47 protein-coding genes are annotated in these 57,671 nt (G+C 44.2%); 31 read left to right on the plus strand and 16 right to left on the minus strand.

Annotated elements, in window-relative coordinates; genetic code table 11:
• On the minus strand, positions 1–137 hold a 137-nt coding region (locus NI468_RS08950; RefSeq protein ID WP_253101485.1), incomplete at its 3' end, for an FAD-dependent oxidoreductase.
• Positions 138–360: 223 nt separating this feature from the next.
• The gene (locus NI468_RS08955) at positions 361–1,197 is read right to left on the minus strand and encodes an IclR family transcriptional regulator (RefSeq protein WP_004280319.1); all 837 of its coding nucleotides are present in this window, start codon (positions 1,195–1,197) and stop codon (positions 361–363) included.
• A gap of 503 nt (positions 1,198–1,700) precedes the next feature.
• Here NI468_RS08955 and NI468_RS08960 point away from each other — a divergent pair.
• The 6 genes from NI468_RS08960 to NI468_RS08985 all read left to right on the plus strand — a co-directional run bounded on the left by NI468_RS08960 (position 1,701) and on the right by NI468_RS08985 (position 9,778).
• Complete coding sequence (locus NI468_RS08960; RefSeq protein WP_004280318.1) at positions 1,701–2,855, plus strand: acyl-CoA dehydrogenase family protein; 1,155 nt, start codon at positions 1,701–1,703, stop codon at positions 2,853–2,855.
• A gap of 31 nt (positions 2,856–2,886) precedes the next feature.
• Positions 2,887–4,086 carry an acyl-CoA dehydrogenase gene (locus NI468_RS08965; protein WP_004646973.1) on the plus strand — a complete coding sequence of 400 codons (1,200 nt, stop codon included), beginning with the start codon at positions 2,887–2,889 and terminating at the stop codon, positions 4,084–4,086.
• Positions 4,087–4,340: 254 nt separating this feature from the next.
• Positions 4,341–5,621 carry an MFS transporter gene (locus tag NI468_RS08970; RefSeq protein WP_004646972.1) on the plus strand — a complete coding sequence of 427 codons (1,281 nt, stop codon included), beginning with the start codon at positions 4,341–4,343 and terminating at the stop codon, positions 5,619–5,621.
• A gap of 40 nt (positions 5,622–5,661) precedes the next feature.
• The gene (locus NI468_RS08975) at positions 5,662–6,333 is read left to right on the plus strand and encodes a 3-oxoacid CoA-transferase subunit A (protein ID WP_253101396.1); all 672 of its coding nucleotides are present in this window, start codon (positions 5,662–5,664) and stop codon (positions 6,331–6,333) included.
• Positions 6,333–6,992: a 3-oxoacid CoA-transferase subunit B gene (locus NI468_RS08980; RefSeq protein WP_253101488.1), complete on the plus strand. Its 660-nt coding sequence runs from the start codon at positions 6,333–6,335 to the stop codon at positions 6,990–6,992. Before NI468_RS08975 ends, NI468_RS08980 begins: the two co-directional genes overlap by 1 nt.
• 206 nt (positions 6,993–7,198) lie before the next feature.
• Positions 7,199–9,778 (plus strand): bifunctional diguanylate cyclase/phosphodiesterase, encoded by a 2,580-nt coding sequence (locus tag NI468_RS08985; RefSeq protein ID WP_253101399.1) that lies wholly within the window; start codon positions 7,199–7,201, stop codon positions 9,776–9,778.
• Positions 9,779–9,952: 174 nt separating this feature from the next.
• On the opposite strand, the gene NI468_RS08990 is transcribed toward NI468_RS08985, so the two are convergent.
• The 3 genes from NI468_RS08990 to NI468_RS09000 form a co-directional block, all read right to left on the minus strand.
• Positions 9,953–11,152 carry an MFS transporter gene (locus NI468_RS08990; RefSeq protein ID WP_180038872.1) on the minus strand — a complete coding sequence of 400 codons (1,200 nt, stop codon included), beginning with the start codon at positions 11,150–11,152 and terminating at the stop codon, positions 9,953–9,955.
• Between the two features lie 17 nt (positions 11,153–11,169).
• Complete coding sequence (locus NI468_RS08995; protein ID WP_253101401.1) at positions 11,170–12,435, minus strand: DcaP family trimeric outer membrane transporter; 1,266 nt, start codon at positions 12,433–12,435, stop codon at positions 11,170–11,172.
• A gap of 117 nt (positions 12,436–12,552) precedes the next feature.
• A complete protein-coding gene (locus tag NI468_RS09000; RefSeq protein ID WP_253101403.1) occupies positions 12,553–13,851 on the minus strand; it encodes an MFS transporter in 1,299 nt (432 codons plus the stop codon).
• A gap of 456 nt (positions 13,852–14,307) precedes the next feature.
• Here NI468_RS09000 and NI468_RS09005 point away from each other — a divergent pair, with 456 nt between their 5' ends.
• Genes NI468_RS09005 through NI468_RS09015 form a run of 3 tightly spaced genes read left to right on the plus strand, consistent with a single transcriptional unit; the run spans position 14,308 to position 17,841 of the window.
• A complete protein-coding gene (locus NI468_RS09005) occupies positions 14,308–15,081 on the plus strand; it encodes an enoyl-CoA hydratase (protein ID WP_180038869.1) in 774 nt (257 codons plus the stop codon).
• Between the two features lie 2 nt (positions 15,082–15,083).
• Entirely contained in the window at positions 15,084–16,604 is a 1,521-nt protein-coding gene (locus tag NI468_RS09010) for a 3-hydroxyacyl-CoA dehydrogenase (RefSeq protein ID WP_253101406.1), read from the plus strand.
• A gap of 25 nt (positions 16,605–16,629) precedes the next feature.
• Entirely contained in the window at positions 16,630–17,841 is a 1,212-nt protein-coding gene (locus tag NI468_RS09015; RefSeq protein WP_219309416.1) for a 3-oxoadipyl-CoA thiolase, read from the plus strand.
• A 120-nt stretch (positions 17,842–17,961) separates the two neighbouring features.
• Here the strand turns inward: NI468_RS09015 and NI468_RS09020 are convergent, their stop codons facing one another.
• Positions 17,962–18,399 (minus strand): PaaI family thioesterase, encoded by a 438-nt coding sequence (locus tag NI468_RS09020; RefSeq protein ID WP_253101408.1) that lies wholly within the window; start codon positions 18,397–18,399, stop codon positions 17,962–17,964.
• 110 nt (positions 18,400–18,509) lie between these two features.
• On the opposite strand from NI468_RS09020, the gene NI468_RS09025 reads away from it, so the two are divergent.
• The 8 genes from NI468_RS09025 (at position 18,510) to NI468_RS09060 (ending at position 28,252) form a co-directional block, all read left to right on the plus strand.
• A complete protein-coding gene (locus NI468_RS09025) occupies positions 18,510–19,265 on the plus strand; it encodes a class II aldolase/adducin family protein (RefSeq protein WP_253101411.1) in 756 nt (251 codons plus the stop codon).
• The gene (locus NI468_RS09030) at positions 19,262–20,185 is read left to right on the plus strand and encodes a 2-hydroxyacid dehydrogenase (protein ID WP_005106944.1); all 924 of its coding nucleotides are present in this window, start codon (positions 19,262–19,264) and stop codon (positions 20,183–20,185) included. Before NI468_RS09025 ends, NI468_RS09030 begins: the two co-directional genes overlap by 4 nt.
• Before the next feature lie 37 nt (positions 20,186–20,222).
• Positions 20,223–21,011: an enoyl-CoA hydratase-related protein gene (locus tag NI468_RS09035; RefSeq protein ID WP_081401190.1), complete on the plus strand. Its 789-nt coding sequence runs from the start codon at positions 20,223–20,225 to the stop codon at positions 21,009–21,011.
• Positions 21,012–21,022: 11 nt separating this feature from the next.
• On the plus strand, positions 21,023–22,003 hold the full coding sequence (locus NI468_RS09040; RefSeq protein WP_253101414.1) for an NAD(P)H-dependent flavin oxidoreductase: 981 nt from the start codon (positions 21,023–21,025) through the stop codon (positions 22,001–22,003).
• Between the two features lie 211 nt (positions 22,004–22,214).
• A complete protein-coding gene (locus NI468_RS09045; RefSeq protein ID WP_253101416.1) occupies positions 22,215–24,017 on the plus strand; it encodes an acyl-CoA dehydrogenase C-terminal domain-containing protein in 1,803 nt (600 codons plus the stop codon).
• A 128-nt stretch (positions 24,018–24,145) separates the two neighbouring features.
• The gene (locus tag NI468_RS09050; RefSeq protein WP_253101419.1) at positions 24,146–24,985 is read left to right on the plus strand and encodes an alpha/beta fold hydrolase; all 840 of its coding nucleotides are present in this window, start codon (positions 24,146–24,148) and stop codon (positions 24,983–24,985) included.
• Between the two features lie 11 nt (positions 24,986–24,996).
• Complete coding sequence (locus tag NI468_RS09055; protein WP_253101422.1) at positions 24,997–26,481, plus strand: flavin-containing monooxygenase; 1,485 nt, start codon at positions 24,997–24,999, stop codon at positions 26,479–26,481.
• An 88-nt stretch (positions 26,482–26,569) separates the two neighbouring features.
• On the plus strand, positions 26,570–28,252 hold the full coding sequence (locus NI468_RS09060; RefSeq protein WP_253101426.1) for an AMP-binding protein: 1,683 nt from the start codon (positions 26,570–26,572) through the stop codon (positions 28,250–28,252).
• A 70-nt stretch (positions 28,253–28,322) separates the two neighbouring features.
• Here NI468_RS09060 and NI468_RS09065 read toward each other — a convergent pair whose 3' ends face one another.
• On the minus strand, positions 28,323–29,546 hold the full coding sequence (locus NI468_RS09065; RefSeq protein ID WP_253101428.1) for a CaiB/BaiF CoA transferase family protein: 1,224 nt from the start codon (positions 29,544–29,546) through the stop codon (positions 28,323–28,325).
• A 356-nt stretch (positions 29,547–29,902) separates the two neighbouring features.
• Here NI468_RS09065 and NI468_RS09070 point away from each other — a divergent pair, with 356 nt between their 5' ends.
• Positions 29,903–31,174 carry an MFS transporter gene (locus NI468_RS09070; protein WP_253101431.1) on the plus strand — a complete coding sequence of 424 codons (1,272 nt, stop codon included), beginning with the start codon at positions 29,903–29,905 and terminating at the stop codon, positions 31,172–31,174.
• 74 nt (positions 31,175–31,248) lie between these two features.
• Here NI468_RS09070 and NI468_RS09075 read toward each other — a convergent pair whose 3' ends face one another.
• Positions 31,249–31,740 carry a MarR family winged helix-turn-helix transcriptional regulator gene (locus tag NI468_RS09075; RefSeq protein WP_253101434.1) on the minus strand — a complete coding sequence of 164 codons (492 nt, stop codon included), beginning with the start codon at positions 31,738–31,740 and terminating at the stop codon, positions 31,249–31,251.
• A gap of 503 nt (positions 31,741–32,243) precedes the next feature.
• On the opposite strand from NI468_RS09075, the gene NI468_RS09080 reads away from it, so the two are divergent.
• The 4 genes from NI468_RS09080 (at position 32,244) to aliA (ending at position 36,759) form a co-directional block, all read left to right on the plus strand.
• On the plus strand, positions 32,244–33,008 hold the full coding sequence (locus tag NI468_RS09080) for a glucose 1-dehydrogenase (protein ID WP_253101437.1): 765 nt from the start codon (positions 32,244–32,246) through the stop codon (positions 33,006–33,008).
• 76 nt (positions 33,009–33,084) lie between these two features.
• The gene (badI, locus tag NI468_RS09085; protein WP_253101440.1) at positions 33,085–33,867 is read left to right on the plus strand and encodes a 2-ketocyclohexanecarboxyl-CoA hydrolase; all 783 of its coding nucleotides are present in this window, start codon (positions 33,085–33,087) and stop codon (positions 33,865–33,867) included.
• A gap of 12 nt (positions 33,868–33,879) precedes the next feature.
• Positions 33,880–35,037, plus strand: coding sequence for a cyclohexanecarboxyl-CoA dehydrogenase (gene aliB / locus NI468_RS09090; RefSeq protein WP_005100369.1), 1,158 nt, complete (start codon positions 33,880–33,882; stop codon positions 35,035–35,037).
• A 54-nt stretch (positions 35,038–35,091) separates the two neighbouring features.
• Positions 35,092–36,759, plus strand: a complete 1,668-nt coding sequence (gene aliA / locus NI468_RS09095; RefSeq protein ID WP_253101443.1) for a cyclohexanecarboxylate-CoA ligase — start codon at positions 35,092–35,094, stop codon at positions 36,757–36,759.
• 109 nt (positions 36,760–36,868) lie between these two features.
• On the opposite strand, the gene NI468_RS09100 is transcribed toward aliA, so the two are convergent.
• Positions 36,869–37,546: a type 1 glutamine amidotransferase domain-containing protein gene (locus tag NI468_RS09100; RefSeq protein WP_253101446.1), complete on the minus strand. Its 678-nt coding sequence runs from the start codon at positions 37,544–37,546 to the stop codon at positions 36,869–36,871.
• A 169-nt stretch (positions 37,547–37,715) separates the two neighbouring features.
• On the minus strand, positions 37,716–38,600 hold the full coding sequence (locus NI468_RS09105) for a LysR family transcriptional regulator (protein ID WP_253101449.1): 885 nt from the start codon (positions 38,598–38,600) through the stop codon (positions 37,716–37,718).
• Between the two features lie 177 nt (positions 38,601–38,777).
• On the opposite strand from NI468_RS09105, the gene NI468_RS09110 reads away from it, so the two are divergent.
• The 6 genes from NI468_RS09110 to NI468_RS09135 all read left to right on the plus strand — a co-directional run bounded on the left by NI468_RS09110 (position 38,778) and on the right by NI468_RS09135 (position 46,009).
• Positions 38,778–40,307 (plus strand): CoA-acylating methylmalonate-semialdehyde dehydrogenase, encoded by a 1,530-nt coding sequence (locus tag NI468_RS09110; protein WP_253101452.1) that lies wholly within the window; start codon positions 38,778–38,780, stop codon positions 40,305–40,307.
• Between the two features lie 11 nt (positions 40,308–40,318).
• On the plus strand, positions 40,319–41,209 hold the full coding sequence (gene mmsB / locus NI468_RS09115) for a 3-hydroxyisobutyrate dehydrogenase (RefSeq protein ID WP_071850683.1): 891 nt from the start codon (positions 40,319–40,321) through the stop codon (positions 41,207–41,209).
• An 86-nt stretch (positions 41,210–41,295) separates the two neighbouring features.
• Positions 41,296–42,945 (plus strand): AMP-binding protein, encoded by a 1,650-nt coding sequence (locus tag NI468_RS09120; protein ID WP_253101455.1) that lies wholly within the window; start codon positions 41,296–41,298, stop codon positions 42,943–42,945.
• A gap of 58 nt (positions 42,946–43,003) precedes the next feature.
• The gene (locus tag NI468_RS09125) at positions 43,004–44,131 is read left to right on the plus strand and encodes an acyl-CoA dehydrogenase family protein (RefSeq protein ID WP_086044840.1); all 1,128 of its coding nucleotides are present in this window, start codon (positions 43,004–43,006) and stop codon (positions 44,129–44,131) included.
• A 22-nt stretch (positions 44,132–44,153) separates the two neighbouring features.
• Complete coding sequence (locus tag NI468_RS09130) at positions 44,154–44,927, plus strand: enoyl-CoA hydratase (RefSeq protein ID WP_253101458.1); 774 nt, start codon at positions 44,154–44,156, stop codon at positions 44,925–44,927.
• Between the two features lie 20 nt (positions 44,928–44,947).
• Positions 44,948–46,009, plus strand: coding sequence for an enoyl-CoA hydratase/isomerase family protein (locus NI468_RS09135; RefSeq protein WP_253101461.1), 1,062 nt, complete (start codon positions 44,948–44,950; stop codon positions 46,007–46,009).
• Between the two features lie 82 nt (positions 46,010–46,091).
• Here NI468_RS09135 and NI468_RS09140 read toward each other — a convergent pair whose 3' ends face one another.
• The 4 genes from NI468_RS09140 to pdxR form a co-directional block, all read right to left on the minus strand.
• On the minus strand, positions 46,092–46,262 hold the full coding sequence (locus tag NI468_RS09140) for a hypothetical protein (protein WP_253101464.1): 171 nt from the start codon (positions 46,260–46,262) through the stop codon (positions 46,092–46,094).
• A 213-nt stretch (positions 46,263–46,475) separates the two neighbouring features.
• Positions 46,476–47,345 carry an SDR family oxidoreductase gene (locus tag NI468_RS09145; RefSeq protein ID WP_253101466.1) on the minus strand — a complete coding sequence of 290 codons (870 nt, stop codon included), beginning with the start codon at positions 47,343–47,345 and terminating at the stop codon, positions 46,476–46,478.
• 371 nt (positions 47,346–47,716) lie between these two features.
• Positions 47,717–49,171, minus strand: a complete 1,455-nt coding sequence (locus tag NI468_RS09150; RefSeq protein WP_004280273.1) for an amino acid permease — start codon at positions 49,169–49,171, stop codon at positions 47,717–47,719.
• Between the two features lie 417 nt (positions 49,172–49,588).
• Positions 49,589–51,091 carry a MocR-like pyridoxine biosynthesis transcription factor PdxR gene (gene pdxR / locus NI468_RS09155; RefSeq protein ID WP_253101468.1) on the minus strand — a complete coding sequence of 501 codons (1,503 nt, stop codon included), beginning with the start codon at positions 51,089–51,091 and terminating at the stop codon, positions 49,589–49,591.
• A 328-nt stretch (positions 51,092–51,419) separates the two neighbouring features.
• On the opposite strand from pdxR, the gene NI468_RS09160 reads away from it, so the two are divergent.
• The 3 genes from NI468_RS09160 (at position 51,420) to NI468_RS09170 (ending at position 55,766) form a co-directional block, all read left to right on the plus strand.
• A complete protein-coding gene (locus NI468_RS09160) occupies positions 51,420–52,691 on the plus strand; it encodes a Glu/Leu/Phe/Val family dehydrogenase (protein ID WP_253101490.1) in 1,272 nt (423 codons plus the stop codon).
• 347 nt (positions 52,692–53,038) lie between these two features.
• Positions 53,039–54,301, plus strand: a complete 1,263-nt coding sequence (gabT, locus tag NI468_RS09165) for a 4-aminobutyrate--2-oxoglutarate transaminase (protein ID WP_253101470.1) — start codon at positions 53,039–53,041, stop codon at positions 54,299–54,301.
• 16 nt (positions 54,302–54,317) lie between these two features.
• Positions 54,318–55,766, plus strand: a complete 1,449-nt coding sequence (locus tag NI468_RS09170; protein ID WP_253101492.1) for an NAD-dependent succinate-semialdehyde dehydrogenase — start codon at positions 54,318–54,320, stop codon at positions 55,764–55,766.
• Between the two features lie 203 nt (positions 55,767–55,969).
• Here NI468_RS09170 and NI468_RS09175 read toward each other — a convergent pair whose 3' ends face one another.
• Both NI468_RS09175 and NI468_RS09180 read right to left on the minus strand, forming a co-directional pair.
• Positions 55,970–56,251, minus strand: a complete 282-nt coding sequence (locus NI468_RS09175) for a helix-turn-helix domain-containing protein (RefSeq protein ID WP_004280265.1) — start codon at positions 56,249–56,251, stop codon at positions 55,970–55,972.
• Positions 56,244–57,548 (minus strand): type II toxin-antitoxin system HipA family toxin, encoded by a 1,305-nt coding sequence (locus NI468_RS09180; RefSeq protein WP_253101472.1) that lies wholly within the window; start codon positions 57,546–57,548, stop codon positions 56,244–56,246. Before NI468_RS09180 ends, NI468_RS09175 begins: the two co-directional genes overlap by 8 nt.
• Positions 57,549–57,671 lie beyond the last annotated feature (123 nt).

A 57,671-nucleotide genomic window follows, 5' to 3' on the forward strand; every position in this document is an offset into this window, starting at 1 on the left:
ACGACACAAACGGACAAATCGTTTAAGTTGTTTTCAATTGCAAGTTGACGGATTTTGATCGCAGCAGAAAGACCCGCAGGGCCTGCGCCTATGATGACGACGTCAAACTCCATCGATTCTCTTGTTATATCTTCCATAATATAAAATCCAATTTCGCTATACGATATTTATAGCATTATCTAAATCGGTTATGAAGCTTATTTTTGATCTTTTTATTTGGAATAGGAATTTATCTTTTTTAAATCTTATCTATTTCGCAGCATTAAAAAGGTTTGCTGAGAATTCTGGATAAAGGAAGAAGATGTGTAGATTGGGTATTCAATAAAAGAGCGACTTAATGTCGCTCTGATAATTAATTTTTTATATGTTATTGAGATTCATTGCAATATTATTCACCATGTGAATCAGACGCGGTCCAATTTCATTTTCCAGTTTTTCCTGATTTAACAGATAACTTGGGGCACCACAGTTAAACGTTAATATCCCATGTTTGGGGTGAACCAACGGAACTGCCACGGAATTCACATCCTTAGCCCAGTCACCTAAAGACAGACAGTAGCCATAATCCTGATAATCACGGATTGCACGTTCCAGATTACGCTTGATGGTTGGCCACTGATCTTCGTTTCTTTTCTTGATGGCATCAAATAAATATTCGCGTTCCTTCACATCCATCGCTGCCAGACAGGCCCGTCCCATGGCACTGCTATGAATCGGTAAAGTCGAACCGACAGGGCGGCGCATGGTTAGCGTCGATTCTGTATGTACCACTTCCAGATAAATCATGCTCAAACGGTCACGGGTAGCCATTGCCACAGGGGCTTGGGAATAACGGGACATTTCTTCCATAAACGGATAAGCCTGAGTCCGTGCAGAAATATTACTCAAAGCTGCATAGCCTAAAGCCAATACGCCAACATCCAATAGATATTTCGTGGTATTTGGCAGTTGTTTTAAATAACCTAAAGAAACCAGGGTGCTGGTAATACGCGCTACAGTCGGCTTGGGCAAGTTGGTTAATTGTGCAATTTCCTGATTACCAAGCAATTGATTGGTCGCTGAAAAGCAACGCAAGATTTCCAATCCACGCGCAATAGACGCAATAAATTGAGGATTATTTTCTCTATGAATATGTGAAATCGGATCTAAACGGATTTCATCAAAGTTGGGAATTTCACCAGTTTTATTTTTTGTCATGGTCAGGGCAATTAAAGTTAAATTAATGAATATGATAGCAACATAATTTCACGATACAAAATAAAACACTTCTACAAAAGATAAAATATAGGAAAAAGTGCCGAAATTATTTGTGGTCGAAAAGAATCCTGTTACCCAACTTTGAAGACAATATAAAATCATCTAGTTTTTGAGGTTTAATACGTAGCCAACACATTTAAAAAGTTTCGATTTCTCCGAAAGAGTCAGTGATCGATAAATATTACAGCAAGAAAAAAGGTTTAATTATCTATTCAAAAAAACTGATAAATAAAACAATCATCCATCAAAATATTTCGTATCGTGAAATTAAATCTTAAACATAAATCAACTGGAATACCAGAAAAATTTCATTTTTTAGTTAAAACATAAAATTTTTAATAATTCTACTTGCTCAAAATGATTTTATATGATTATTTATTTCGTAATACGAAACAAAAATAAGGGTAAAGGAATTTACCTAAATTATATCCATGGAGATTCATATGATTCGTGATCCGGAAATGCTAGACCAACTTCTGTCAACGATTCGCGATTTTGTAAAAAATGAACTGGTGCCTCTTGAGCATGAAGTAGAAGAGAACAACGCCATTCCTGAACATATTGTGGAACAGATGAAAGAGCTGGGCTTGTTTGGCCTGACGATTCCAGAAGAATATGGCGGTTTAGGCATTACCATGGAAGAAGAAATTCTGGTGGCGATGGAGTTAGGTCATACATCGGCTGCCTTCCGCTCTTTAATTGGTACTAACAATGGAATCGGTTCAAGCGGCATCATTATCGACGGTACAGAAGAACAAAAACAGAAATATTTACCGCGTTATGCAACGGGCGAAATTATTGGTTCATTCTGTTTGACTGAACCAGATTCCGGCTCAGACGCTGCTGCTTTAAAAACCAGTGCAGTCAAAGACGGCGATTATTATATTTTAAACGGAACTAAACGCTTCATCACCAATGCGCCACGCGCCACGACATTTACCGTGATGGCACGTACCAATCAAGAGATTAAAGGTGCGAGCGGTATTTCAGCATTTCTAGTTGAAGCAGGTACACCTGGTTTAAGCCTAGGTAAAATTGACAAGAAAATGGGCCAACATGGTTCCTATACCTGTGATGTAATTTTTGATAACTGTAAAGTGCATAAAGATCAGCTGATTGGCGGTGTAGAAGGGATCGGCTTTAAAACAGCAATGCGCGTTCTGGATAAGGGCCGTCTGCACATTGCTGGTTATAGCGTCGGTATGGCAGAGCGTATGCTGGAAGACGCACTTAACTATGCAGTGGAGCGCAAACAGTTTGGTCAGCCCATTGCGAATTTCCAGCTGATCCAGGGTATGTTGGCAGACTCCAAAGCCGAGATTTATGCAGCCAAATGTATGGTTCTGGATGCTGCGCGTCTACGTGATGCTGGCCAAAATGTTACGACTGAAGCCTCTTGTGCCAAAATGTTTGCAACTGAAATGTGTGGTCGAGTTGCTGATCGCTGTTTGCAGATTCATGGCGGAGCGGGTTATATCAGTGAATATTCAATTGAACGTTTCTACCGTGATGTGCGTTTGTTCCGTTTATATGAAGGAACGACTCAGATTCAACAAATTATTATTGCACGTGAAATGATTAAACAGGCAACCGCCTAATCTCATAATTTTAAAATAAGGAAATATTAAAATGACGACAAAAATTAGATTTGATTGGCAAGACCCGTTTTTAATCGAACAGCAACTGACGTCAGAAGAGCGCATGATCCGCGATGCAGCGGCAGCGTACTGTCAAGACAAACTGATGCCGCGTGTACTGGAACAATTCCGCCATGAAAAAACCGATCCTGCTATTTTCCGTGAGATGGGTGAACTTGGTCTGCTAGGCCCAACCATTCCAGAACAGTACGGTGGTGCAGGTTTAAATTATGTCAGTTATGGTCTGATTGCCCGTGAAGTTGAACGTGTCGATTCAGGTTATCGCTCAATGGCCAGCGTACAAAGCTCTCTGGTGATGGTACCCATTAATGAATTTGGTTCTGAAGAGCAAAAGCAGAAGTATTTACCAAAATTAGCAACCGGTGAATATATTGGTTGCTTCGGCTTGACCGAGCCGGATCATGGTTCGGATCCGGGCAGCATGATTAGCCGTGCTAAAAAAGTCGAGGGTGGTTACCGTTTAACTGGCGCAAAAATGTGGATTACCAATAGTCCGATTGCCGATGTATTTGTAGTTTGGGCCAAAGAAGTTTCTGCCGAAGGTAATATCGGTGACATTCGTGGCTTTATTTTAGAAAAAGGCTGGGAAGGGCTTTCTGCTCCAACGATTCACGGCAAGGTGGGTCTACGTGCCTCAATCACCGGTGAAATTGTAATGGATAACGTCTTTGTTCCAGAAGAAAATGCATTTCCGGAAGTTCGCGGTTTAAAAGGACCTTTTACCTGCTTGAATAGTGCACGTTACGGGATTGCCTGGGGTGCCATGGGAGCTGCAGAGTTCTGCTGGCATACCGCACATCAATACACCATGGACCGTAAACAGTTTGGTCGACCACTCGCTGCGAATCAGCTGATCCAGAAGAAACTGGCAGATATGCAAACTGAAATTGCACTCGGTTTGCAGGTGGCTTTACGTTTTGGCCGCATGAAGGATGAAGGCATTGCTTCAGTTGAAGGTACATCACTGATCAAGCGCAACAACTGCGGCAAGGCACTGGATATTGCCCGTTTGGCCCGTGACATGATGGGTGGAAATGGCATTAGCGATGAATTCGGTGTAGCCCGTCATCTGGTTAATCTGGAAGTGGTAAATACCTATGAAGGTACCCATGATGTACATGCCCTGATTTTAGGTCGTGCACAAACCGGAATTGCAGCCTTTTGCAACTAAACCTGACATCAACTTCTAGCCAGCATTGCTGGCTAGATTGTTTTACGGGTTTAAGAATTGTGCTTAATCACATCATTCAATGTATTGCTACGTGATTTCTGCAGAGAAAATTTATCAAGAACTTTGAAAATCATTTTATACCACCTTGCTAAAGCGTGGTAATGATCAGCGAATATTCTATATTTCACCTAAATAATTAAGTGAAATATGCGTTTTAAAAAGGCACAGGAGTGCCGAAAAGTAGAAAGAGCATTATGGATACGATCAGTTCACAACAACACCCAGTGGAAGGTGGAAACGAACCCAAGCAAAGAGTCTGGATTCTGGCCTTTATTTTCTCATTTTTAGCATTATTGGTTGATGGTGCTGATATTGCGTTATTAGCCTACAGTCTGACCAGTCTGAAACAAGAGTTTTCATTAAGTAATATGCAGGCCGGTGCCTTAGGGAGCTGGACGCTTGCAGGCATGGCTATCGGCGGTTTTTTTGGTGGCTGGGCTTGTGACCGTTTTGGCCGGGTTCGTGTGATCGTCATTGCCATTGCATTATTTTCTTCATTAACCTTCTGGTTAGGATTCGTAGAAAGTTATGATCAGTTCAAATGGCTGCGCTTTACATCTGCGATTGGACTAGGTGCTCTATATATTGCCTGTAACACACTCATGGCAGAGTATGTACCCACCAAATATCGCTCTACAGTATTGGCAACGCTTATGACTGGCTGGACTTTAGGCTCGGTGGTCGCAACTGTTCTGGCTGGATGGCTATTGCCTGAATTTGGCTGGCGATACCTCTATTATATTGCCATTATTCCAATTGTACTGGCCTTCGCGATGTACTTCTTGGTGCCTGAGCCGAAAGCTTGGTTAGATGCGCGTAAAGCACGCCTGGATGCAAAAGCCAGTGGTATTCTGCAGGAAAAACCAAAAAATACTTTTAAAATGATTTTTGAAGATGCACTTAGCCGTCGCATGTTTATCCTCTGGTCCTTCAGTACCGCATTTTTACAGTTTGGATATTATGGAGTCAGCAACTGGCTACCGGCGTATTTAGAGACTGATCTGGGAATCAAGTTTAAAGAAATGACCATGTATATGATCGGGACTTTCCTGATCATGATGTGTACCAAAGTTATTGCTGGTTTTATCGCTGACCGGATTGGCCGTCGTGCGGTATTTGCTTTCGGCACTATGGGTACTGCAATTTTTATCCCTGTGATTGTCTTTGGTAATACGCCGGATAATATCCTCTGGCTGATGTTATTTTTCGGTTTTCTCTATGGTATTCCATACGGTATTAATGCGACTTACATGACAGAAAGCTTCTCCACCAAAGTGCGTGGAACAGCCGTGGGCGGTGCCTATAACGTGGGCCGACTGGGTGCGGTGTTTGCACCTCTTACCATTGGCTATTTTGCTCAAGGAGGTTCAATTGGTACAGGCTTACTGATTATGGGCATTGCCTATTTTCTTTGTGGCCTGATTCCCGCTTTCTTTATTAAAGACCGCTTATTTGATCCGCAAAAGGCAGATTAATCTGCAATTGCAATATAGATAGAACATGCTAGGAAGCAATATGATGAATAAAATCACGCAGGATATCGAGACAGTACTCAAGAAAATTCCTGATGGTGCACACATTATGACCAGTGGTTTTGGTCTGGCAGGTCAGCCGGTAGAGTTAATTGAAGCATTAATTGACTTGGGTCCTAGAGACTTAACCATTATTAACAACAATGCTGCTTCCGGAGATCGTGGGTTAACCAATCTGCTGTTGTCCGGACTGGTCAAAAAAATGATCTGTTCATTCCCGCGGGCCAATAACTCAACCGTCTTTGAAGACCTGTATAAGGCAGGGAAAGTTGAACTGGAACTGGTACCGCAAGGTAATCTGGCCTGTCGTATTCAGGCAGCGGGTGCAGGCTTAGGAGCTGTTTTTACTCCAACCGGTTTTGGTACCAAAATTGCTGAAGGTAAAGAAACCCGAAATATCAATGGAAAAGATTATGTGCTCGAATATCCGATTCACGCTGATTATGCCTTTGTGTATGCTAATCAGGCAGATCAGTGGGGCAACTTAACCTACCGTAAGGCAGCACGGAATTTTGGTCCGATCATGGCCAAAGCAGCAAAAACCACCATTGCTCAAGTTCATCAGATTGTGGAATTGGGAGAGCTTGATCCAGAGATCATCGTAACACCAGGAATTTTTGTACAGCATGTGGTCAAGGTTGGAGATATTAAATGATGAATATTCAAAAACGTAGCCGTGAACAGATTGTGGCTAAAGTTGCACAAGACATTCCAGCTGGCTCTTTTGTGAATTTGGGTATTGGTTTACCGACACGCGTGGCTGGTTATTTAAAATCTGAACAAGGAGTAATCTTACACTCGGAAAATGGCGTTTTAGGTTTTGCTGCATTGAATGATCCTGACCAGGCGGATGATGACCTGATTAACGCCGGTAAAGAACTCGTAAGCATGTTGCAAGGTGGCAGTTTTATGAATTCTGCGGACTCTTTCGATATCATGCGGGGCGGGCATCTGGATATCTGTATCATGGGTGCTTTTCAGGTGGCTATTAATGGTGATCTGGCGAACTGGCATACCGGTAATGCTGATGCTGTACCTGCTGTAGGCGGTGCAATGGATCTGGCAGTGGGTGCTCGCTGTGTCTATGTTTGCATGGAACATGTGACCAAAAATGGTGAAGCAAAAATTGTTGAAGAACTGACTTATCCTCTAACAGGTAAACATTGTGTCAACCGTATTTATACTGATTTGTGTGTGATTGAATTAAAAGACCGACAAGCTCAGGTTCTTGAAATAGTGGATGGCTTAAGCTTTGAAGAATTACAACAGCAGACAGGCTGTAAATTAGTGGACAGTCGTCAACAAGCAGCCTAAAAATAAGTCCGCAATATTCTGATTAAGTAAAAGTATAGTTTTAGATCACAGCTTCGGCTGTGATTTTTAAATTTTAGAATTATTATCAAATACACGTAATATTGACCATATTTCCGTATTTTAAAGATATAAATACAAACTTTTGCTAATGATTATTTTAATAATAAGTCTAAAATGTTAACAAGCTAAGGAAGGTGATAGTCTGAATGAATAATAATTGTGATGATCAAGAAATTTTTCATATTTTTAATCTGATTGGTCGCCATACTGAACTTAAGCCTATCCTCGATGTCATTAGCCAGTGGCTTGAATCGCGCATTCCAGATGCGCTTGTCACCATTATGCTCTATCAGGATGACACCCAAACTTTAAATGTTATAAGTGGCAAACAGCACTTTTCAAAAGAGTACTGTAATGCTATTCAAGATTTGAAAATTGGGCCAAATCAAGGATCGTGTGGCGTAGCTGCTTTCTTACGTCAGTTGGTCATTAGTCCGAATTTAATGAAAGACCCAAACTGGCAGTCTTACCGTGCTTTGGTAAATGCAGAAAAATTGTCTAGCTGCTGGTCTATGCCGATTATTAATGCTTCAGATATTTTGTACGGAACGTTTGCCACTTATTATCGAACACCGAAAATACCGACTGAACATCATATTCAGCTTTTACAGCAAGCGGCAAAATTAGTTGCTCTCGCAATTGAGCTTGATCAGGAACGTCAAAAAAGACATGAGCTTAATGAAAAATACAGCTCATTTTATACCTATCATCCAGATATCATTTTTGAACTTGACCTACAGGGACATGTGCTTAATACCAATATTGCTTGCGAAGAAATTACAGGTTTTTCTAAAGCGCAAATTCATGGTCAGCACTATTGTGCCTTCATACCGCCCGAATTCCATGAACTTGCTAACGTTTCATTTTCAGAAGCGGCGCAAGGTAAATCTCAACATTATGAACTTCCAATTTATAATGTTGCAGGCGATATCTTATGGCTGGATCTGACCAATTTACCGATTATCCAAAATCAGAAAGTCACCGGCATTATTGGCATTGCCCGAGATATTACTGTATCGCGTGAAAACAAGGAGGATCTGCGCTTATTAAAACGGGGAGTAGAAGCCAGTCCGAATAGTCTTTTTATTACCGATGTTTCAGAAGAAAGGTTAATCGTGTATGTGAACCCGGCTTTTCTAAAGCTCACCGGTTATACAGCAGCAGAAGTACTAGGGCAAAGCTGCTTTTTCTTACAGGGTCCAGATACTGATCCGGATCAGATTGCATTACTCAAGCAAGCGGTCAAAGAACAAAAAGAAATTCAGGTGACTATAAAAAGTTACTGTAAAGATGGTAGCTGGTTCTGGAATCGTTTAACCATAGGTCCTATTTTTGACCAGACAGGAACCTGCACCCATTTTTTGGGGATTCAGGAAGATATTACCCAGCAACGTATTCACGAAGAATATATTCAGCATCAGCATACCCATGACCATTTAACCGGTTTACCGAACCAGTATGCATTCAAACAGATTCTGGAAAATATTTTTGAAGCACAGCACGAGAGCTCACAACCTTTAGTCTTGCTGTATATAGATCTGGATGATTTTAAAAATATAAATGACAGCTTAGGTCATCTGGTCGGTGACCAGATTCTCAAAAGTGTGGGCGAGCGGCTACAAAAATTTGTTCAAGGCAATAATGTGCTATGCCGCTTCGCTGAAGATGAATTCATTTTGCTGCTCTCAGGGACAGATGAGCACACTGAGGTCGAGGTGATTGCTGGAGAAATTCTTGATCTTCTTTCCATGCTGTTTATCGTCGATCAGTACAAAATACATTTAAGTGCCAGTATTGGTATTGTGGCAGATGACAGTTCGATCCATCATTCTTCTGAATTGATTTATCAGTCTGTTTTGGCAATGCAGGAAGCCAAAAGACAAGGTCGTAATATGTGGCAGTGGTATGAAAAAACCAGAATGCAGCCTGTCGCAGAAATAGACTATACGAATCTGCGTCTGGAACTCATGGAAGCGATCAATCAGGAAAATTTTGACCTGTTCTATCAGCCGTTGATTCATCCTGAAACTGGGCTGGTGACAGGCGTAGAAGCTTTAATCCGCTGGTGCCATCCGCAGCAGGGTTATATTTCCCCAGCGATTTTTATTCCGCTTGCAGAAAGAACCGGGCAGATTATTAGTGTAGGTCAATGGGTGCTAGAAAAGGCCTGTTTAGATATTGGCGAGTGGAACAAGACACACAATAGCCAGATCACAGTATCGGTGAATATTTCTCCTTTGCAATTCCGTAGAGCAGGCTTTTTGCAGGTGCTTGAACATGCGCTTGAACTCAGTCAATTACCGCCGGAATTACTTAAAATTGAAATTACGGAAGGTGTCATCATTAATGGCGCAGATCGAACCATAGAAATTTTGAAAGCGGTGCGTGCTTTAGGTGTACAGGTTGCCATTGATGATTTTGGTACAGGTTATTCGAGTCTCAGTTATCTGCGTCGCTTGCCGATTAATCAAATCAAGTTAGACCGTAGTTTTATTGAAGAGCTGACCCTCGATGGTCAGGATGCTGCAATTGTGCAATCGATTATTCACTTGGCACATCAGCTGGATTTGGAAGTTGTCGCGGAAGGGGTCGAAACTTTAAGTCAGGCCAGTTTGCTCTATCAACAGGGTTGTGATCTGCTACAAGGCTTCTTTTATGCAAAACCTGCGCCTTTAACTGAATTGAAGCCTGTTTATCTCGCAATGGAAAATAGTAAATTGAATTAACTCTAAAAAGTTAAGATATCAATATTTTCAACCGTTCTTCATGTAGAAAGGAAATGGCAAACAGACTTCAAGAATTTTCCTATTTTATGAGCGTATCGGTTCTATAATGTATGCTCAGCATAGAAAGTGGGATAAAAAATAAGATTTTTAACCCTCAAAGGTTTTTGACATTATTTATGGCTCAGGCTGAATATTGGCTAAATTTCTTTCTTGGTTCAGATCATAATAATTAATTATAAAGATCAATAGGGCAAAAATAAAACCTAAAATGACGCAGGCAGACCAGCCATAGCTTTTCCATAAATGCAGCGATAAAAATGCTCCCAGACCGGCACCTGAAAAATAACAGGTCATATAGATGGCATTAATCCGCGAGCGAGCCTGCATTGAAATTCGATAGACCAGATTCTGGTTCAAGACATGCAAACAGGAAATTCCGAAATAAGCCAGAATCAAGCCCAGGATATAAATCCATAAATAATTCTGGGCAAAGAATAAGGGAATCCAGGCTAGAATCAGTCCGCATGTGGCTAGGTGCGCAATCCATTTTTCCCGATGCCTACCAATCATTTTACCGGTCCACTGAGAGGACCAGATGCCGACCACCCCCACAATACCCATGAGACCAATCTGGAAATCATTAAAATGATAAGGTGCTTCAGCCAGAATAAAAGTCATGGTAGTAAAGATAATACTCAGCATGCCAAAGCCCAAGCCGCCGATCATACTACGCCTGATCAGCATGGGTTCTGTGCGTGCAAAGGTAAATAGTGAGCGATAAATTTGCAATATATTCATCTGCAACTGGCTCTTAGCGCTTGGTAACTGGAACCACATGGCCAGACTCAGCAGAAGAATTGCACAACCACTAAACAAGTACACCGCATGCCAGGACCATAAAGTAGAAATCAGTCCGGCCACGGTACGGGCAAACAGAATACCCACCAGAACACCACTCATGAGTAGGCCAACGACTTCGGCACTTTTATCACGCTGCGACAGGCTGGCGGCAAAAGGAATCAGAATCTGGGTGGTGATCGAACAAAAAGAGGCGAGCAGGGTAAAGCCATACAACATATGCAGATTGGTACTGGCTGAAAGCCCAATAAGCGCCAATCCGGTACAGAACATCAAACTGCAGATATACAACCGTTTTTCGAACAAGTCACCCAAAGGGACAAACAAAAATAATCCGGTGGCATAGCCAATCTGGGTCAGTACTACAGTCCAGCCAGACTGAGCCACACTGATCTGCAGATCCTCTGCAATAGAATAAATCAAGGGCTGGTTAAAATAGTTACAACCTGCGCAGAGTGCGCAGGTCATTGCCATCATGAACATGAAACGGCGTGAAATTTGCCCTTGGGCTGACATCCTTGTCTCCTGAGGCTTTAAAAACTATAGTTGGCAGAGAGGTTGATACGCGAAATATCTGCTTCCTTATTGTCAAAGGTTTCACGCTTGCCATGATGATATTCTGCACCCAAATTAATCTTTGGAACAGGAGAATAGATCACGTTAGCCACATAGTCGGTTAAGCGCTTATTGGTTTCCGGATTGGCTTTGGCATAATCGCTAGAATCATCAAAATCAACCACGCTGGCATTAATACTACTACGTAGTTTCGGCGTAAATTTATGCGTGAAGCCAATATTTATACTATTGAACTCATTCAATAAAAGTTCATTATTGATTGGATCGACTGAATAATCGCCACCCCAGGCAGCACCATCGGTTGTTGAACCTTGAGTCAAGAAAGCTGCAATACGCTGATCACCGACCATATGGAAATAGTTCCCCTGAATTGAGTTTTGATCATCTAAACGGTAACGTCCACCAACGCCCACACCCCAGCCAACTTTTTCAATATCACCTGTATCTGTTTGCGCTTGCTTTTGATTGACAAAGCCTTGAGCTAATAAATGAAGAGGGCCTGATTGATGAACATATTTAGTGCTTAAGGCAGGTAAGGCAGAAGAACGATCGCCACCGACCATGTACTCCAGACCGACATTCCAGGTATTTTCCGGATCAAGTTTGAAAGCATAGCTCACCTGAGGTGTACGTAAGACTGATCCACCCAGGAACAAGCTGTAGTCGACAGCTTCAGTGCTAATCTCTGGTGTTGACATCAATGACCAGGCCTGACCAAACGTCCAGTTATAGTATTTTAAGTGTGCATGACGGATACGTAATCCACCATCGCCTTTACCATTGTTGGTCCAGAAGTCGGCTTCTAAACGAGCAGAAACATTCGGATTGCCTCCTAGATCTTTGGCCAGGAAACCAATCCGGCTGGCAGCCGCAGTAAAATCGGAACGTACAGAATCCGGTTCAGTAAAAGGTACTTTATTAATCTGGTTAATGGTACGGCCACGGGCTTCAGTAGTACTTTTGAAATCGACTGCACCATCAAAGCGGATCAAGCCATAAACATCGACATTATCTACCATTGAACTCAGCGTTTTAGAGTCTTGCGCTTTGGCTTGTTCCTGCTGGTTCTTTAATGCAAGTTGCGCGGCTTTTTGTTGTTCTAGTTCTGCCTGGATTTGCTTTAACTGTGACTCAAGAAATTGCATACGGTCTTCAGAAGCTTCTGCTGAAAATGCCTGTGCTGAAGCAATACCACATAATGTCGCTAAAACTATTTTTTTCATTTCTTAATCCCTAAAGAAATTTTTAATCCTGAATGAAAGGAGACCTTTCTATACTGACGTGTTGTAAATATTTGAAGTGAGGAAGGCAGCGATTTGACCTGCCTTCCGAAGTAGGGTTTATTCTGCTTTTTGCGGATCGTATAAACGGTCTTTAATAAACAGGGCAGGAATCAAACCGCATAGGAAATATGCTGCACCCATTACCAACAGACCTGTACCGATCGAACCATGCATCGCCAGATAACCAATCGTAATTGGCGCAAAGATTGCACCGATACGACCAATATTGAATGCACCGCCCACCGCTGTACCACGAACACCAGTCGGGAAACTTTCGGTTAGATAGGTTGCATTGATGGCATATGGAATACCGTACAGGAAGCCGAAGATTAGCATCAGTACGCCAATGTTATCGGCATTATGCATATACACCACGACAGGGATAAATAGCGCTGTTCCCATGGTGCCGAAAGCAAACACAATACGGCGACCAATTTTATCAGCAACATAACCTGCAATGATTTTGGCAAAAATCATGGTGATGAATGTACCCACCATATACAGTGCCATTTCTTTAAACTTAATGCCTAATTCAGCTTCAAGATAACTTGGCAACCAGTTACTTACACCGAAATAACCGAATAGCAAGAAACCAGAGCTGAATGACCATAAGATAAACATTCTGCCATGGGTTTTGTCTTTAAGAATGGTGATATATGGATTGCCTTTTTTCGCATCGTTATCCACGATCTGACCAGTTCTTTTCATTTCACGGACACGTTTCCATGATTCTGGCTCTGGCACCATAAAGTGCATCAGGATACCCAAAGCTAATGGAGCAATTGTGATCCAGTACAGCATACGCCAGCCGAACTCAGGAATAATCCAGCCTGAAATCATGGTAATCACCAATGAACCTAAAGTGAAACCAGTCATCAATGTTGCCAGTACAGTAGTACGGTATTTGGTCGGTACGTATTCTGACATCAGGGTATTACAGGCAATATATAAACAGCCTAAACCCAAGCAAGAAAGAGTACGTAAAATTGCAAATTCAGTATAAGACTGAGCAAAACCTGAGTAGGCTGACAAGATCGAGAAGGCGATGGTGGCCAGTACAATGACGCGGACACGTCCAAATTTGTCGCATGCCCATCCACCAATAAAACCTCCTATCCCCATACCCAAAAGAGAATAACTTCCTAAAGCACCCGCCTGTACAGAAGTTAGTCCCCATTCAGCTTTCAGACTGGTCAGGCTGAAAGCCAGAATCCCGATATCTGCACCGTCACAGAGCAAAATCAGAAAAGCAAAGACAAAAGCCGTCATCCATAGACGTTTTGGCGCCTGTTTGATGGTATCCGTGGAGGAGACATCGGTTTTATTGTCTCCTGTTACGATGGTATCGCTTGTCATTCTTATATCCTCTATATATTAAAAGTAGCATTTCCTCTGCTACCGCTAAATCCATTTTTCTTCCTCACGGAAACATAGTTTTCCTGATTTAACAGACTTGCTCCTGAACGCTACAGCCGCTGTATTTATTATCAGGCTACATTCGATTTTTCACTTTATTACGCTAAATCAAAATCATCTCATTGCTGGAAAATTTGATTTCGTAAATTAATTTTAAGTTCTGCCTTATGGTGATTATTCATTTAAATGGATAATCAGATTGCATTTAAAATATTTAATTCCGTATTGCGAAATCAATTAATCACAAAATAACCATCTAAACAAGAGTTTTTACTCTATTTTTAGTAAAAAATAACTTTTTTGAATTCTGGAGTTAAAAATCCTTGATTTATAGCTTGAGAAACCTTAGTTTTATATAAAATAAAATTTCGCTATACAAAATAAATGGAGATTTTAATGGAACAGGTCGTTCAAGTAGAACAAGTTTCAGCACATGTAGCGATGGTTAAAATTCATCGACCAGAAGCGAAAAATGCCCTGAATACAGAAGTTCGCCAGAAACTTGCGGCGGTTTTTTTGCAACTGAATGACGATGAAAATGTACGTGCCATTATTCTTACCGGTGGTGAAACAGATTTCGCAGCAGGTGCCGATCTTAAAGAACTGGCCAATGCAGAAACCATTCAAATGATGCAGCGCCGGACTGAACGTTACTGGCAGGCGATTGCACAGTGTTCAAAACCGGTGATTGCAGCTGTAAACGGTTATGCACTTGGTGGTGGCTGTGAACTGGCGATGCATGCAGATATTATTATTGCCGGGAAAAGCGCCCAGTTTGGTCAGCCTGAAGTGAAAGTGGGTGTCATGCCGGGTGCCGGTGGTACCCAGCGATTATTCCGTGCCGTGGGTAAATTCCATGCGATGCGTATCATCATGACGGGTTGTCTGATACCAGCGCCGGAAGCTTATCAGATTGGCCTAGTGTCTCAAGTAACGGAAGACAGCGAAACCCTTGCAACAGCCATCAAGATGGCTGAAGGTCTGGCAAAAATGCCGCCAATTGCGCTTGAACAAATCAAGGAAGTGGCTTTACTGGCTGAAGATGTGCCGCTTAATGCCGGACTTACCCTGGAACGTAAGTCTTTCCAGATGCTGTTCTCATCCGAAGATCAAAAAGAAGGCATGCAGGCCTTTATTGAAAAACGTAAACCGAATTATCAGGGACGATAAGCATGAGTATTCAGATTCAGAAAATCGGCATTATTGGTGTAGGCACGATGGGTGCAGGTATTGCCCAGATCGCGATTCAGTCTGGTCATGATGTGGTACTGTTTGATGCCAAAGAAGGGGCAGCCGAACAGGCACAGGATAAACTGGCCAAAACATTAAATACCTTAGCAGATAAAGGTAAATTCAGCCATGAAAAAGCCGCTGAAGATATTGCTCATCTGTCGACTGCGCAGCAGCTAGAAGACCTGAAAGATTGTGACTTGATTGTTGAAGCGATTATTGAAAATCTGGAAATCAAGCAAAAACTGATGCAGCAACTGGAAGGAATGATAAAACCAGAAGCGATTCTGGCATCCAATACCTCTTCATTGTCGATCAGTGCAATTGCTGCCAATTGCAGTCAGCCAGAGCGTGTTGCCGGTTATCACTTCTTTAATCCGGTCCCACTCATGAAAGTAGTCGAAGTGATTGAAGGCTTTAATACCCGTGCAGATATTGTTGAAGCATTAACCCAGCTCTCTACAAAAATGGGTCATCGTCCGGTCAAAGCTAAAGATACTCCAGGATTTATCATTAACCATGCCGGCCGTGCCTTTGGTAGCGAAGCCTATGCAATTTTGAATGAAAATGTCACACCATTTTATGATATTGACAGGATCTACCGTGACGGAATCGGTTTCAAAATGGGGCCGTTTGAATTAGGTGATCTGACCGGTATGGATGTCTCGCACCCGGTGAGTGAATCGATTTATCATCAGTATTATGAAGAAGCACGTTACCGTCCAAGCGTGATTACCCGTCAGCGTTTTATTGCCAAGCAGTTAGGTCGTAAAACCGGTAAAGGTTTTTATGATTACACATCGGGTAGCAAAGAAGGTGATGTTGCTCCAGCATTAGTTGAAAAGTTAAGTCAATATCCATCAGTCTGGCTAGGCACCGAATATGACGAAGACCGTCAGGCACTTGAGCAATATCTGCAACAGTTCAACATTCAGATTGAGCAAACTGAGATACCTTCAGTAGAGGCTTTAATCCTGATTGCCACTTATGGTGAAGATGCAACATCAGCCGCTGTCCGTTATCAGGTGGCACCTCAGCAAGTGGTGTGTATCGATCTGCTATATAGTCTAAACAAACACCGTACCTTGATGCCAACTTTTATCACCCAACCTGAGCTGGTAAAAGCAGCCCAATCGATTTTCAATCTGGATGGTGTGACCGCCAGCGTAATTCAGGAAAGCGTAGGCTTTGTGGCTCAACGTGCTTTGGCAATGATTGTGAATCTCGGCTGTGATATTGCCCAGCAAGGCGTTGCAACGGTAGAAGATATCAATATCGCAGTAAAATTAGGCCTTGGCTATCCATATGGGCCAATTGAATGGGGGGATGTGCTGGGAGCTGAAAAAATCCTGAAAATTCTGGATAGCATGACTGCGATTACCCGTGACCAGCGTTACCGTCCAAGTCCTTGGTTGCGTCGCCGTGTTCAGCTTGGTCTGCCTCTTGTTCATACAACACATTAATTAAAAAGTTAAAGGAATAACATTCATGTTAAATGCATATATTTATGATGGTTTACGTTCACCAATCGGTCGCCATGCCGGAAGTCTGGCAAGTGTACGTCCAGATGATCTAGCAGCTACAGTCATTAAAAACCTGCTGGAAAAAACCGGTATCCCGGCAGAAGACGTAGAAGATGTAATCTTTGGTAGTACCAACCAGGCCGGTGAAGACAGCCGTAATGTGGCACGTTTTGCAGCATTGTTAGCGGGTATGCCGGTAACAGTTCCGGGGCAGACGGTAAACCGCTTATGTGCATCAGGTCTCGGTGCTGTGATTGATTCGGCACGTGCCATCACTGCAGGCGAAGGCGAGTTGTACATTGCTGGTGGCGTAGAAAGTATGACCCGCGCGCCTTTTGTGATGGGCAAAGCAGAAAGTGCTTATTCACGTGATGCCAAAATTTATGACACCACGATTGGTACCCGTTTCCCGAACCGTAAATTTACGGATCAGTTTGGCGCGCACAGTATGCCTGAAACAGGTGATAACGTGGCTGAAGAATTCGGTATTAGCCGTGAACAGGCTGATACCTTTGCCGCTGCATCACAGGCAAAATATCAGGTAGCGAAAGAATCAGGTTTCTTTGAAGGTGAAATTACCCCGATTGAAGTTTCTCAAGGACGCAAATTGCCGCCTAAACAAATTACTGAGGATGAGCATCCACGTGCATCTTCAACATTTGAAGCTTTATCCAAGTTAAAACCGCTATTTGAAGGTGGTGTAGTAACAGCAGGTAATGCATCAGGAATCAATGACGGCGCTGCAGCACTGATTATCGGCAGTGAAAAAGTGCAGGAACAGTATGGCTTAAAACCTTTAGCTCGTATTCTGTCTTCTGCAGCCGCTGGCATTGAGCCACGCATCATGGGAGCAGGCCCAATTGAAGCGATTAAAAAGGCAGTACAGCGTGCGGGTTTGACGCTAGACGATATGGATATCATCGAGATTAATGAAGCCTTTGCCAGTCAGGTATTATCTTGCCTGAAAGGTCTGGATGTCGCTTTGGATGATCCGCGTGTTAATCCAAATGGTGGTGCAATTGCCATTGGTCATCCACTGGGCTGTTCGGGTGCGCGTTTGGCTTTAACTGTTGCACGTCAGTTACAGCGTACTGGTAAAAAATATGCCGTGATCAGTCTATGTATCGGTCTGGGTCAAGGCCTGGCGATGGTAATTGAAAACCCTGAAGCTGCATAACAGCTTAAGTAATCGCCTTAATGCTATGTATATATGATATGCATGGCATTTTTTATTGAGATTTTTCTTTTAAAATAAAAATCCCTGCCTGAGCAGGGATTGACTACGTCAGTGTAATGATTACTTACGACCAGTGACTAATAATGTTGCCGACCCAAAGGCATAAACTTTACCTTCTTTATCGATAATTCGGCCTTCTGAGGTCAGTACATTGCGTCCGATCCGGATAACTTCACCAATGGCGGTATAGGTTTCACCACTTTTCATGGCTTTCAGCATTTTCACATTCAGGTCAATTGTTGAGAAACTGACACCTGCATCTACTGTCGTATGCACGGCAGCGCCAGTCGCACTATCTAGAACCGTTGCACAAAAGCCGCCATGAATTCCGCCTTGTAAATTGTAATGGCGATGATCAGGACGCACTTCATATTCCACATAGTTTTCGCGTACTAAGGTCAAACGCATGGGAATAATTTCACTCATGGCTGAACTGGAAATTTCCCCATTTTTAATTGCGGTGAGATATTCAAGTCCATTTAATTGTGATGTGGGCATATCAACTCCTTGTAATGGTTTATTTCGTCTTATGAAATAATATTCTGTTTTTATAGAATTATGATATAACAGATAGTGATCGAAATGCTATATTTTTCCAGGATGGAACGATGACAATAAAAAATCTCGTCACAGATGCTGAATGGCAGGCACGTTGTGAACTCGCAGCGCTTTATCGCATTATTGCGCATTACCGGATGACGGACCTGATTGATACTCACATCAGTTTAAGAGTCCCTGATCAGCCTGACTGTTTTCTGATTAATCAGTATGGTATCGCTTTTGAAAAAATGTGTGCCTCAACGCTGGTCAAGATTAATCATGAAGGGCAAGTGGTAGAAAGCTATGAACAGGACAAGCCGGTGAATATGGCTGGCTTCGTCATCCACTCCGCAATTCATGAAGCACATGCTCATCTGAACTGTGTCATTCATACGCATACCGCAGATGGCATAGCAGTTTCTGCACAGAAACACGGACTTCTTCCCATTTCCCAGCATGCGCTGAAATTTTATCAGCAGGTGGCCTATCACGAATATGAAGGCGTGGCACTGTCAACAGATGAGCAGGAGCGCCTGATTCAGGACCTGGGCGGCCATCGCGCCATGATTTTACGCAATCACGGACTTTTAACGGCTGGCGAAACGATTGCACGGGCTTTTCATGAAATCTATTTTCTGGAGCGTGCCTGTCAGACGCAGGTGAAGGCCTTAAGTGGCGGTGCCGAACTGTATTATCCAGCAGAAGAAGTCCGAATTAAAACTGCCAAGCAGTTCGCCAGTCCTTTAGTTGAACCGATTTTACAGCGTGCCTGGCAGGCCGCTTTGTCTTTGATTGAGCATCAATATACGGAGTATGCATCATGATTGTGATATCCAGTACTGTGCCGAATATTGAAGCAATTCTGGTGAAGTCTTTTCAGAAATATGCGCCTGCTGGCAGTTTCTGTACAGTGGACAGCCCGGAAGCTGAACAGGCGACCACTGTTGCTGCCTGGTTTCCAGATCTGGAAAAAGTGCAGCAGCTACCACAGCTTGGTCTGATTCATTCGATTGCTGCAGGGGTCGAACATTTAAATTTAAACGAGATTAGATCTGACCAGTCAGTCTGCCGGGTACTGGATCCACATCATCAAAAGGGCATGTTTGATTATCTGCTCTGGGGCGTGCTGTATTTCCAGCGTTATTTTGACCGCATGACCCAGCAGCAAAAGCAGCAGCTATGGAAACAGTATCGTCAAAGTTATAGCCATCATATCCAGATCGGGATTATGGGCCTTGGCCATATGGGTGGTTATGTGGCAGAACGTTTTGCCGACATGGGCTATCAGGTGTCTGGGTGGTCCAATTCCCCAAAAGATATTGATCAGGTCAAAAGTTATGTAGGTACAGAACAACTTTCTGAGTTCCTGGCCCAAAGCCAGATTCTGATTAATCTGCTACCACTCACTGAAGAAAATACTGGCATTCTTTCTGCTGAATTATTTCAGCAACTGCCTGAACAAGCGGCTTTAATTCATGTCGGGAGAGGCCAGCATTTAATTGAACAGGATCTACTCAATGCACTGGATTCCGGCCACTTACGTGGTGCAATTGTCGACGTATTTGAGCAGGAACCTTTAGCCGCTGAACATCCATTCTGGCAGCATGAAAAGATCGTTGTTACACCACATGTTGCCTCACATGCGCCCATGTCTGTGGTGGTGGAACAGATTCTGGAAAATGACCGACGCTTAAATCTCGGGCTGGATTTATGCCATCAGGTAGATGTCAATAAAGGCTATTAATTGTAGGGATACAAGCAAAAAAATAAGGAAATTAATGATGTGGGAAACGATTCAAACTCAGGTTAAGCAAGGCGTCGCAACTTTAAGCTTTAACCGCCCGGATTCACTCAACAGTTTTAACCGGCAGATGCATGAGGAAGTGCAGCAGGTGCTGAAAAACTGGAATACAGCTCCGGATATTCGGGTGATTGTGATCCGTGGTAATGGCCGGGCGTTTTCAGCGGGACAGGATTTAAAAGAACGTGCTGGACAGCTCGGTAATGTGCCTTTGCCACCGCAAGGCTCGCTGGCCAAATACTATAATCCCCTGATTAACCTGATCCGCCAGAGTCCCAAACCGGTGATCGCAGCAGTGAATGGTGTGGCTGCCGGTGCAGGTGCCAATATCGCGCTGGCCTGTGATCTGGTCATTGCCAAGGAAAGTGCCCGATTTATTCAGGCTTTTTCTAAAATTGGCTTGATTCCTGATGCCGGTGGCACCTGGATGTTGCCACGTTTAATCGGTTATGCACGTGCCATGGCATTCACTTTTCTGGGGGAACCTGTACATGCCAAAGAGGCTGCTGAAATGGGCATGATCTGGAAAATGCTTCCAGATACAGAATTTGATGCTTATATCGACGACATTGCACAGCAATTAGCTCAACAGCCGACTTATGCGCTGGCTTTAACCAAACAGGCCTTGCAACGCAGTGCTGAAAATAACATGGACCAGCAACTGGAGCTGGAACAAAACCTGCAATATCTGGCTCTGAGCAGTCAGGACTATAAAGAAGGTGTCCAGGCTTTTGTCGAAAAACGCCCTGCACAATTTACCGGATGCTAAGGAGAGCATTTATGAAAATTCAGACCCGTATTACCGAGCTTTTAGGCATTCGCTATCCAATTATCCAGGGTGGCATGATGTGGGTCGGTACCGCAGAAATGGCCAGTGCCGTATCTAATGCAGGTGGCTTGGGAACATTAACGGCATTGACTCAACCGACGCCTGAAGCCTTGGTCAAGGAAATTGCACGCTGCCGAGAAATGACCGATCAGCCTTTTGCAGTCAATCTGACTTTATTGCCCGCCGTGAATCCGCCGCCATATGCAGAATACCGACAGGCGATCATTGAAAGCGGTATCAAGATCGTAGAAACGGCGGGCAACAAGCCTCATGAACATATTGAGGCATTTAAGCAACGTGGCATTATTGTCATTCATAAATGTACCTCAGTCCGTCATGCGCTTTCAGCGCAAAGAATCGGTGCGGATATCATCTCGATTGATGGTTTTGAATGTGCGGGCCATCCGGGTGAAGATGATATTCCTGGCCTGATTTTAATTCCTGCCGCTGCTGATCAGCTCACTGTGCCGATTGTGGCCAGTGGCGGTTTTGCTGATGGCCGTGGTCTGGTCGCAGCTTTGGCTTTAGGTGCTGAAGGCATCAATATGGGTACTCGCTTTTGTGCCACTCAGGAAGCGCCGATCCATCCAAACATCAAACAGTTCTATGTCGATAATGATGAAAGGGCGACGCATCTGCTATATCGACAGTTCAGGAATACTGCCCGTGTTGCCAAAAATGCGGTATCTGATCTAGTGGTTAAAATGAGTGAAGATCCAAATCTGCAATTTGAACAAATTCGGCCTTATGTTAGTGGCTTAAAAGGCAAGCTCGCTTTAGAAAATGGAGATATTGATGCGGGAGTTCTAACTGCAGGACAAGTGATGGGATTGATTCATGACATTCCGACTTGTCAGACGCTGATCGATAATATCATGCAGGAGGCAGAGCAAATTGTTCAGCAACGTTTAGCTCAATTTTTTCCACGTTAATCAGCTTTAGGGCAGTCGCTGAATAGAAAAGCCATTCCACCATGAATGGCTTTTTTTCATTCTGTATATTTTTTATTTTTAAATGGGAAATTTCATCGAATGACTAGATTTTATTCTTTAAATTATATTATAGTGGATTTAAAACATAATTTCGTATTATGAAATTAATTGTCATAAATATATAAATTAGAACTCATACAAGGGAATTACGATGAGAAATTATATTGCACCATTAAAAGACATGAAGTTTGTGCTGGAAGACCTGTTAAACGTTGAACAGAAATATCAGGGCTATGCAAAATTCGCAGACAAGGTTTCTATGGATATTATGGAGCAATATCTGGAAGTCGCTGCGGACTTTTGCCAAAACGAACTTCTACCGATTAATGCGACAGGCGACCAGCAGGGTTGCCGTTTGCAGGATGGCGTGGTCACCACACCAGATGGGTTTAAAGCAGCTTATGACAAATATGTAGAACTCGGCTTTACCTCATTAACTGGTGATGAAACATATGGCGGTCAAGGCTTCCCAACTTTATACCGTATTGCCATTTCTGAAATTATCACTGCAACCAACTGGTCTTGGGGCATGTACCCAGGCCTGTCCCATGGTGCCATGCGTACTTTAGAGCACCACGGTAGCGATGAACAGAAACAGAAGTTCCTGGTTCCTTTAATTGCCGGTCGCTGGACGGGCACCATGTGCTTGACTGAATCTCATGCCGGTTCTGACCTAGGTTTAATCCGTACAAAAGCAGTGCCAAATGAAGACGGCAGCTACAGCATCAGTGGTGAGAAAATCTTTATCTCAGCCGGTGAACATGACCTGGCTGAAAATATCGTGCATATCGTACTGGCACGTTTACCGGATGCGCCTGCGGGAACCAAAGGTATTTCGCTGTTTATTGTTCCGAAATACAATCTGGATGAAGCTGGTAATGTGGCTTCCCGTAATGGCGTAGTGTGTAGTGCCATTGAACACAAGATGGGCATTCACGGTAACGCGACCTGTGTGCTGAATTTTGATAATGCCAAAGGTTTCCTGATTGGGCCTGAAAATCGCGGCCTGAACTGCATGTTTACCTTTATGAACTCGGCACGTATCGGTACAGCCATTCAAGGCTTGGCAGCAGCAGAATCTTCTTATCAGGGGGCATTGGCTTATGCCAAAGACCGTCTGGCGATGCGTTCACTTGAAGGTGCAAAAGTGCCAGGCCAGCCTGCAGATCCGATTATCGTGCATCCGGCAGTACGTAACATGCTGCTGACTCAAAAGGTGTTTGCAGAAGGTTCACGTGCACTTGCATATTATCTGGCGACCTATGCCGATATCGCTGAAGCCACTGAAAGCCCTGAAGAGAAAAAAGCAGCTGAAGACCGTCTAGCATTATTAACCCCTATTGCCAAAGCATTAATGACCGAAACCGGCATAGAAGCGGCTAAACATGGTATGCAGATTTTCGGTGGTCACGGTTATATTGCTGAACATGGCATGGAACAGATTGCCCGTGATGCACGTATTGCCAGCCTCTATGAAGGAACTACTGAAATTCAGTCCATTGACTTGCTGGCGCGTAAAGTGCTGGGCTCAAAATTGGGTTTGCTGACCGCATTAACCGATGAAATTCAGGGCTTTGTAAAAGAGCATCAGCAACATGTCCAGTTCAGCCAGCAAGTTGCACAAGTCAGCCAGTTGACTGAACAATGGCTGAAATTAACCAGAACCATTCAGGAGCAGGCTCAACAGTCTGCCAATGAAATTGGGGCAGCATCAGTTGACTACCTATATTTCTCTGGTTATGTCGTGTCCGCTTATTTGTGGCTGAAAATGGCAATTACTGCGCAGCAGAAAATTGAAGAAGGCAATACTGATCCGTTCTATGCAGCCAAGATCAAAACTGCACAATTCTTCTTTGCGCGTATTTTGCCAAGAACTTCAACCCACTTTGCCAATATTCAGGCGGGCGGTGAAAGCCTGTTTTTACTTGAACCTGAAGAGTTCAAATTCGATTAAACCTTTTGACCCACGATACTCGTGTCGTGGGTCTTTTTTAATAATTTTTGCATCCTCACCCAATTCAAATATTGAGATTTATTCTCGGATATTGAATAAACCATAAAACAACAAGATCAGGAGTCTATATGGATTTAGACATGATTACTCGACAGTGTCCTTATGCTGATCTGCAGCTTAATTTTCATGAAGTCGGACAGCGTTCTGCATTTCCGACTATTATTTTGATTCATGGCACCGGTGGAAATACCGACAAGCATTTCAGCTATATTTTTCCGATGCTGGGTATTCATCAGCGGGTTTTATCCATTGATTTGCATACCCCGAATAAAGCTGATCTAAAGGTGACTGATTTTAGCCAACAGGTTGAAGCATTGATTCAGCATGCAGTTGCAAAAGATGAAATCATTACAGTGGTCGGCTATTCACTCGGTGCCGTGATTGCTGCACAAGTGGCAGCCAGTTTAAAACAGCGCGTAGCGCGTTTGATCCTGTTAGCCGGTTGGGCCAAAACCAGCTCGGTGCAACAACTACGTACTGTCATTTGGCAGCAATTATTTACTGAACAATCTGCGGCCTTGCCTCATTTTGTCAATTATTGCCTGTATAGCGATGATTATCTGTCTGCACGAAGCGAACAGCAGGTGTTGGATCTGGCACGCTTTGTCAAACCTTCCCAAGATGCAGCCAAACAGCGTGAACTGAATTATCGCATTGATATTACATCGATCTTGCCTGAGATTCGTGCAGAGACGTTGATTGTGGCTTGCCGTGAAGACCGCATGGTGCCTGTAGCGCAAGCTAAACTGCTGTTTGCTTCAATTTCGAACAGTCGCTATATCGAAATTTCTTCAGGACATGCGCTCTATGTCGAAGCGCCAGCCGAAGTGGTGCAACTGGTAAACCAGTTTAGCCAGCATCCAGAACAATATCCGGTGAATCAAAAAATCCAGCCTTATATGCCTTAAAGGAGATAAATATGCAAGCTAAAGGACAGCGCAGCAAGATTCTAATTGTAGGCAGCGGTTTTGGTGGTTTGGGAATGGCAATCCGCCTTAAACAGCAGGGCATCCACGATTTTAAAATCATTGAACGTGCAGCAGAAGTGGGCGGCACTTGGCGTGACAATACCTATCCCGGAGTCGCCTGTGATGTACCTTCCCATTTATATTCTTTCTCTTTTATTAAAAATCCGGACTGGTCTCGGGTCTTTCCACACGGAGCAGAAATTCAGCGTTATTTAATTCAATGCTGTGATCAGGAAAATATCCGGCCCCATATTGATTTTCATACGCAACTGGAAAAGGCTAGCTGGAATGCACGAGAACGAATATGGGAAATTCACACCTCTAAAGGTCTGTATCAGGCTGAGATCTTAATTACCGCAACCGGGCATCTGGCAGATGAGCATCTCCCGCAAATTCCGGGGCTGGAAGAATTTGAAGGCCAAGTGATGCATTCCGCGCGCTGGAACCACGAGCTGAATCTGGAAAATCAACATGTCGTTGTGGTGGGTTCTGGTGCTTCTGCCATCCAGCTTGTGCCGGAAATTTCCAAAACAGCCAAAAGCCTGACCGTCTTGCAACGTAGTGCGCCCTATATTTTGCCCCGACCAGACCGAGCTTATTCTGAGTCAGAAAAACAGCTTTTCCGCAAAGATCCGGACAGTATGTCGGCCCTCAGACATTCCTTGTTCTGGGGCAATGAATACAATTTTGCCCAGCGCCGTAATCTGAAAAGCCAGATTGAGCGGGTCAAGAAAAACTGCCTGCAATTCTTAAAACATCAGATTTCAGATCCTGAATTACAGCGCAAACTTACGCCGAATTATGAACCTGGTTGTAAGCGCTTATTGCTTTCTAATGATTATTATCCGACTTTTCTAAAACCCCATGTCAAGCTTGAAGATTCAGCATTAGCACAAGTGACCAAGGATGGCGTTATAAGCCAAGCTGGAAATAAATTTTTTGCAGATATCATCGTATTTGCCACCGGATTTGAAGCAGCACGACCACCTTATGCAGCAAAGGTCGTGGGTAAACAGGGTTTAAGTCTGGAACAGCAATGGTCCAGCGGTATGCAGGGTTATCAGTCAACGACCGTACACAACTTTCCAAACCTGTTCATCCTGAATGGGCCAAATACAGGCAGTGGACATAATTCAGCACTTTATTTTCTGGAAACCCAGTTTGATCTGGTACTGGATGCCTTGCAGTTTTTTGAGCAGGAACAGATTCAGGTCTTTGAAGCGGATCAGAGCGCTGAAAATAGCTATATGGAGGAGCTACAGCAACTTTCCCAAGGTAGTGTCTGGTTATCGGAAAGCTGTAAAAGCTGGTATCTGGACCCGGTCAGTCGCAAGCTGACTTTGGTCTGGCCGGATTATGCTCATTCATTTAGGGATAAAAATCAGCATTTTATTCGTAGCGGTTATCACTATCAGTATGTTGAATCGAGACAGTAGAAAGTGGTTTGAAAATATTTAATTAAAATCAAAATCTTATGGTTTAAATAATACAAAATAAATGTAAATTCAGGACAGGAGTATAGTCATGAGCAGTCAGCCATGGATGGAAGAATATAAAAAGTGGAATATCAATCCGGAGTTTACCCGGCCAGATCCTGAAAAAACCCTGAGCACGACAATTGCTGAGAATTTGGTGAAATTTCAGGATAAAACGGCATTTTTTTATCTGGATCGCAAGTTCAGCTATCACGATATCGATGTGTATAGCCAGAAACTGGCAAGCTATTTACAGAGTCTTGGGCTGACTGCTGGCAGCCGTATTGCGGTGATGTTACCGAATATTATTCAATATCCAATCGCTACTTTTGCAATTATTCGGGCCGGTTATGTGCTGGTCAATGTCAACCCCATGTACACCCAGCGCGAGCTCTATCATCAGCTACAGGATTCAGGTGCAGAAGCCTTGATTATCCTTGGACAGACTTTGGAGCAATTAACAGCATTAGAGGAATGTCCTCAACTCAAATATGTCATTTCAACGCATCCGCTGGATTTTATTCAAGAGCAGCCAAGTACTATTTATAGTCAGGCAGCACAATATCCGGATAAACAGTTTTCTGACTTTAGACAGGCAATAAATCAGGTAGAGATTATTGATTTTGCACCGCCTGTACAGCATCAGGAAGATACGGTCATTCTGCAATACACGGGAGGTACCACAGGTGTTTCTAAAGGCGCAGAACTGAGCCATCGCAATATTTTATTTAATATCGCCCAGAACAGTACCGTGTTTATCAGCCATTTTGGTGATCGCTATGCCGCTGAAAATGAATATGTATTCTGTGCTTTGCCACTGTATCACATTTATGGATTTACCATCTGCCTGTTCAGTTATGGTTTAAGCCGTGGTTTTGCCAATGTCTTGATTCCAAATCCGAGAGATCTGGATGCTTTGGTGGATCAATACCAGAAACATCCACCGACCGTTTTTCCGGGTGTGAATACCATGTTTAATGCCTTGGCGCATCATTCACGTTTCCGTGAGCTGGATCATTCACGCCTGAAAACCACAACCGGCGGAGGAGCATCTATTCTGAAAAATACGGCAGAGTTATGGCATGAGGTTACAGGCTGCCAGATTTATGAAGGCTACGGACTTTCTGAAACCTCACCAACTGCAACTTTTAACCCTCCTTTAAGCCGGCGATTTAGTGGCACGATTGGCTTGCCATTGGCAGGGACTGAAATTCTGATTCTGAATGATGAAGGAAAACCTGTAGAACTTAATCAGGCTGGAGAAATCGCCATACGTGGTCCACAGGTGATGAAAGGATACTGGCAGCAACCGGAAGCAACAGCACAGGTATTTACCAAAGATGGATTCTTCCTGACAGGTGATATCGGTTGTATGGATGAACAGGGCTATATCACCATTCTGGACCGCAAAAAAGACATGATTCTGGTCTCCGGATTTAATGTTTATCCCAATGAGCTGGAAGGCGTGCTGTCCAAACACCCTAAAATACTGGAATGTGCAGTGATTGGTATTGATGATGAAAAATCTGGACAGGTACCCAAGGCATTTATTGTGAAACAGGATGAAACTCTAACCCAAGATGAAATCATGACTTATCTGAAGCAGCAACTGACCAGTTATAAATTGCCGAAATACATTGAATTTGTGTTCGAACTACCAAAGTCTGCAGTAGGCAAAATTCTGCGTCGTGAACTGCCTCGTACTGTTCAGCCCAGCGCTAAGGCCTGTTAAGGAATGATCTAATCCATTATCTTTAAAATAAAAAAGGAATCGCAAGATTCCTTTTTTACTGCTTGCAGGCTTATCGCTGCTGGATAACTTTTTTGCTTTTCAGTTCTTCCATTTCAGCAGAACTTAAATATTGACTCAAAATGGCATCAGTATCTTCACCCAGACAAGGTGGGGCCTTTTTATATTCTACCGGTGTCTTGGAGAGTTTAATCGGTGAACCGATTGAGGTGTAATCTTCACGTAAAGTATGCGGCATCTGAATCACCATATCGCGTGCCAATACCTGTTCTTCTTGCAAAGTCTGTTTCAGGTCATTGATCATTCCTACCGGCACTTTAACCGCATGGATTAAATCCACCCAGGTTTTTGCCGGTCTAGTATAGAAATGAGCCTGTAGAACTATGGTCAATTCTTCACGATGTGTAACACGTCCAGAATTTTTTAAGAAGCGAGGATCTTCTGCCACCTTAGCCAGACCAACGGCCTGACACAAAGCTTTAAATTGCAGATCATTACCACAGGCAATAATAAATTCACCTTTCTGGGCTTTAAACACCTGATAGGGCACAATATTGGCATGTGCATTTCCGAAGCGACCGGGGACTTTGCCTGAGGTGAGATAATTCATGGCCAGAACAGAGAGGGAAGCGACCTGGGTATCTAACAGCGCCATATCAATATACTGACCTTCACCGGTTTTCTCACGGGACAACAAAGCCGCCTGAATGGCAATTGCGGCATATAAGCCGGTGGTCAAATCGGCAAAGGCCAGACCTGCTTTTTGCGGGCCACCACCGGGCAAGTCATCACGTTCGCCAGTGACACTCATCATGCCGCCCATTCCCTGAACGATAAAATCATAGCCCGGCTCTTGAGCACGCGGACCGTTCTGGCCAAAACCGGTAATAGAACAATATACCAGTCGCGGATTTAGCTGACTCATACTTTCATAATCCAGCCCATATCGTTTCAACGAACCGGCTTTATAGTTTTCAATGACTACATCACTCTGTTCAGCAAGTTTTTTGATAATACTTTGACCTTCAGGTGTAGATAAATCGATTGCAACCGAATGCTTGCCACGGTTGGCTGACAGGTAATAAGCCGATTCATGGGTATCTTGCTGGTGATTGTTTTTAAGCCAAGGTGGTCCCCAGATACGGGTATCATCCCCATGATCCGGTTTTTCAATCTTGATCACTTCTGCACCCAGATCAGCCAGAATCTGGCTACACCAGGGCCCAGCCAAAATCCGGCTTAAATCCAGTACACGAAATCCTGTTAAGGCACCCATTATTACGCTCCCTGTTCGATCATATTCAAATGACATATCGTTCTTATCCCTCTTTTTAAAGCTATATGAAAATGAAAGAACAATCAACTTTATGATAATAAATTTCGTATAACAAAATAAAACATCTAAAATGATGAATATTCATCTTATTTTCTTTAGCCTGATGCAAATATAAGTATGAACGAAGAACAAGAGGTCACTGATAAAAAGGAAAAAGCGATCTCCCAGACAGGATTAAAAAAGGAGTCAATCAAGTGAATTAAAAACGGATTAGCCTTAAAGCATATTCATTAGCGGAATAGCTTTAAATATAAAAGATCATGAAAACCTAAGGATAGGAAAACAGAGATTTAAATATGACGGATTTAGCGAGAGAATTAGAAAAGATTAAACCTACGACCAAACGAACGCAGCAAATTGCTTTTATTTTCGCCTTTCTGGCTTTACTGGTAGATGGCGCGGACATGTTGCTGCTGTCTTTCAGTTTAAATAGCCTGAAAGCAGAGTTTGGTCTCAGTAATCTGCAGGCCGGTACACTAGGCAGTTTTACCTTAGCAGGTATGGCGATTGGTGGCTTTATAGGTGGCTGGGCCTGTGACCGTCTGGGCCGTGTACGTACCGTAGTCATTTCGATTCTGGTATTTTCCATATTGACCGCAGCCTTAGGCTTTGCACAGAACTTTGAACAATTTGCTGTTTTACGCTTTCTTTCTGCCTTTGGCATAGGCTCTTTATATATTGCAGCCAATACGCTCATGGCTGAATATGTTTCAACTGAATATCGCACCACGGTTTTAGGTACCTTACAGGCAGGATGGACCGTCGGTTATATTGTGGCCACTGTACTGGCAGGCTGGATCATTCCAGAATATGGCTGGCGAACCCTGTTTTTTATTGCCATTATTCCCTCGGTTATGGCGATTTTTATCCAGAAACTGGTTCCTGAGCCAGAATCCTGGCAGCGTGCACGTTTGCAGCGTCTATATGCCCCAGCTGAAATCACAGCACAGCAACCCGCCAAAAAAAGCACAGTCAAAGAGATTTTCGCGGATCCTGCGAATCGCAGAATGTTTATTTTGTGGATCTTTACGGCCGGTTTTCTGCAGTTTGGCTATTACGGTGTAAATAACTGGATGCCTGCTTATCTAGAATCTGAATTACACATGAACTTTAAATCAATGGCGGGTTATATGATCGGGACTTATGTCGCCATGATTTTTGGTAAAGTTCTGGCCGGCTTTGCTGCAGACCGTTTAGGTCGACGCGCCGTTTTCTCGTTTGGCGCGATTGGTACGGCAATTTTCCTACCGGTAATTGTGCTGTTCAACACCCCGGATAATATTGCCTATCTGCTGATTTTCTTCGGCTTCCTATATGGCATTCCATATGCGATTAATGCCACATATATGACTGAAAGCTTTGCGACATCGATCCGTGGTACAGCAGTCGGTGGTGCTTATAATGCAGGTCGTATTGGGGCCATGTTTGCACCTGCGATTATTGGCGCGGCAGCTAGCGGTGGTTCAATTGGTCTAGGCTTCCTGATTATGGGCGGTGCTTATTTCTTATGTGGGGCAGTGTCCGGGATTTTCATCAAAGACCGTCAATACGATCCACAAAAAGCATAATTTCAACTTCAAAAAAAGAGCCTGAATACAGGCTCTTTTTTATACTCTTCAATTAAAGCTGAATTTCTATTTGTTTATTCCTGATCTGCTTCTTTATGCAGATGAATACTTTTCAAACCATCATTTACTTTATTGAGCAGATGAATCAGGGTAATCACATCATCAAAAGCCAGTTTATTTAAGGCCTGTCCATAAAACTCAAAAAAATCATCCTGCAGACTATCCCAGGTCTGAAAACCTTCAGTGGTGAGTGCAACAATTTTGGCACGTCGATCCTGCTCATTGATCACTCGCTCTACCAGTCCATCACGTTCCAGTCTTTTTAATACGGCATCCAGATTTTGTCGGCTTACCCCCAGATATTCGGTCAGATCTGAAAAAGACATTCCTGATTTAACTTTTGGACGGGACAGGGCACCCAGCACTGCCCAATGTACTGGAGATATTTTTAGCTCATTGAGGCACTTGCGGTCCAGGCTGTTGCCCACCTGAAACAGCCGGAAAAAAAGCCGGTTATGAGCAGAATATAAGGATTGATCATATTTTTTTGACAACGTATCACTCACAATATTGGACATCCTCAAAACTGAAATAGCCGAGCCGCGCAGAGTATAACCTATCGCTTTTTCGCACAAACCAGTTTCTATTATAATTTGATTTAAAAATCATAGTGTTTTTGCAGAAATTTTCCTATTTAAATTCTGAGTCAATCAGTTTTATGGTTTGGAAATCTCTCTTTTTCTCCTCACTTCCATTGCGCTCACTCGTCAAATATCTAAGGTTTTTTTCCTAATTTTAAAGGAATAAATTATCTGTCATGCAAAAGACATAATTTGGCCCTAGAGTGAAGTCGGATTCAAATTAATCTAAAGCCAAAAAACAATATAGGTCAATACATTGAATAATTAAAAATATTAAGTTAATGATAAATATATAAATAATAATTTATAATTATTATTTTATGTAAATGCATTGACATAAATTCAATCTCTTTCTATTTTAGATAAAACACACCGAATTAAAACAACAGCCAATTAAATTCGACAACAAAATAGCGTAGGGATGAGCAATGAAAGGACTAAAAGACATGGTTGTGATTGTGACAGGCGGAGCAGGCGGAATTGGTTCAGCCACTTGCCGACGTCTGGCAGAGGAAGGCGCCAAAGTTGCCATTTTCGATATGAATCTGGAAGCGGCTGAAAAGCTGGCAAATGAAATCAATCAATATGGTCAGGCACTGGCAATTCAGTGTGATATTACCCAAATGGACGTGGTTGAGCAGGCGGTTCAAAAAACCAAAACTGAACTCGGTCCAATTGATGGACTGGTCAACAATGCCGGCTGGGATATTTTTAAACCTTTTGTTAAAACCAATCCGCAGGAATGGGAAAAGCTGATCCAGATCAATCTGGTTGGTATGTTGAATACACACTTTGCTGTGCTGAAAGGCATGGTAGAACGTAATTCCGGCAGTATTGTCAATATTGCCTCGGATGCAGCCCGGGTCGGTTCTTCAGGTGAAGCAGTCTACGCGGCCTGTAAAGGCGGCTTGTTATCTTTCTCTAAAACGCTAGCACGTGAGCATTCACGTCATAACATCAAAATTAATGTGATTTGCCCGGGACCTACCGATACGGCTTTGCTTGCAGGCGTGACTGAAGGCGCATCAAATCCGGAAAAATTACGTGAAGCCTTTATTCGTGCCATTCCACTGGGTCGTTTGGGGCAACCGGATGATTTGGCTTCTGCGATTGCTTTCTTTTTAAGTGATGATGCCAGCTTTATTACCGGGCAGGTGTTGAGTGTTTCCGGTGGTTTAACCATGAGTGGTTAAGTGAAAAGCACATCAACCCATAATAGTTTTCAAGAATTAAACCAGATCGATAAAAACAGTACAGGATGTAAAGAAAATGAATTTTGAAGATATCTTATATGAAGTTAAGAACGGTGTTGCCTGGATCACGATTAACCGTCCGGAAAAAATGAATGCTTTCCGTGGTACCACCTGTGACGAGCTGATCAAGGCATTAAATAAAGCAGGTTATGACCGTAACGTGGGCGCAATTGTGCTGGCAGGCGCGGGTGAGAAGGCTTTTTGTACCGGTGGTGACCAGTCCGCGCATGATGGCAATTATGATGGCCGCGGCACGATCGGTTTGCCAATGGAAGAGTTGCATACCGCCATCCGCGATGTACCTAAACCGGTAATTGCACGCGTACAAGGCTATGCCATTGGCGGTGGCAATGTGCTGGCAACCATTTGTGATTTGACCATCTGTTCAGATAAAGCGATTTTTGGTCAGGTTGGTCCGAAAATGGGATCGGTTGATCCGGGCTATGGCACGGCATTTTTAGCGCGTGTGGTAGGTGAAAAGAAAGCCCGTGAAATCTGGTATATGTGCCGTCGTTATTCTGGTCAGGAAGCTGTAGAAATGGGTCTGGCGAATAAATGCGTACCGGCCGATCAACTGGATGACGAAGTGCAGGCTTGGGCAGAAGAAATCTGTCAGCGTAGTCCGACTGCCATAGCAATTGCCAAACGTAGTTTCAATATGGATACCGCACATCAGGCGGGTATTGCTGGCATGGGCATGTATGCGCTGAAACTTTATTACGATACTGAGGAGTCTCGTGAGGGAGTCAATGCACTGAAAGAAAAACGTCAGCCTGAATTCCGTAAATATGCCAAATAAGGAGACTGATCCATGAAAAAGAATCCTTATATCACTGAAGAACTCGAGTTTTTGGCAGAAACCGCTGATAAATTTGCCCAAAAATATATTGCTCCCGGTTTTCTGGAACGTGACCAAAGCCGAGTTTTTGACCGTGATCTGGTCAAAAAGATGGGTGAAATGGGTTTTATTGCACCTGAACTACCGGAACAATACGGCGGTCAGAGCATGGGCAGACTGGCTGCCGGAATTATCCATGAAGCGATTGCCAAGGCGGATTTAAGTTTCTCCTATATCAACCTGCTTGCTTCCCTAAATGGGCAGATTCTGGCCGAACATGGTCAGCCTGAAGTAGTTGAGCCTTGGCTGAAAAAACTCACTGCAGGCGAGGCTATCTTTTCGATTGCCTTGACCGAGCCGCGAGGCGGTTCTGATGCAGCCAACTTGCGTTTAAAGATTGAACGGGATGGCGACGAATATGTCATTAATGGCGAAAAGACCTCAATTTCTGCGGCCGATCAGGCAGATGCTTCGGTGGTTTTTGGCCGCACTGGCGCCAATGAAGATGGTGCGCATGGCGTGACAGCGCTCTTGGTTCCGATGAATTTACCGGGCATCAGTACCACACGTTTTGACTGTCATGGTCAGCGCGCGATCGGTCGCGGTTCAATCTTTTTTGACAATGTTCGCGTACCCGTAAATCATCGTCTAGGGGATGAAAACAAAGGTTTTGTGCAGGTGATGCAGGGCTTTGATTTTTCACGCGCACTGATTGGCTTGCAGGTTTTGGCCGTTGCCCGGGTGAGTCTGGATGAAGCCTGGGAATACGCCGCCCAACGTGAAGCTTTTGGTCAGCCATTGACTGCTTTTCAGGGAGTTTCACATCCACTGGCAGAATACGAAACCCAGGTTGAGGCTGCACGCTTACTTTGCCTGCAAACCTTATGGCTCAAGGACAATCATCTGCCACATACCTCTGAAGCAGGCATGTGTAAATGGTGGGGGCCAAAACTGGCCTATGATGTAATTCATCAATGTCTGCTGACTTTTGGTCATGCCGGTTATGACCGTGGTGTGATGGAACAGCGGATGCGTGATGTACTGGGCTTTCAGATTGGCGATGGAACAGCCCAGATCATGAAAACGATTATTGCGCGGCATAAGGCAGGACGTAAGGCTGTTCCTGCTTAAGGAAAATAAGCCCAAACCTGAATATGATAATTATAAAGAATGAGGAGTAAGCGAATGGATTTCGATGCGGTTCTGATCCCGGCCAGAAAACAGGCCATGCTCAAACAGGGATACTGGTTAAATCAAACGATTCTTGATTTTTTACGTAGTGCCGTAGAAAAGAATCCGGACAAAACAGCTTTAGTAAGCGTTAAAGTCGAGAATCAAACTGAACAGACTTTCAGCTATCAGCAGCTTTGGGACATGACCAATAAAATTGCACTGGGCTTGAGACAACTCGGTGTTGAAAAAAATGATGTGGTGTCTTGCCAGTTACCGAACTGGTGGGAGTTTACCTTGTTATATCTGGCTTGTAGCCGTATCGGTGCAGTACTCAATCCGCTTATGCCGATCTTCCGTGAACGTGAACTGGAATTCATGCTCAAGCATGGTGAATCCAAAGTTTTTGTTGTACCTAAAACGTTCCGCAATTTTAATCATGAACAGTTGGCCAATCAGCTGCAAAACAAGCGGGATACCCTGCAACATGTGATTGTGGTCAATGGTGCAGGTGAAAATAATTTTGATCGTCTGTTACTTAATCATGGTCTGGAACAAGATGCTTCAGCAGTTGCTGTGTTGGATGGATTGGAATCTGGCTCGGATGACGTTACCCAGCTAATTTTTACCTCAGGCACGACCGGTGAACCGAAAGGTGTCATGCATACCGCCAATACCTTATTTTCTAATATTGTGCCTTATGCCGAACGACTGTATTTAACTGAAAATGATGTGGTGTTAATGGCCTCGCCGATGGCACACCAGACCGGTTTTATGTATGGCCTGATGATGCCAATTCAGCTGAATACCAAAGTGGTGTTGCAGGATGTTTGGGATGTTTCCAAAGCCGTAGATCTGATTCATCAGCATCAGGTGAATTTCACCATGGCCTCGACCCCATTCCTGAATGACCTATCCAATACCGTGGCAGAACAGCATGACAAGGTTGATTCACTGAAAATCTTCCTGTGTGCCGGTGCACCCATTCCCGGCCCATTGGTGCAAAAAGCCCGGGAAACTCTGGGTGTTAAAGTCATATCAGCCTGGGGTATGACTGAATGTGGTGCGGTGACGCTAACCCGACCTGAAGATGAAGATGAGCGCTCTTTCAATACTGATGGCATCGCTTTACCAGGCGTGGAAATCAAGATCGTGGATAAAAAAGGTCAGACCAAAGCCGTGAATGAATCCGGTCGTTTGATGATCCGCACCTGTTCAAATTTTGGCGGTTATTTAAAACGTCCACATTTGAACGATACAGATACTGAAGGCTGGTTTGATACTGGCGATATTGCCTATCAGGATGAGCAGGGTTACATCCGGATTTGCGGACGTAAGAAGGATGTGATTATTCGGGGCGGGGAAAATATTCCGGTCGCGGAAATTGAATCACTACTTTATAAGCATCCGAATATTGCAACAGTGGCTTTAGTGGCTTATGCAGATGAACGAATGGGCGAGCGTGCCTGTGCAATCATCAAACTGAAAGATCAGACAAAGCCGTTAAGTTTTAATGAGCTGGTAGATTTCCTGAAAACTCATAATCTGGCCATGCAATATCTTCCGGAACGTTTGGAAATCTGGGAGGATATTCCGATGACGCCATCGGGGAAAATCCAGAAATTTAAACTCAGAGAATTACTGGCACAGCATATTGCCTCAACGACAGTTGAAGCGAACTAAATCTGGGAATAAATAGATAAATTAAACCCTGAATAATATTGCCTTATTCAGGGTTTTTCTTTTTCAAAGAAAATGATCTAAAGGTTTAATGCAAACTTTAGAATCACGTCTATTTTAATAATTTTAATAAGACTTCAGCCGTTGCAGCAGAAGAGGCCGGGTTTTGTCCAGTAATGAGCAGACCATCTTGTTGCACGTATACCTGCCAGTCCTCAGCTTTGGAATATTTCCCACCTTTTTCTTTCAGCATGTCTTCAACTAAAAACGGAACGATGTCTGTCAAACCCACGCCGTCTTCTTCAGTGTTACTGAAACCGGTGACTGTTTTGCCTTCTACAATAGAACGGCCTTCGGAATCTTTCACATCACGCAGGACACCCGGAGCATGACAGACCAGCGCAACAGGTTTATCTGCCTGCAAGGTTTGCTCAATTAAAGAAATGGAATTCTGGTCTTTGGCCAGATCCCATAGCGGTCCATGACCACCCGGATAGAACACGGCATCAAAATCCTGATTTAAGACTTCACCCAACTTGTGTGTTTTGGCAAGAGCCTGCATGGCCGATGCATCTGCTTCAAAGCGTTTGGTGGTTTCGGTTTGCGCATCCGGCTCATTACTTTTTGGATCTAGCGGTGGCTGACCACCTGCAGGAGAAGCCAAAACTACCTCTGCGCCTGCATCGACAAAGGTGTAATAAGGCGCAGCCAACTCTTCCAGCCAGAAGCCGGTTTTTTTGCCAGTATCACCCAGCTGGTCATGTGAAGTCAGTACCATCAAGATTTTCATATTATTTTCCTGTATTTCGTTAATCATCGTGAATAATCGACTGTTAATTTAACAAGTCACAGAGGTCAGGAGTGTTGTGATACGTTCATTTGCTGTATCGATACGTTGTTAATTCAGTTGATTTAACTTAAAGATGTGACTCTATATACAGCACAGTTGTATTTAATATTCATCTGCCCATTAACAGGTCTTGCTGAAGATCGGCCTGTTTACGCAGGAAATCCCAGACCAGTTTTATTTTTGGTTCATATTGCAGATCGACCAGCGTCAGCATCCAGAAAGTATGGGTAAAACTGACCTGATCGCCCAAAACCTCTTTGAGTTCGCTTTTCTCATTAACCAGAAATTTCGGCAAAATAGCCAGTCCGGCTCCTGCACGAACGGCAATTTCCTGCGCCAGAATGCTGTTACTGCGAAAACAGGCACTGACTTGCAAGGGAAGACGCTCCAGCGAATACAGTGCAGTGCTATAGACCAGATCATCAATATAATCAACAAAACGGTGCTGTTTGAGGTCTTCCAGTTTTTTAATTTTCGGATTTTGCTGTAAATAATGTTGGCTGCCATACAGTTTTAGGCAGTAGTTAGACAAACGAGTAATGATATAGGGGCCAGATTTGGGCCGGTCAATCGCAATTACAATATCGGCTTCACGATGTGAAAGTTTGATCGCTTTCGGTACTGGAATCAGGTCAATGGTCAGCAAAGGATAATGTTGGGAAAATTCTGCCAAAAGACGGGCTAAAAATGCCGTGCCAAAGCCTTCTGGCGCACCAATCCGAACCCGACCTTGCAAAGGGTCGTGGCGCTTGTCAATCTGGATAAAGGACTGTTCCATCTGTTCAACACGCGGTACCAGTGCCAGACCTTCCGAGGTCAGTTCATAACCGGTGGCTTCGCGCTTAAAGAGTTGCGTACCTAAAGTACTTTCCAAGGCCTGAATTCGCCGCGCTACGGTGCTGTGTTCAACACCAATCAAGCGGGCTGCATTGGTGAGCGTTTTAGCACGCGCTAAAACCAAAAAGAAACGTAAATGATCCCAATCCACTTTCATTTTTTATTTAACATCCTGTTAAATTCCTGTGCATATTTGCACAACCATCGTGCACCAATTTCTATTGGTGGTCAAAGTGTTCTTTGTTAGTCTGCTGAAACAGCGTAAAAATTATACGTTAAATAAAAGCCAGTAAAGGCAGATACAACGACAATAACAAACCAGCACGGAGCGACCATGAACGCCATTTCTCATCCACAGCAAAGTACCGGATTCACCACCGCAAAACTTCTCATTAATGGTGAATTTGTCGAATCAAAAACCAGCCATTGGCAAGATATTGTTAATCCTGCCACTCAGGAAGTTTTGGGCCAAGTGCCTTTTGCCACTGCTGAAGAAGTCAATGCAGCGATTGCGGCTGCGCAAAATGCCTTTGCCAGCTGGCGCCAGACTCCAATTCAGGCCCGTATGCGCATCATGCTGAAATTGCAGGATCTGATTCGTACTAATTTAAAAAGTATTGCCCAGGTATTAACGGCGGAACAAGGCAAAACCCTGGCTGATGCCGAAGGTGATATCCAGCGTGGTCTGGAAGTGGTGGAACATGCCTGTTCGATCGGTTCCCTACAAATGGGCGAGTATATTGAAGGGGTGGCACGTGGTGTCGATACCTATACCTTGCAGCAACCACTAGGTGTCTGTGCAGGAATTACACCGTTTAACTTCCCGGCGATGATTCCACTGTGGATGTTCCCGATGGCGATTGTCTGCGGCAATACCTTTGTCTTAAAGCCTTCTGAACAGGATCCACTATCGACCATGATGCTGGTTGAGTTAGCGATTCAGGCAGGTGTGCCGGCAGGCGTACTGAATGTGGTACATGGCGGCAAAGAAGTGGTCGATCTACTGTGTACCCATCGCGATATCAAGGCGATTTCTTTTGTCGGTTCGACTGCAGTCGGCACGCATGTCTATAACCTTGCAGGCCAACACGGCAAGCGTGTGCAGTCGATGATGGGCGCCAAAAACCATGTGGTGGTGATGCCAGATGCGAATAAAGAACAGACCTTAAATGCCTTGGTCGGTGCAGCTTTTGGCGCAGCAGGTCAACGTTGTATGGCACTTTCCGTGGCGGTAATGGTCGGTGAGACCAAGCACTGGGTCGATGAACTGGTCAATAAAACCAAAACCTTAAAGGTGAATGCCGGACATGAACCGAATACCGATGTGGGACCGGTGATTTCAACCCGTGCCAAAGCTCGTGTCATAGATTTGATTAACAGTGGTGTTGAACAGGGCGCAGAACTGTTGCTAGATGGCCGTAATGTACAGGTTCCGGGTTATGAGCAGGGTAATTTTGTCGGTCCAACGATTTTTAACCAGGTCACGACCGAGATGCGCATTTACAAGGAAGAAGTGTTTGGCCCGGTACTGGCGATCATGCATGTCGATACTTTGGAACAGGCGATTGCACTGATTAATGCCAATCCGTTTGGTAATGGCGTTGGACTGTTTACCCAAAATGGCAATACGGCACGTACCTTCCAGAACCAGATTGATATCGGTCAGGTTGGCATTAACATTCCAATTCCTGTACCTGTGCCTTTCTTCAGTTTTACCGGTTCACGCGGTTCAAAATTGGGTGATCTAGGTCCTTATGGCAAACAGGCGGTGCAGTTCTATACCCAGACCAAAACCATTACCAGCCGCTGGTTTGAAGATGACCAGGAAACCACCGGTGTCAATACCACGATCAGTCTGCGTTAAGGAGCATCAGCATGAAGATTGCATTTATTGGTTTAGGCAATATGGGCGGCTCCATGGCGCAAAACCTGCTCAAGTCGGGTCATCAAGTTTTTGGTTATGACTTAAGTGCAGTGGCTTTACAGCATTTTGCAGAAGTGGGCGGTATCGTCTGCGACAGTCCACAAGCTGCCGCGAAGCAGGCGGAGATCGTGGTCAGCATGTTGCCCGCCGCCAAGCATGTGCGTGAAGTCTATTTAGGTGAACACGGTATTCTGGAGGTGCTTCAAGCAGGCAGCTTATGTATCGACAGCAGCACCATTGATCCACAAACCATTCAGGAGGTTGCTGCAGCAGCGCAAGCCAAGCAGATTCGCGTCTGTGATGCACCAGTATCCGGTGGTACTTTAGGTGCAAAAGATGGCACTTTAACCTTCATGGTCGGTGCAGATGATGCCACCTTTGAGGCCGTCAAACCGGTTCTTGGCTGTATGGGTAAAAATCTGGTGCATTGTGGTGCGGTGGGAACAGGACAGGTTGCAAAAATCTGTAATAACCTGATTCTGGGGATTTCCATGACTGCGGTTGCAGAAGGGATGGCACTCGGGGCTAAACTGGGCATTGATCCACAGGCCTTGGCTGGCGTGATTAACAGTTCCACCGGACGCTGCTGGAGTTCGGAAATTTATAATCCGTGGCCCGATATTTGTGTCAATGCGCCGTCATCGCGGGGCTATACCGACGGTTTTGCCGCACAACTGATGCTCAAAGATTTGGGCTTGGCCGTGGATGCTGCGCAACAGGTGGATCAGCCGGTGGTTCTGGGCAGCATGGTACAAAAACTCTATCAACAACTGTGTCAGGAAGGCGATGCCCATCTGGACTTCTCCAGCATCATGCATCAATACACTACGCCACCTGCTTAAAACTTAAAAGATTCAGATGGAACAAGGATTCGCTTCAATAATTACACCTTGTCAGTAATAACGATAAATTCAGGCTGAGGTTTAACATGTTAGATTATCAAACAACGGTTCAAGACTTTGATTTAAATACGGTTGCAAGCCAGTATCTCTCCGGTTCCATGCAGGCAGTGAATGCCTGTTATGAATGCTGTGACCGTCATGCCAATTCCGATGCCATTGCCTTGTACTGGCATGGTAAAGATGGCCGTAAAGAACAATATAGCTTTGCCGAGCTCAAAAAATATTCCAGCCAGTTTGCCAACTTTTTAAAGTCTCAAGGCATTGGTAAAGGTGACCGTGTTTCCGGACTATTACCGCGTACCCCGGAGCTGATCATTACCATTTTAGCGACCTGGCGGATTGGTGCAGTCTATCAACCGTTATTTACTGCCTTTGGTCCCAAAGCCATCGAGCATCGCATTCAGCTGGCGCAAAGCAAGCTGGTGGTGACCGATCTGGCGAATCGGGATAAATTATCTGAAATTAGCAACTGTCCACCGATTGTGACGGTACATGCCGAAACTGAGGCAGAGCGCTATCCGCACGATCTTAGCTTCTGGACAGTATTAAACCGTCAGGCTGAAGCTTGTGAGCTGGAAATCCTGAATGTTAATGATCCATTTTTATTGATGTTTACCTCGGGCACCACCGGACCGGCGAAACCGCTTAAAGTGCCGTTAAAAGCACTGATTGCTTTTGCAAGCTATATGCAAAATGCCATTGGTCTAACTCCTGAAGATGCTTTCTGGAATATTGCTGATCCCGGCTGGGCCTACGGATTGTATTACGCGATTACTGGTCCCTTAATGCTTGGACACTCGACCTTGTTTTATGAAGGCGGTTTTAATGCCGAAAGTGTCTGCGAAATTGTTAAGGAATATGGCATTACCAATCTGGCCGGTGCACCAACCGCTTACCGCATGATGATGGCGGCCGATCCTGCTCAAATGGCAAAACTACGCGGTAAGTTACGTGTTGTCAGCAGTGCGGGAGAACCGTTAAATCCGGAAGTGATCCGCTGGTTTAAAGAGGTGCTGGATGTGCCGATTTATGACCATTATGGCCAGACCGAAGTCGGGATGGTGGTGTGTAATCATCATGCTCTGGAACATCCGGTCCGTTCAGGTTCGGCAGGTTTTGCCAGCCCGGGTTACCGAATCGCCGTTGTCAATGAACAGGGGCATGAATTAGCAGCTGACGTCCCGGGCATCCTGGCAGTGGATATCAGCCAGTCCCCAATGATGTGGTTCTCTGGCTATGAAGAAAGCCGTAAATCTCCATTTGTCGGACAGTATTACTTAACTGGGGATACCGCAGAAATTCATGCAGATGGCAGTATGAGCTTTGTTGGGCGTAGTGATGATGTCATTACAACGTCAGGTTATCGGGTCGGCCCGTTTGATGTGGAAAGTGCCTTGCTGGAACATGATGCCGTGATTGAAGCAGCAGTCATTGGCGTGCCTGATCCTGAGCGTACCGAAGTGATTAAAGCCTTTGTGATTCTGGCGAATAATTTTGCAGCTTCGGCCCATCTGGAAGAAGAGCTGGGTCAATTTGTGAAAAAGCGGTTATCTGCGCATGCCTATCCACGCCTGATTGAATTTGTGACTGAATTGCCGAAAACCCCAAGCGGTAAAATTCAACGCTTTTTACTGCGCAATCAGGAAATCAACAAGCAGCAAGCCAAGACCGCATAACAGCTAAAGCCAACAGATTGAATAAGAAGATTAAATAAAGAGATTGAAGGAAGAATCCATGCAATTAACGGAAGAACAACAACTGATTCAGGACATGGCAAAAAGCTTCGCCCAGGAACAGATTAAACCCTTTGCCGGCGAGTGGGATCAAAAAGGCATCTTTCCTAAACAGGCCTTAGCCCAAATGGGAGAGCTGGGTTTTTTAGGCATGCTGATTCCGGAAGAATGGGGCGGCTCGGGCACAGGTACGCTGGCTTATGTTCTGGCCTTAGAAGAAGTCGCTGCGGCCGATGGTGCAACATCTGCGATTATGAGCGTACATAACTCTGTAGGGTGTGTGCCGATTTTCAAGTTCGGGACGGAACAGCAAAAGCAGGATTTTCTAAAGCCTTTGGCTCAAGGTGAAATGATTGGTGCCTTTGCCTTAACCGAACCGCATACCGGATCGGATGCTGCCGCGATTAAAACCCGGGCGGTCAAGGACGGCGATCATTACATTCTGAATGGCGCGAAACAGTTCATTACCTCAGGCCACAATGCCGGAATGATTATTGTGTTTGCCGTGACTGATCCAGCTGCGGGGAAAAAAGGTATGAGTGCATTTTTAGTGCCGCGCGACACGCCCGGTTATGAAGTGATTCGGGTCGAAGAAAAACTCGGCCTGCATGCTTCGGATACCTGTCAGATTGCCTTAACCGATGTCCGCATTCATGAAAGTTTAAGACTCGGTGCAGAAGGCGAAGGTTTAAAAATTGCCTTGGCCAATCTGGAAGGCGGGCGAATCGGTATTGCGGCACAGGCGGTTGGTTTGGCGCGTGCCGCCTTGGAAGAAGCAACGGCCTATGCGCATGACCGCGTGGCCTTTGGCAAACCGATTTTTGAACAGCAAGCGATTTCTTTCAGGTTGGCCAGTATGGCGACTGAAATTGAAGCAGCACGGCAACTGGTCCATTTTGCAGCACGCAAGAAAGAAGCCGGTGAAACCTGTTTAACTGAAGCCTCCATGGCCAAGCTATTTGCTTCGGAAATGGCGGAACGTGTCTGCTCCAAAGCGCTGCAGATTTTTGGCGGCTACGGTTATCTGAAAGATTTTCCGATTGAGCGGATTTATCGCGATGCGCGGATTTGTCAGATTTATGAAGGCACCAGCGATATTCAGCGCCTGGTGATTGCACGCAGTTTATAAGGAATTAAAAAGGATTTTTATCATGCAATGGCAAACCATTTTACTCGAACAACGTAACGGTGTTGGACTGATTACCTTAAACCGTCCTCAGGCGTTAAATGCACTGAATAACCAGCTGATTGTCGAGGTCAATCAGGCTCTTGATCAGCTGGAAAAAGGCCCCGAAATTGGTTGTATCGTGATTACCGGTTCGGAAAAAGCTTTTGCTGCTGGTGCCGATATTAAAGAAATGGCAGATCTGAATTTTCCGCAAATTTATCTGGACGATTTTTTTAGTCTGGCCGACCGGATTGCGCAGCGCCGTAAACCTTTAATTGACGCAGTGAGCGGCTATGCCTTGGGTGGTGGTTGCGAGCTGGCATTGATGTGCGACTTTATTTACTGCGCTGATAATGCAAAATTTGGTTTGCCTGAAGTTACCTTAGGCGTGTTGCCCGGCATTGGCGGGACCCAGCGTTTAACCTTGGCGATTGGTAAGGCCAAAGCCATGGAAATGTGCCTGACTGCACGGCAGATGGGGGCGCAGGAAGCGGAACAAAGTGGTTTGGTCGCTCGGGTTTTTGCCAAGGAAGAATTGCTGGAACAAACCCTGCAAGCTGCCGAGAAAATTGCTGAAAAGTCGCTTACTGCCGTGATGATGATTAAAGAATCAATTAATCGGGCCTTTGAAGTGAGCCTAGCTGAAGGCCTGCGCTTTGAACGCCGGGTTTTCCATTCGATTTTTGCCGGTTCCGATCAAAAAGAAGGCATGCAGGCCTTTGTAGAAAAACGCCCAGCCAAATTTACCCATCAATAAAACAAAAATAGGAAAATAAAATGAGTGATGAAAATAATTTAGCGATACGGGTCGCAGGAAGTCTGGGCATTATCAGCCTGGACCGCACCAGCCATTTAAATGCCTTAACCCTCCCGATGATTCAGGGTATTCAGGCGCAACTCGATCAATGGTGCCATGATCCAGAAGTACAAGCCATCCTGATCAATTCCAACAGTCCCAAGGCGTTTTGTGCTGGAGGAGATATCCGCTATCTGTATGACAGCTATCAGGCCGGCAATACCCAATATCAGGATTTTTTTGCCACTGAATATAAGATGCTGAGCACCTTGCGTAATTTTCCAAAGGCCGTGATCGTGATGATGGATGGCTATGTACTGGGCGGAGGCTTTGGCCTCGCTCAAGCCTGTCATATCAAAGTCGCCAGTGAAAAATCACGTTTTGCCATGCCAGAAACTGCGATTGGATTTTTCCCGGATGTTGGAGCGACCCATTTTCTGTCCCGACTGGATGAAGTTGGTGTCTATATGGCATTGACCGGGGAGCAGATCAGTAGCAGTGATGCGCTGTATCTGGATCTGGTCGATTATCATGTGCCGAGTGAACGTTTTGCTGAACTAGAAGCAGCATTGACTGCAGCGCCTGTATTAAATCCGATTGAAATCCAGAAAATTATCAGTGGTTATATTACGCATCCGGTGGAAAGTGAGCTGCAAAAACGTGCAGATCTGATTAATCAGCATTTTGGCTATTCAAACCTGGATGAGATTGAACAGAGTCTGGCACATGCCATCGATCTCACAGATCAGGACTGGGCGAAGAAAATGTTGACGATCTTGCAGCAGCGTCCGGTGATGGCAAAACAGACCAGCCTGAAGTTACAGCAAGCCGGACAGAATTTGTCGCTAGAAAAATGTATGCAGCTAGAACGGGACTTGCAGGATGTCTGGTTAGAGCAGGGCGACTTTATTGAAGGGGTTCGTGCGCTGATTATTGATAAGGACAAAAATCCACAATGGCGAACCGAAAATGCAAAATTTGAAAAGACCTTGCAAAAGATCTGGCCAGCATGGACTCAGCAGCGTATCGAAAATATTACTTAAAGCTGATGCTAAAAGACCCTCCATAATTTAATTATAGAGGGTCTTTGTATCTGTCCCATACTTTCATCGACATGAATTCTATTTAGTGGGACGTTTTCTTTTTCTTGCCACCGCCGTCTTGTTTATTGACCGTCGACCAGGCAATACGTTCGGCTTCTTCCTCAGAATGAACACGTTTTTTTTCGCTTTCTTCAATATGTTCGGCCTGCCGTTTTTGCTTATCGGTATAGGCTAATTTGTCACCTCTAGGCATCTTAATATCCTCATCAGGTTTGGCTTAAATTACTATAACAAGGGCTGGTTTCTATGCAGGTAAGTATTTGTTTGACTTATTTTATAAAAGAAAAATAGAATCTAGAAAATGTTTTATACATTGATTTTTAAAAATATTTCTTAAAAATATATGGGCGTGAAATCAAGGAGATGAAGATAACGGTCATCTAGAACCATCATCTTCTTTGCTTGATTAGCCGTTAATAATACTGCCGCCATTCACATGAATCACCTGACCTGAAATATAGCTGGCTTCTTCACTGGCCAGAAATAAATACGCCGGTGCTACTTCACTTGGCTGGCCCATGCGGCCCATTGGGGTACTTTTACCAAAATCTTTGAGCTGTTCTTCATCAAAACTACTTGGAATTAATGGTGTCCAGATTGGACCTGGCGCGACTCCATTGACACGAATGCCGGTTTTATTTTTCAATAAATTGGTGGAAAGGCTTCGGGTAAATGTGGTGATGGCACCTTTGGTACTTGCATAGTCAATCAACTGGTCATGTCCATGATAACTGGTGATACTGGTGGTATTGATAATACTGTCACCTTCTTGCATATGCGGAATCACCGCCTGAGTCAGGTGGAACATCGACAGAATATTAACATTAAATGTTTTAAGTAATTGCTCGGGCGAGATATCGGCAATACTTTCTTGAGGGTATTGAACCCCGGCATTATTGACCAGAATATTAATCGTTTTAAATTCCTGAAGGGTCTTTTCCACCATTTTCTTGATTTCATCTTGATCTTGTAAATCACATTGAATCAGCAGACAACAGCGGCCTTCATCTTCCACCATTTTTTTGGTGTCCCGTGCATCCTGATCTTCATCCAGATAGCAAATGGCGATATCTGCACCTTCGCGGGCAAATAAGACCGATACAGAACGGCCAATCCCGCTATCACCACCGGTAATCAAGGCAACTTTGCCTTTTAATTTTTCACTGCCTTTATAATGCGGTTTAATAATTTCCGGTGCAGGGTCCATTTTGGTTTGCACACCCGGTTGATGGTCTTGTGTTTCAGTTGAAGCTGGGGTTTCAGGATAATGATTCATATCTTTTCCAATTCCAATGATTATGGCCATATAAGAAAAAATATATTAGAAGCTTTTAGGCAAAATGAGGCTGGACTCAACATTTCATAACAGAATGTATTCGAGATTTATCAATTATTCGTTGAAACGGATCAGGTTGAGCAACCAGAACAGAAAAAGCTGATGAAACAGCTTCTGGCTACACTTTGATAGCTGAGGTGGTCTTGAAAGGTGAAATTTGATTAGGAAAGGTGAGGTATCAACGGAGATTTAAAATCTAGACATACATAGGCCTTTTTTACTGGGCTTGTATATAAAATAAATGGAGAGTTTTTTAACTCTCCATTTATTTATTCATTCTGATGTGTTTAAAAAATTTCTATAGAAATAAATTAAAGATTATCACTTAAATTAATTCTGGCCTGTGCTGCCTTTTCCTTTTTGGCTGAGGCTTTACCCCAGTTAAACTTTTGTGCACAGATGCCTAAGCCCACAATAAATAATGCAAGCACACTGGTATAAACCACTTCTTTAAAATAGGTTCCTTCAATAATCATGGTAATTAAAGCGCCGACAATAAAGATAATGACCAGATAAGTGAGCCATGGGAATAACCACATCTTGAATGGAATATTTTGTCCTTCAGCTTCCAGTTTTTTACGTAACTTAAGCTGAGAAATGGCAATAGCAAGATAGACATATAAAGATACGGTACCAGTCGCTAACATCAAGACATCATAAATATTCATACTTTCGGTGGCAGTCAGATAAATCGCCACGAAAGAAAACAGGCTTGAAAAGATGACACCTACCCATGGGCTGTTATTGCGGTTGGTTAAACCGAAACTCTTTGGTGCATCTCCACGTTTCGAGAGGGAATAGACCATGCGTGAACAGGTATAAAGTGCGGAGTTAAAGCAGCTACATACCGAGGTGAGCACGACAAAATTAACAATATGGCGTGCTTCTGGAATACCGAGTGCAGTAAGCGCTACGCTATACGTACCCCAGGTCGGATCTTTCAATAAAGGATTATTGTGTGGAATCAGGCAAACCGTAATCAACATTGAACCGACATAGAATAAAATGATACGCCATACAATTGAATTAGCGGCCTTACGAATTTCCTTGGCTGGATCTTTGGTTTCAGCTGCTGCTACGGTGACAATCTCTGCTCCCATATAAGCAAACATTACACCCAATAAGGCCGTGATCACCGATGAAAACCCATTAGGCATAAAGCCTTGGGCGGTTAGATGAGTTGTACCACCGAGCATAGAGGCATCGCCCCAAGGCCACAGGTGCATCACGGCCAAACTACCAAACACCAGAAACAGTACAATGGCAATAACTTTGATCAGGGCAAACCAGAACTCGAATTCACCAAAGTTTTTTACGTCACGGAGATTAATCCAGACCAGTGCTACAGTGACCAGAAGCATATAGCCCCAGATCGGGATAAATGGAAACCAGCTATTTAGGATTTTCCCGGCAACAAAGGCTTCCCAGCCCATGAGCAACGTCCAGAAAGACCAGTATAACCAGCCGATAGAAAATCCAGCCCAGCGCCCGATTCCACGATCCGCATAGGTTGAAAATGAACCACTGTCGGGATTCAGTACCGCCATTTCTCCCAGCATACGCATGATGAGTAAAACTAATATTCCACCTAGAGTATAGGCAATGAGTGCAGCCGGTCCTGCAGAATAGATGACATTACCGGAGCCGACAAAGAGTGCTCCACCAATGACACCGGCAATTGAAATCATGGTGAGATGGCGTGATTTAAGTCCGTTTTTTAAGCCGTTTGATGATTCGGAATTGGAGAAATGTTGATGTTCTGCCATATAATTTCCCTTAATATCAATAGCGTAGCGGCAATAAAATTCCTTATTTGGCTTACGCTATCTTATCCTTTGAAACTGTAACCGAATTCATCAGTGCTTGACCAATATTAAGTTAATCTTAATAAAATGAATCCTTGTAGCCCTATAGACAGGATCACACTTTGATTAAAGTACGGTTACATGCTGTTCATGTATGCGGTTAATTTCTCTTTTTTGTTGTAAAGTGACGAGAGCCATTTTTGAGCAATTCAAAGGAGCCAATTGGCTTAAGAGATAAAAAATATAAGCAGGCAATATTTACAGAAAAATAAAGCCTACCTAAAATATCAGGCTAAAAGCAGGTTTATGTTCCCTTTAAAAATAAATTAAAAGCTTTTTGATTTTAAAAATATAATTGTATTGATCCCTGAGTTTTTACTAAGTTAAAGTGCGGATCCCATGCTCGCGCAAGCACTTTAACAATATCCCGAAAGCCACCAGAATTTCCTGTTCACTCACACAGGCAAAGCCCAGTAATAATCCTTTCTGCCGGGTGGAATAATGTTTGGTATAGTATTGCGATAAGGCTCTGACCTTGATTCCCAGTTCAAGCGCTTTGGATGCAATCAAGACATCATCACTGCTGCTCGGCAATTTTAAAATCAGATGCAAACCGGCGGCGGTATTGTATTCATGCAGAAAATCTTCACCTAAATGTCGGCGAATCAGGTCAATTAAAAAAGCGTGGCGTTTGCCATACAATAAACGCATCCGTCGGATATGCGCCTCATAATGTCCTTCACGGATAAATTCAGCCAGTGTTTGCTGATCGATTAAGTGACCACCACGATAAAGTTCCGAGGCCACAATTCGCAACGAAGAAAAGAGCTGCTTTGGTACCACTAAATAGCCAATGCGCAGAGCCGGATAAATGGTCTTACTAAACGTCCCCATATAAATCACCGGAGAATCCGGCTCCAAACCTTGTAAAGAAGGATAGGGCTGGCCCGAGAACCTGAACTCACTGTCATAATCATCTTCAACAATCCAGCTATTGTGTTGGCGTGCGAGTGCAATTAACTGTTTGCGCCGTTCCAAACTTAAATGTGAACCTAAGGGATATTGATGCGAAGGCGTCACAAAAATCAGCTTAGGCGGTTTCTTGGGATGCAGATCGGGAATAATCCCTTCCTGATCGACCGGTAAGGAACGCAGATTCACACCATTAATTCGTAAAATATTACGCGCGCCCCAATAGGCCGGATCTTCGATCCAGACTTCGTCACCAATGTCGCTTAAAGTACGCGAGACTAAGTCAATTGCCTGATGGGTGCCTTCGGTAATAATGATCTGATCAGCATCGCACTGCACTGAACGAGCAATTTTCAGATATTCCGCCAGCTCCTGACGTAGTTCCAGGGAGCCACCGGCATTGCTGTAAATCAGGTTGTTGACTTGAGGTTCACGGCTCAAACGTGTCTGGATTTTGCTGAAAATATGATGCGGAAATTCGGTTACATCGGGTGCGCCCGGTACAAAGGCTCCCCATTGATAAGGCGAGGCTGCTGAATAGCCGAGCAAGTAGGAACCGCGTTGCGACAGATTATAATTTTGCTGTGCTTTTTTTTCCGTAACCGCAGGAGAGCTTTGTTCTGCCTTCACCAAAAAGGACTCAGGTAATTTCTCTACCACCCAGGTGCCTTGACCGGTACGGGCATCCACATAGCCCTGTGCCTGTAATTGTTCATAGGCATTTAAAACCGTATTACGCGATACCTGAATTTCTTTGGCCAGATCACGTGATGCAGGCAAGCGGGTTTTGGGAGCCAGTACGCTATCAATAATCGCGTTACGCAAGCAGCGGAACAGGCGCATCTGTAATGTTCCTGTGACATCTTGCTGCAATCGCTGCAGTAAATAATCTCCAAGCAAGCTACGCAATTGGCTCTCTCCTACAAATTTGAAATGGCTCTCGTGAGAGCGGTATTGCTAGGTGCAAAATAGTCTGATCAGGCAGTCATTGTAAAGTGTCTTGTATGCGTTTTGATCATGTACCTGCGGCTTGAATGCGAGCATACAGGCGGGCAGGCAATATACACAGATACCGATTAAAACTAAAGCGAAAAATCCAGACACTGATTTTGTTAGGAGCTTGCTGAACTGAGACCTGAATCAAGCAATGATTGCCATAACAGGCGAATAGAGATGTGTTGCAGCCGCCAGGACATGCGACTGCATATAACAAAAGGATCATAGAATGAACATGATGATGAAAGGATTGACCTACACCGATCAGGGTACAACGGCCTGGAACAATTATCTTAAGCAACTGGATAAAGTAGCGCCTTATCTGGGTGAACTGAGTGAAAGACTGGATATGCTGCGACGCCCAAAGCGCAGTTTGATTGTCGATGTCCCGGTCATTATGGATGATGGTACGGTTCAGCATTTTGAAGGCTATCGTGTTCAGCACAATTTAACCCGCGGTCCGGGCAAAGGCGGTGTGCGTTTTCATCCAGATGTCAATTTGGATGAGGTGATGGCTCTGTCAGCCTGGATGACAATCAAATGTGCTGCTCTAAATTTACCTTTTGGTGGAGCCAAAGGCGGTGTGCGAGTCGATCCGAGCCAGCTTTCCAAACGCGAACTGGAACGCTTGACCCGACGTTATACGGCAGAAATCAATTTAATTATTGGACCGCAAAAAGATATTCCTGCACCAGATGTTGGAACCAATCCGCAAATCATGGCCTGGATGATGGATACGTTTTCCATGAATGCAGGTTCTACGATTACTGGTGTAGTGACCGGAAAGCCGGTTCATTTAGGGGGATCTTTGGGCCGCAGTAAGGCTACAGGCCGTGGTGTGTTTATTAGCGGTCGTGAAGTTGCTCAGCAAATTGGTCTAGATTTAAAAAATGCCCGGGTCTGTGTACAGGGCTTTGGTAATGTCGGTAGTGAAGCTGCGCTGCTTTTCCAGGAAAATGGCAGCAAAGTGATCTGTGTTCAGGACCATTCTGCCACCCTGTATCAGAAAGAGGGGATTGATATTAAAAAGCTGCTTGAATACTCAAATGCCCACCATAAAATTCAGGGATTTTCTACCAGCGATGAAATTTCTGCATCAGCTTTCTGGACCATTCCTGCCGAAGTCTTTATTCCGGCAGCGCTGGAAGGTGTGATTAATACTCAGGTCGCGCAAAATATTCAGACCAAAATGATTCTGGAAGGTGCCAATGGTCCCACTTTGACTGAATCGGATGAAATTCTGAGTGAGCGTCATATTACCGTGGTGCCAGATGTAATCTGCAATGCGGGTGGCGTGACGGTCAGCTATTTTGAATGGGTTCAGGATTTGGCCAGTTATTTCTGGACCGAGGAAGAGATTAATCAGCGTATGGATGCCAGCATGAAAAATGCGGTACAGGATGTATGGCAAAAATCAGTCCAGGCCGGATGTTCTTTGCGTACAGCCGCTTATATTCTGGCCTGTGAGCGGATTTTAATGGCGCGTCAGGAACGCGGCATCTATCCGGGTTAAGCGAAGTTTTTGCAAGATGGATTAATCCATAAAAATGAATGGATTTAATCCATGATGACCTATCCTAAATTTTTGCAATGGATTTTTAAATTGGCTTCTTTATTTAAAAAGGAGCCAATTTTTATTAAAAACATAAATACCTGTTTATAAATAAAATAATTTTATATTTTGACTCTTTTACTCATTTCAACTAGACCAATTGGCTCCTTCGATCTGCTGCAAAGTGGCTCTCGTCTCATACGTATAAAAGCGCAAAATGAACCATATCAGCCAGTCTTTGGCAAATTTCTATCCCAAGATCCGGATAGCAAAATTTACAACGTATGAATCAAGAATGAGGATACAAAATGGACAGTAAACACTCAGCACTGAATGCACGTAAACAGCAGGCAACACCACGTGGTGTTGGGGTCATGTGTCAATGGTACGCAGAGAAAGCAGAAAACTCGACCATTTGGGATGCAGAAGGCAATCAATATATCGACTTTGCGGGCGGGATCGCCGTACTGAATACTGGCCATCGTCACCCTAAAATTATTGCTGCGGTCACTGAACAATTAACCAAATTTACCCATACGGCTTATCAGGTTGTACCATACGAGAGTTACGTTGCTCTGGCAGAACGTATCAATGCACGCGCTCCCATCCAAGGTGCTGCAAAAACCTCATTCTTTTCGACTGGTGCTGAAGCTGTCGAAAATGCAGTTAAAATTGCCCGTGCCCATACTGGCCGTCATGGCATTGTGACTTTTGGTAATGGTTTTCATGGCCGTTCATTCATGACGATGGCCATGACCGGTAAAACTGCACCTTATAAACGCGACTTTGGGGTGATGCCTGGTGGTGTTTTCCATGCCCGTTACCCGGTGGAATCCAAAGGCATTAGTGTTGATGATGCAATTCAAAGCATTGAAGACATTTTCGCAGAAGATATTGCTGCGCATGACGTAGCAGCAATTGTGCTTGAGCCTGTACAAGGCGAAGGCGGATTTAATGTGGTGCCTGCAGAATTCCTGAAACGCTTGCGTGTCCTATGCGATCAAAACGGCATTTTACTGATTGCTGATGAAGTACAGTCTGGTTTTGCACGTACAGGTAAACTGTTTGCGATGGATTATTATGAGACCAAGCCAGATCTGATTACGATGGCCAAAAGTCTTGGCGGCGGTTTTCCGATCTCAGGCGTTGTGGGTCGTGCTGAAGTCATGGATGCACCAAATCCAGGTGGATTGGGCGGTACTTATGCAGGTAACCCGGTTGCTGTTGCAGCTGCACATGCGGTACTGGATATCATTGAAGAAGAAGGGCTTTGTGAGAGAGCGAATGATCTAGGCGCAGAACTGGTTGATGTTTTGCATGAACTGAAAATGTCTTCTAGCATGGTCAAAGAGATTCGTGCACTGGGTTCAATGGTAGCGGTTGAGCTGGAAACTGCGGAACAGGCAAAAGCTGTACAAAACCATGCCATGCAAAATGGTCTGTTAATCCTGACCTGCGGTCGTTATGGTAATGTAATCCGTTTCCTATACCCGCTCACGATTCCGGCAGAACAGTTCCGTGCGGGATTGGCTATCTTGAAACAAGGGTTTGCACTGTCTGTCGCAGCCTAATGAAAGAGTAATGATCATGCTTCAAGCGCAATATAGAGATTTATTACAGCATCCTGATATCAGCTTCGATCAGCCTGCCACGGGTGAATATATTGAAGTCAGAGATGCAGCAACCCAAGCCACTTTGGCCTGGGTGAAATCCCATGACCGGACATCTGTAGAACAGCTGATTGCTCGTTCTCAGCAAGCACAGAAAACATGGAAAGCCAAGACAGCACTTGAACGTGCGGATGTGCTTTGGGCCTGGTTCAATCTGATGCAGGAACATAAAGAGTCCCTGGCTCAGATCCTGACTGCTGAACAGGGCAAGCCACTGGCTGAGGCACGGGGTGAAATCGGTTATGCTGCTTCCTTTATCCGCTGGTTTGCTGAGCAGGCACGCCGTATTGATGGTGACGTGTTGACTCCAACGCTTGCCCATCAACGGTTATTGGTCATTAAGCAGGCGATTGGGGTGACAGCGGCCATTACACCGTGGAATTTTCCGGCGGCGATGATTACCCGTAAAGCCGCGCCAGCTCTGGCTGCTGGCTGTTCCATGCTGGTTAAACCGGCTGAACAAACGCCTTTAACCGCCTATGCGCTTGAAGTTTTGGCCTTGCGCGCAGGTTTGCCACAAGATGTATTGCTGCATGTCAGTGGTGATGCGGTTGCAGTGGGTCAGGTCTTATGTGAAAGCGAAACCGTGAAAAAGTTAAGCTTTACCGGCTCAACTCAAGTCGGTCGTATCCTGATGCAGCAATGTGCGCCGACCATCAAAAAACTCTCCTTAGAACTTGGTGGCAATGCGCCAGTTCTGGTCTTTGATGATGCTAATCTCGAACAGGCGGTACAGGGCATCATGGCCAGTAAATTCCGTAATAGTGGACAGACTTGTGTTTGCGCGAACCGGATTTATGTACAAGATGGCATTTATGATGCGCTGGTAGAAAAACTGGTGGCTGCCGTTGCCAAACTAAAAGTCGGTGATGGCCGTGATGAAGCTTCTACCCAAGGTCCATTAATTGATGAGGCTGCGATCGAAAAAGTGCAGTCACATATTGCCGACGCAGTGAGCAAAGGTGCACAGGTGAAAACCGGTGGACAGCGCTCAAATCTGGGCGGTACATTCTTCGAGCCAACGCTTCTGACTGAAGTTACTCAGCAGATGCGTGTGGCAAAAGAAGAAACTTTTGGACCGTTGGCGCCGTTATTCCGTTTCAAGACTGAAGAAGAAGCAATTCAGATGGCGAACGATACAGAATTCGGTCTGGCTACCTATGTATTTACCCAAAGTACAGCACGTCAGTGGCGTGTAGGTGAAGCCTTAGAATACGGTATGGTGGGAATCAATACCGGAGCTATCTCTAATGAGGTTGCGCCATTTGGTGGAGTCAAGCAATCGGGATTAGGCCGTGAAGGGTCTAAATTCGGTATGGATGAATACCTTGAAATGAAATATCTCTGTGTTGATATTTCTTCATAATGACGTTTACAAAATAAACGTATTCATTAAAAACTGATGAGAAAATATCAGTCTCCAGTGAATCCCGCGTTTAATTTAAACCGGGATTCCTGCGATGGAGCAAGGACTCAATAAACAGATTGGAGGAGGGCATATTTTCAGTTGTTAAGTCATTCTTCTTCTCTAAAATTCCCCTAAATATCAATTAAAGCATCAGATTATCATCAGGATTTAACCCTGATTTCTAACTTTAAACCAAAAGCATCCAGTAATTTCTGCATAGACTTGAGTGTTGGATTGCCTTCAGGTTGTTCCATTTTCTGTAGAGTCTGGGGAGCAATCTTGGTAATTTTAGCCATATCGTTGAGTGTGAGGTGCAACTCGGTACGAATGAAGCGAGCAACCTGATGAAAAGGCCAGTCAGGATTGTTACTGACGGTTTCAAGTACAGACAATCTCTTTTGCATCTGTTGAATCGGAGTCAGTGGCTTGAAGCGTTTATCCATAATTCAGCTCCTCCAATTGTTGGCAAATATTATCAATTCGATACTGGCTATTTTCCAGAATTTCAGGTGCCAATTGCAGATACTGCATGTGCTCGAGTAATCCCTGATAAAGTGGTAATTGTTCGATTAACACCGCTTTGATTTCTTTTGGATCAATCATCGTGCTTTCGGCGATCTGTTCAATGACTGAATGCCAAATTGGCATACCACCATGATCATCTCGCTCCCAACGCGTAGTTCGGGCAATACCATCTGGATGTAGCCACATCGGCGCAAAATCAAATAATGGGGTTAGTCGAATGATTCCATTATTGAAACGTTGAATCGCTGTATTACGGGTATGATTGTCCTTATTGCCTAAAGCGACATTGGCAAGATCACGCTTCAAATATTCAAAGATTTCCTGTTTTGGTTCAGTACAGCATTGCATCAACAGGTTACAGATCTGGTTATGGGTCATTCTTACCCCAAAACCGGCTTTTCCTCCCAGAGAAGCAATACTTTCCTGAGCGATTCTTTCAACCTTCCCCTCAATAACTTTACGGTCGAATCGGGGAATAAATAAAGTCTTGCCATGCAGTTCCAGTTCCTGATGAACACGAAGTCCGAGATACTGGGCAACTTTCATATATAAGGCTTCGTGCATCAAAATTTTATCTAAATTCTGATCGCTGCCACGGCTGAATTTCACTAGCCAATGCTGTTTGACCTGATGATCTGTCAGCGTGTGATCCAGATAGAACAGGTCATCATGACCTTGGGTCAGCAGTAATTTTGGCCACTCGCCCTGAATACCAGAAGAGCCGGCAATAAAAAGTCCATAAGAGGCTAAGGATTCAATAAATTTTTCTTGACGTTCTACGACTTGGTCCAGACTAAAGCCATGATTCTGCTGAACAGGGAATTGCCCCTGTAGCCATTCATAAGCCTCTTTCACCCGTAAGTTACCTATCGGATTGCCTGCACCTGCTTTTAAAAGCGCCCAGTCTGCTTGTTCCTGAGTATTTTCAGAAAAATTAAGCTGACGGAGTAATTCTTTACGACCATAACCTTGAGGTAACAAATCCATCAGGAAGGCCGGCCAGGTAGATTGCAATGTATTTTGCACATTTACCGGTAAATGATAGGCTAGCGCATGCCCATCGCTTAGGTTCATATAAGAAATAGCATATTCAAATAGATATGATGTGCGCGTGGCTGCTTGCCATCCAGTCTGTGGTTGACCGACAACCTCAACAATAGCGCAATCCAGCCATTCATCTTCCTGATAAATCTGCAGTGTGCAATATTGATCCATAATTTTATTAAAATAGTAAAATAAAGTGATTTTATTTATTATATACCTATTTTAATAAAAAACTAATTTTATCTTCTTAAATTCTTTACCATTCTAAAAGGCCTTATCTTCACTAGAATACAC

Origin of the sequence: Acinetobacter lwoffii, from assembly GCF_024129355.1 — a bacterium.
Taxonomy (GTDB): domain Bacteria; phylum Pseudomonadota; class Gammaproteobacteria; order Pseudomonadales; family Moraxellaceae; genus Acinetobacter; species Acinetobacter lwoffii_I.

What these genes read in the sequence shown, in the direction of transcription:
- NI468_RS08955 (WP_004280319.1), bottom strand. Translation starts at nt 1,197, where the DNA reads ATGACAAAAAATAAAACTGGTGAAATTCCCAACTTTGATGAAATCCGT.
- NI468_RS08960 (WP_004280318.1), top strand. Translation starts at nt 1,701, where the DNA reads ATGATTCGTGATCCGGAAATGCTAGACCAACTTCTGTCAACGATTCGC.
- NI468_RS08965 (WP_004646973.1), top strand. Translation starts at nt 2,887, where the DNA reads ATGACGACAAAAATTAGATTTGATTGGCAAGACCCGTTTTTAATCGAA.
- NI468_RS08970 (WP_004646972.1), top strand. Translation starts at nt 4,341, where the DNA reads ATGGATACGATCAGTTCACAACAACACCCAGTGGAAGGTGGAAACGAA.
- NI468_RS08975 (WP_253101396.1), top strand. Translation starts at nt 5,662, where the DNA reads ATGATGAATAAAATCACGCAGGATATCGAGACAGTACTCAAGAAAATT.
- NI468_RS08980 (WP_253101488.1), top strand. Translation starts at nt 6,333, where the DNA reads ATGAATATTCAAAAACGTAGCCGTGAACAGATTGTGGCTAAAGTTGCA.
- NI468_RS08985 (WP_253101399.1), top strand. Translation starts at nt 7,199, where the DNA reads ATGAATAATAATTGTGATGATCAAGAAATTTTTCATATTTTTAATCTG.
- NI468_RS08990 (WP_180038872.1), bottom strand. Translation starts at nt 11,152, where the DNA reads ATGTCAGCCCAAGGGCAAATTTCACGCCGTTTCATGTTCATGATGGCA.
- NI468_RS08995 (WP_253101401.1), bottom strand. Translation starts at nt 12,435, where the DNA reads ATGAAAAAAATAGTTTTAGCGACATTATGTGGTATTGCTTCAGCACAG.
- NI468_RS09000 (WP_253101403.1), bottom strand. Translation starts at nt 13,851, where the DNA reads ATGACAAGCGATACCATCGTAACAGGAGACAATAAAACCGATGTCTCC.
- NI468_RS09005 (WP_180038869.1), top strand. Translation starts at nt 14,308, where the DNA reads ATGGAACAGGTCGTTCAAGTAGAACAAGTTTCAGCACATGTAGCGATG.
- NI468_RS09010 (WP_253101406.1), top strand. Translation starts at nt 15,084, where the DNA reads ATGAGTATTCAGATTCAGAAAATCGGCATTATTGGTGTAGGCACGATG.
- NI468_RS09015 (WP_219309416.1), top strand. Translation starts at nt 16,630, where the DNA reads ATGTTAAATGCATATATTTATGATGGTTTACGTTCACCAATCGGTCGC.
- NI468_RS09020 (WP_253101408.1), bottom strand. Translation starts at nt 18,399, where the DNA reads ATGCCCACATCACAATTAAATGGACTTGAATATCTCACCGCAATTAAA.
- NI468_RS09025 (WP_253101411.1), top strand. Translation starts at nt 18,510, where the DNA reads ATGACAATAAAAAATCTCGTCACAGATGCTGAATGGCAGGCACGTTGT.
- NI468_RS09030 (WP_005106944.1), top strand. Translation starts at nt 19,262, where the DNA reads ATGATTGTGATATCCAGTACTGTGCCGAATATTGAAGCAATTCTGGTG.
- NI468_RS09035 (WP_081401190.1), top strand. Translation starts at nt 20,223, where the DNA reads ATGTGGGAAACGATTCAAACTCAGGTTAAGCAAGGCGTCGCAACTTTA.
- NI468_RS09040 (WP_253101414.1), top strand. Translation starts at nt 21,023, where the DNA reads ATGAAAATTCAGACCCGTATTACCGAGCTTTTAGGCATTCGCTATCCA.
- NI468_RS09045 (WP_253101416.1), top strand. Translation starts at nt 22,215, where the DNA reads ATGAGAAATTATATTGCACCATTAAAAGACATGAAGTTTGTGCTGGAA.
- NI468_RS09050 (WP_253101419.1), top strand. Translation starts at nt 24,146, where the DNA reads ATGGATTTAGACATGATTACTCGACAGTGTCCTTATGCTGATCTGCAG.
- NI468_RS09055 (WP_253101422.1), top strand. Translation starts at nt 24,997, where the DNA reads ATGCAAGCTAAAGGACAGCGCAGCAAGATTCTAATTGTAGGCAGCGGT.
- NI468_RS09060 (WP_253101426.1), top strand. Translation starts at nt 26,570, where the DNA reads ATGAGCAGTCAGCCATGGATGGAAGAATATAAAAAGTGGAATATCAAT.
- NI468_RS09065 (WP_253101428.1), bottom strand. Translation starts at nt 29,546, where the DNA reads ATGGGTGCCTTAACAGGATTTCGTGTACTGGATTTAAGCCGGATTTTG.
- NI468_RS09070 (WP_253101431.1), top strand. Translation starts at nt 29,903, where the DNA reads ATGACGGATTTAGCGAGAGAATTAGAAAAGATTAAACCTACGACCAAA.
- NI468_RS09080 (WP_253101437.1), top strand. Translation starts at nt 32,244, where the DNA reads ATGAAAGGACTAAAAGACATGGTTGTGATTGTGACAGGCGGAGCAGGC.
- badI (WP_253101440.1), top strand. Translation starts at nt 33,085, where the DNA reads ATGAATTTTGAAGATATCTTATATGAAGTTAAGAACGGTGTTGCCTGG.
- aliB (WP_005100369.1), top strand. Translation starts at nt 33,880, where the DNA reads ATGAAAAAGAATCCTTATATCACTGAAGAACTCGAGTTTTTGGCAGAA.
- aliA (WP_253101443.1), top strand. Translation starts at nt 35,092, where the DNA reads ATGGATTTCGATGCGGTTCTGATCCCGGCCAGAAAACAGGCCATGCTC.
- NI468_RS09100 (WP_253101446.1), bottom strand. Translation starts at nt 37,546, where the DNA reads ATGAAAATCTTGATGGTACTGACTTCACATGACCAGCTGGGTGATACT.
- NI468_RS09105 (WP_253101449.1), bottom strand. Translation starts at nt 38,600, where the DNA reads ATGAAAGTGGATTGGGATCATTTACGTTTCTTTTTGGTTTTAGCGCGT.
- NI468_RS09110 (WP_253101452.1), top strand. Translation starts at nt 38,778, where the DNA reads ATGAACGCCATTTCTCATCCACAGCAAAGTACCGGATTCACCACCGCA.
- mmsB (WP_071850683.1), top strand. Translation starts at nt 40,319, where the DNA reads ATGAAGATTGCATTTATTGGTTTAGGCAATATGGGCGGCTCCATGGCG.
- NI468_RS09120 (WP_253101455.1), top strand. Translation starts at nt 41,296, where the DNA reads ATGTTAGATTATCAAACAACGGTTCAAGACTTTGATTTAAATACGGTT.
- NI468_RS09125 (WP_086044840.1), top strand. Translation starts at nt 43,004, where the DNA reads ATGCAATTAACGGAAGAACAACAACTGATTCAGGACATGGCAAAAAGC.
- NI468_RS09130 (WP_253101458.1), top strand. Translation starts at nt 44,154, where the DNA reads ATGCAATGGCAAACCATTTTACTCGAACAACGTAACGGTGTTGGACTG.
- NI468_RS09135 (WP_253101461.1), top strand. Translation starts at nt 44,948, where the DNA reads ATGAGTGATGAAAATAATTTAGCGATACGGGTCGCAGGAAGTCTGGGC.
- NI468_RS09140 (WP_253101464.1), bottom strand. Translation starts at nt 46,262, where the DNA reads ATGCCTAGAGGTGACAAATTAGCCTATACCGATAAGCAAAAACGGCAG.
- NI468_RS09145 (WP_253101466.1), bottom strand. Translation starts at nt 47,345, where the DNA reads ATGAATCATTATCCTGAAACCCCAGCTTCAACTGAAACACAAGACCAT.
- NI468_RS09150 (WP_004280273.1), bottom strand. Translation starts at nt 49,171, where the DNA reads ATGGCAGAACATCAACATTTCTCCAATTCCGAATCATCAAACGGCTTA.
- NI468_RS09160 (WP_253101490.1), top strand. Translation starts at nt 51,420, where the DNA reads ATGAAAGGATTGACCTACACCGATCAGGGTACAACGGCCTGGAACAAT.
- gabT (WP_253101470.1), top strand. Translation starts at nt 53,039, where the DNA reads ATGGACAGTAAACACTCAGCACTGAATGCACGTAAACAGCAGGCAACA.
- NI468_RS09170 (WP_253101492.1), top strand. Translation starts at nt 54,318, where the DNA reads ATGCTTCAAGCGCAATATAGAGATTTATTACAGCATCCTGATATCAGC.
- NI468_RS09175 (WP_004280265.1), bottom strand. Translation starts at nt 56,251, where the DNA reads ATGGATAAACGCTTCAAGCCACTGACTCCGATTCAACAGATGCAAAAG.
- NI468_RS09180 (WP_253101472.1), bottom strand. Translation starts at nt 57,548, where the DNA reads ATGGATCAATATTGCACACTGCAGATTTATCAGGAAGATGAATGGCTG.